General features: G+C 40.1%; 49 protein-coding genes and 1 tRNA gene (1 of these 50 only partly in view). 20 read left to right on the top strand and 30 right to left on the bottom strand.

Going from position 1 to position 57671, the window contains the following annotated elements:
- The 8 genes from sucC to sdhC form a co-directional block, all read right to left on the bottom strand.
- Positions 1 to 997 carry the 5' portion of an ADP-forming succinate--CoA ligase subunit beta gene (gene sucC / locus AC25JC_RS05095; protein ID WP_078192988.1) on the bottom strand. The gene continues 170 nt to the left of window position 1, outside the view, so 997 of the gene's 1167 nt are visible here — the first part of the coding sequence; it begins with the start codon at positions 995 to 997; its stop codon lies off the left edge, out of view.
- 180 nt (positions 998 to 1177) lie between these two features.
- Positions 1178 to 2608 (bottom strand): dihydrolipoyl dehydrogenase, encoded by a 1431-nt coding sequence (lpdA, locus tag AC25JC_RS05090; RefSeq protein ID WP_168379217.1) that lies wholly within the window; start codon positions 2606 to 2608, stop codon positions 1178 to 1180.
- Between the two features lie 60 nt (positions 2609 to 2668).
- On the bottom strand, positions 2669 to 3886 hold the full coding sequence (gene odhB / locus AC25JC_RS05085; RefSeq protein WP_111884404.1) for a 2-oxoglutarate dehydrogenase complex dihydrolipoyllysine-residue succinyltransferase: 1218 nt from the start codon (positions 3884 to 3886) through the stop codon (positions 2669 to 2671).
- A 16-nt stretch (positions 3887 to 3902) separates the two neighbouring features.
- Complete coding sequence (locus AC25JC_RS05080) at positions 3903 to 6725, bottom strand: 2-oxoglutarate dehydrogenase E1 component (RefSeq protein WP_180092566.1); 2823 nt, start codon at positions 6723 to 6725, stop codon at positions 3903 to 3905.
- Positions 6726 to 7520: 795 nt separating this feature from the next.
- Positions 7521 to 8228: a succinate dehydrogenase iron-sulfur subunit gene (locus AC25JC_RS05075; protein WP_078189905.1), complete on the bottom strand. Its 708-nt coding sequence runs from the start codon at positions 8226 to 8228 to the stop codon at positions 7521 to 7523.
- A 14-nt stretch (positions 8229 to 8242) separates the two neighbouring features.
- Positions 8243 to 10141, bottom strand: a complete 1899-nt coding sequence (gene sdhA / locus AC25JC_RS05070) for a succinate dehydrogenase flavoprotein subunit (protein WP_078192991.1) — start codon at positions 10139 to 10141, stop codon at positions 8243 to 8245.
- A gap of 12 nt (positions 10142 to 10153) precedes the next feature.
- Positions 10154 to 10519, bottom strand: a complete 366-nt coding sequence (gene sdhD, locus AC25JC_RS05065) for a succinate dehydrogenase, hydrophobic membrane anchor protein (protein WP_078192992.1) — start codon at positions 10517 to 10519, stop codon at positions 10154 to 10156.
- On the bottom strand, positions 10519 to 10917 hold the full coding sequence (sdhC, locus tag AC25JC_RS05060; RefSeq protein ID WP_078192993.1) for a succinate dehydrogenase, cytochrome b556 subunit: 399 nt from the start codon (positions 10915 to 10917) through the stop codon (positions 10519 to 10521). The genes sdhD and sdhC overlap by 1 nt, the downstream gene beginning before the upstream one ends.
- Before the next feature lie 1027 nt (positions 10918 to 11944).
- On the opposite strand from sdhC, the gene gltA reads away from it, so the two are divergent.
- The gene (gltA, locus tag AC25JC_RS05055) at positions 11945 to 13222 is read left to right on the top strand and encodes a citrate synthase (protein ID WP_078189909.1); all 1278 of its coding nucleotides are present in this window, start codon (positions 11945 to 11947) and stop codon (positions 13220 to 13222) included.
- A 334-nt stretch (positions 13223 to 13556) separates the two neighbouring features.
- Here the strand turns inward: gltA and AC25JC_RS05050 are convergent, their stop codons facing one another.
- The 5 genes from AC25JC_RS05050 to AC25JC_RS05030 form a co-directional block, all read right to left on the bottom strand.
- Entirely contained in the window at positions 13557 to 15197 is a 1641-nt protein-coding gene (locus AC25JC_RS05050) for a flavin-containing monooxygenase (protein WP_486923577.1), read from the bottom strand.
- Positions 15194 to 16060 carry an SDR family NAD(P)-dependent oxidoreductase gene (locus AC25JC_RS05045; RefSeq protein WP_486923576.1) on the bottom strand — a complete coding sequence of 289 codons (867 nt, stop codon included), beginning with the start codon at positions 16058 to 16060 and terminating at the stop codon, positions 15194 to 15196. Before AC25JC_RS05045 ends, AC25JC_RS05050 begins: the two co-directional genes overlap by 4 nt.
- Before the next feature lie 12 nt (positions 16061 to 16072).
- Positions 16073 to 17029, bottom strand: coding sequence for a metal-dependent hydrolase (locus AC25JC_RS05040; protein WP_111884407.1), 957 nt, complete (start codon positions 17027 to 17029; stop codon positions 16073 to 16075).
- A 241-nt stretch (positions 17030 to 17270) separates the two neighbouring features.
- A complete protein-coding gene (locus tag AC25JC_RS05035; RefSeq protein ID WP_486923575.1) occupies positions 17271 to 18707 on the bottom strand; it encodes a VWA domain-containing protein in 1437 nt (478 codons plus the stop codon).
- Positions 18695 to 20197, bottom strand: a complete 1503-nt coding sequence (locus AC25JC_RS05030; protein ID WP_486923574.1) for an AAA family ATPase — start codon at positions 20195 to 20197, stop codon at positions 18695 to 18697. Before AC25JC_RS05030 ends, AC25JC_RS05035 begins: the two co-directional genes overlap by 13 nt.
- 165 nt (positions 20198 to 20362) lie before the next feature.
- On the opposite strand from AC25JC_RS05030, the gene AC25JC_RS05025 reads away from it, so the two are divergent.
- Together AC25JC_RS05025 and AC25JC_RS05020 are read left to right on the top strand one after the other, a co-directional pair.
- Positions 20363 to 20875 carry a hypothetical protein gene (locus AC25JC_RS05025; protein ID WP_218954528.1) on the top strand — a complete coding sequence of 171 codons (513 nt, stop codon included), beginning with the start codon at positions 20363 to 20365 and terminating at the stop codon, positions 20873 to 20875.
- Between the two features lie 374 nt (positions 20876 to 21249).
- Complete coding sequence (locus AC25JC_RS05020) at positions 21250 to 22875, top strand: NAD+ synthase (RefSeq protein WP_486923573.1); 1626 nt, start codon at positions 21250 to 21252, stop codon at positions 22873 to 22875.
- 262 nt (positions 22876 to 23137) lie between these two features.
- On the opposite strand, the gene AC25JC_RS05015 is transcribed toward AC25JC_RS05020, so the two are convergent.
- A tRNA-Met gene (locus AC25JC_RS05015) sits at positions 23138 to 23214 on the bottom strand.
- Positions 23215 to 23381: 167 nt separating this feature from the next.
- On the opposite strand from AC25JC_RS05015, the gene AC25JC_RS05010 reads away from it, so the two are divergent.
- The gene (locus AC25JC_RS05010) at positions 23382 to 23798 is read left to right on the top strand and encodes a hypothetical protein (RefSeq protein ID WP_486923572.1); all 417 of its coding nucleotides are present in this window, start codon (positions 23382 to 23384) and stop codon (positions 23796 to 23798) included.
- A gap of 294 nt (positions 23799 to 24092) precedes the next feature.
- Positions 24093 to 24533, top strand: a complete 441-nt coding sequence (locus AC25JC_RS05005; RefSeq protein WP_078189919.1) for a universal stress protein — start codon at positions 24093 to 24095, stop codon at positions 24531 to 24533.
- Positions 24534 to 24643: 110 nt separating this feature from the next.
- On the opposite strand, the gene AC25JC_RS05000 is transcribed toward AC25JC_RS05005, so the two are convergent.
- The 5 genes from AC25JC_RS05000 to AC25JC_RS04980 form a co-directional block, all read right to left on the bottom strand.
- Positions 24644 to 24961, bottom strand: a complete 318-nt coding sequence (locus AC25JC_RS05000) for an MGMT family protein (RefSeq protein WP_486923571.1) — start codon at positions 24959 to 24961, stop codon at positions 24644 to 24646.
- A gap of 164 nt (positions 24962 to 25125) precedes the next feature.
- Positions 25126 to 25392, bottom strand: a complete 267-nt coding sequence (locus AC25JC_RS04995; RefSeq protein WP_180024105.1) for a type I secretion C-terminal target domain-containing protein — start codon at positions 25390 to 25392, stop codon at positions 25126 to 25128.
- Between the two features lie 30 nt (positions 25393 to 25422).
- On the bottom strand, positions 25423 to 25869 hold the full coding sequence (locus AC25JC_RS04990; protein ID WP_486923570.1) for an Ig-like domain-containing protein: 447 nt from the start codon (positions 25867 to 25869) through the stop codon (positions 25423 to 25425).
- On the bottom strand, positions 25844 to 26002 hold the full coding sequence (locus AC25JC_RS04985; RefSeq protein WP_180085153.1) for a BapA/Bap/LapF family prefix-like domain-containing protein: 159 nt from the start codon (positions 26000 to 26002) through the stop codon (positions 25844 to 25846). The genes AC25JC_RS04990 and AC25JC_RS04985 overlap by 26 nt, the downstream gene beginning before the upstream one ends.
- Before the next feature lie 419 nt (positions 26003 to 26421).
- Entirely contained in the window at positions 26422 to 27921 is a 1500-nt protein-coding gene (locus AC25JC_RS04980) for a cation:proton antiporter (protein ID WP_486923569.1), read from the bottom strand.
- 219 nt (positions 27922 to 28140) lie between these two features.
- Between AC25JC_RS04980 and AC25JC_RS04975 the strand changes: the two genes are divergently transcribed.
- The gene (locus AC25JC_RS04975) at positions 28141 to 28698 is read left to right on the top strand and encodes a hypothetical protein (RefSeq protein ID WP_486923568.1); all 558 of its coding nucleotides are present in this window, start codon (positions 28141 to 28143) and stop codon (positions 28696 to 28698) included.
- 55 nt (positions 28699 to 28753) lie between these two features.
- On the opposite strand, the gene ypfJ is transcribed toward AC25JC_RS04975, so the two are convergent.
- Both ypfJ and AC25JC_RS04965 read right to left on the bottom strand, forming a co-directional pair.
- Positions 28754 to 29659, bottom strand: a complete 906-nt coding sequence (ypfJ, locus tag AC25JC_RS04970; RefSeq protein ID WP_180024102.1) for a KPN_02809 family neutral zinc metallopeptidase — start codon at positions 29657 to 29659, stop codon at positions 28754 to 28756.
- Between the two features lie 46 nt (positions 29660 to 29705).
- Positions 29706 to 30632, bottom strand: a complete 927-nt coding sequence (locus tag AC25JC_RS04965; RefSeq protein ID WP_486923567.1) for a DUF808 domain-containing protein — start codon at positions 30630 to 30632, stop codon at positions 29706 to 29708.
- 202 nt (positions 30633 to 30834) lie between these two features.
- On the opposite strand from AC25JC_RS04965, the gene trpS reads away from it, so the two are divergent.
- Complete coding sequence (gene trpS, locus AC25JC_RS04960; protein ID WP_180035350.1) at positions 30835 to 31848, top strand: tryptophan--tRNA ligase; 1014 nt, start codon at positions 30835 to 30837, stop codon at positions 31846 to 31848.
- A gap of 355 nt (positions 31849 to 32203) precedes the next feature.
- On the opposite strand, the gene lysS is transcribed toward trpS, so the two are convergent.
- Positions 32204 to 33730, bottom strand: a complete 1527-nt coding sequence (gene lysS / locus AC25JC_RS04955) for a lysine--tRNA ligase (protein WP_180077256.1) — start codon at positions 33728 to 33730, stop codon at positions 32204 to 32206.
- 462 nt (positions 33731 to 34192) lie between these two features.
- Between lysS and AC25JC_RS04950 the strand changes: the two genes are divergently transcribed.
- Positions 34193 to 34699, top strand: coding sequence for a YqiA/YcfP family alpha/beta fold hydrolase (locus tag AC25JC_RS04950; protein WP_078193013.1), 507 nt, complete (start codon positions 34193 to 34195; stop codon positions 34697 to 34699).
- Between the two features lie 81 nt (positions 34700 to 34780).
- Here the strand turns inward: AC25JC_RS04950 and AC25JC_RS04945 are convergent, their stop codons facing one another.
- A complete protein-coding gene (locus AC25JC_RS04945) occupies positions 34781 to 35326 on the bottom strand; it encodes an adenine phosphoribosyltransferase (protein WP_078189930.1) in 546 nt (181 codons plus the stop codon).
- A 527-nt stretch (positions 35327 to 35853) separates the two neighbouring features.
- Between AC25JC_RS04945 and rubA the strand changes: the two genes are divergently transcribed.
- The 5 genes from rubA to AC25JC_RS04920 all read left to right on the top strand — a co-directional run bounded on the left by rubA (position 35854) and on the right by AC25JC_RS04920 (position 40559).
- A complete protein-coding gene (gene rubA, locus AC25JC_RS04940) occupies positions 35854 to 36018 on the top strand; it encodes a rubredoxin RubA (protein ID WP_005179369.1) in 165 nt (54 codons plus the stop codon).
- Positions 36019 to 36095: 77 nt separating this feature from the next.
- Positions 36096 to 37274, top strand: a complete 1179-nt coding sequence (locus tag AC25JC_RS04935; RefSeq protein WP_180115399.1) for an NAD(P)/FAD-dependent oxidoreductase — start codon at positions 36096 to 36098, stop codon at positions 37272 to 37274.
- Positions 37275 to 37332: 58 nt separating this feature from the next.
- Positions 37333 to 38271, top strand: a complete 939-nt coding sequence (locus AC25JC_RS04930; RefSeq protein WP_218948325.1) for an alpha/beta fold hydrolase — start codon at positions 37333 to 37335, stop codon at positions 38269 to 38271.
- Between the two features lie 11 nt (positions 38272 to 38282).
- Positions 38283 to 39188: a LysR family transcriptional regulator OxyR gene (gene oxyR, locus AC25JC_RS04925; RefSeq protein ID WP_180007453.1), complete on the top strand. Its 906-nt coding sequence runs from the start codon at positions 38283 to 38285 to the stop codon at positions 39186 to 39188.
- Between the two features lie 759 nt (positions 39189 to 39947).
- Positions 39948 to 40559, top strand: a complete 612-nt coding sequence (locus AC25JC_RS04920) for a transcriptional regulator (RefSeq protein WP_486923566.1) — start codon at positions 39948 to 39950, stop codon at positions 40557 to 40559.
- 84 nt (positions 40560 to 40643) lie between these two features.
- Here the strand turns inward: AC25JC_RS04920 and ppk1 are convergent, their stop codons facing one another.
- Positions 40644 to 42725: a polyphosphate kinase 1 gene (gene ppk1 / locus AC25JC_RS04915; RefSeq protein WP_111884435.1), complete on the bottom strand. Its 2082-nt coding sequence runs from the start codon at positions 42723 to 42725 to the stop codon at positions 40644 to 40646.
- A gap of 146 nt (positions 42726 to 42871) precedes the next feature.
- Positions 42872 to 43549: a monofunctional biosynthetic peptidoglycan transglycosylase gene (mtgA, locus tag AC25JC_RS04910; protein ID WP_180122191.1), complete on the bottom strand. Its 678-nt coding sequence runs from the start codon at positions 43547 to 43549 to the stop codon at positions 42872 to 42874.
- Between the two features lie 78 nt (positions 43550 to 43627).
- Here mtgA and AC25JC_RS04905 point away from each other — a divergent pair, with 78 nt between their 5' ends.
- Positions 43628 to 44452, top strand: a complete 825-nt coding sequence (locus AC25JC_RS04905) for a rhomboid family intramembrane serine protease (RefSeq protein ID WP_486923565.1) — start codon at positions 43628 to 43630, stop codon at positions 44450 to 44452.
- Between the two features lie 118 nt (positions 44453 to 44570).
- On the opposite strand, the gene AC25JC_RS04900 is transcribed toward AC25JC_RS04905, so the two are convergent.
- Both AC25JC_RS04900 and AC25JC_RS04895 read right to left on the bottom strand, forming a co-directional pair.
- On the bottom strand, positions 44571 to 47072 hold the full coding sequence (locus AC25JC_RS04900; RefSeq protein WP_486923564.1) for an ABC transporter permease: 2502 nt from the start codon (positions 47070 to 47072) through the stop codon (positions 44571 to 44573).
- Positions 47069 to 47800: an ABC transporter ATP-binding protein gene (locus AC25JC_RS04895; RefSeq protein ID WP_111884437.1), complete on the bottom strand. Its 732-nt coding sequence runs from the start codon at positions 47798 to 47800 to the stop codon at positions 47069 to 47071. The genes AC25JC_RS04900 and AC25JC_RS04895 overlap by 4 nt, the downstream gene beginning before the upstream one ends.
- A gap of 11 nt (positions 47801 to 47811) precedes the next feature.
- Between AC25JC_RS04895 and AC25JC_RS04890 the strand changes: the two genes are divergently transcribed.
- Positions 47812 to 48441, top strand: a complete 630-nt coding sequence (locus tag AC25JC_RS04890) for an arylesterase (RefSeq protein WP_180133809.1) — start codon at positions 47812 to 47814, stop codon at positions 48439 to 48441.
- Positions 48442 to 48524: 83 nt separating this feature from the next.
- On the opposite strand, the gene AC25JC_RS04885 is transcribed toward AC25JC_RS04890, so the two are convergent.
- Positions 48525 to 49139: a carbonic anhydrase gene (locus tag AC25JC_RS04885; protein WP_111884438.1), complete on the bottom strand. Its 615-nt coding sequence runs from the start codon at positions 49137 to 49139 to the stop codon at positions 48525 to 48527.
- Positions 49140 to 49473: 334 nt separating this feature from the next.
- On the opposite strand from AC25JC_RS04885, the gene AC25JC_RS04880 reads away from it, so the two are divergent.
- Complete coding sequence (locus tag AC25JC_RS04880; protein WP_078189942.1) at positions 49474 to 50514, top strand: alpha/beta fold hydrolase; 1041 nt, start codon at positions 49474 to 49476, stop codon at positions 50512 to 50514.
- Between the two features lie 46 nt (positions 50515 to 50560).
- A complete protein-coding gene (locus tag AC25JC_RS04875; RefSeq protein ID WP_486923563.1) occupies positions 50561 to 51568 on the top strand; it encodes a hypothetical protein in 1008 nt (335 codons plus the stop codon).
- 37 nt (positions 51569 to 51605) lie between these two features.
- Here AC25JC_RS04875 and AC25JC_RS04870 read toward each other — a convergent pair whose 3' ends face one another.
- On the bottom strand, positions 51606 to 53801 hold the full coding sequence (locus AC25JC_RS04870; RefSeq protein ID WP_486923562.1) for a TonB-dependent siderophore receptor: 2196 nt from the start codon (positions 53799 to 53801) through the stop codon (positions 51606 to 51608).
- A gap of 230 nt (positions 53802 to 54031) precedes the next feature.
- A complete protein-coding gene (nfuA, locus tag AC25JC_RS04865; RefSeq protein WP_078189947.1) occupies positions 54032 to 54670 on the bottom strand; it encodes a Fe-S biogenesis protein NfuA in 639 nt (212 codons plus the stop codon).
- 158 nt (positions 54671 to 54828) lie between these two features.
- On the opposite strand from nfuA, the gene AC25JC_RS04860 reads away from it, so the two are divergent.
- From AC25JC_RS04860 to AC25JC_RS04850, 3 genes are all read left to right on the top strand, one after another.
- Complete coding sequence (locus tag AC25JC_RS04860) at positions 54829 to 55446, top strand: rhomboid family intramembrane serine protease (protein ID WP_111884441.1); 618 nt, start codon at positions 54829 to 54831, stop codon at positions 55444 to 55446.
- 245 nt (positions 55447 to 55691) lie between these two features.
- On the top strand, positions 55692 to 55871 hold the full coding sequence (locus AC25JC_RS04855) for a hypothetical protein (protein WP_078193028.1): 180 nt from the start codon (positions 55692 to 55694) through the stop codon (positions 55869 to 55871).
- A 219-nt stretch (positions 55872 to 56090) separates the two neighbouring features.
- A complete protein-coding gene (locus AC25JC_RS04850; RefSeq protein ID WP_486923561.1) occupies positions 56091 to 57641 on the top strand; it encodes a hypothetical protein in 1551 nt (516 codons plus the stop codon).
- The last annotated feature ends 30 nt before the right edge of the window (positions 57642 to 57671 follow it).

Genomic DNA, 57671 nt, shown 5'->3' with positions numbered 1-57671 from the left:
TTGCTTCAGCAATCATGTCACAACGTACAATCCCACCAAAAATATTAATTAATACACCTTGCACAGAACTATCCGCCAAAATGATTTTAAAGGCTTCAATTACGCGTTCTTTGGTCGCGCCACCGCCGACATCTAGGAAGTTTGCAGGTTGACCACCATAGAGTTTAATGATGTCCATGGTTGCCATCGCTAGGCCAGCACCATTGACCATACAGCCAATATTGCCTTCTAAGGCAACATAGTTCAAATCAAATTCTGATGCTTTCAGCTCACGCTCATTTTCTTGCGTTTTATCGCGTAGTGCTGCGATTTCTGGTAAGCGATATAAAGCATTTGAGTCGATACCAATTTTTGCATCCACACATAAAATTTCGCCATTTTCACGTACGGATAACGGATTAATTTCAAATAAAGCAAAATCATTTTCAATAAATGCTTGATAAGCCGCAGACATGATTTTGACAAATTGATTCACTTGACCATCTTTTAGATTTAATGCAAATGCCACTTCACGCGCTTGGAATGGCAATAATCCAACTAGAGGATCAACTTCAACTTTAATAATTTTTTCAGGCGTTTCTTCTGCAACTTTCTCAATTTCAACCCCACCTTCAGTCGATGCCATAAAGGTCACACGACGGCTAGAACGGTCAACTACAGCACCTAGGTACAATTCACGCTCTACTGGATAAACATCTTCAGATACCAAAATACCGCTGACGGGTTGACCTAATGCATCTGTTTGATAAGTGACTAAGCGTGAGCCGACCATTTGGTTCACATAATCAGTGGCTTCTTGTGCAGATTTTACGACTTTAACGCCGCCTGCTTTACCACGACCACCTGCATGCACTTGGGCTTTGAGTACCGCAAACTTACCACCCAGTTGCTCAAAAGCTTTGACTGCTTCTTCTGCGGTAGTTACAAATACGCCTTCTTGGACTGGCATACCATATTTTTTTAATAACGCTTTAGCTTGATATTCGTGTAGATTCATTGAACAACCTTTTACTCTTTCTTCGCTTTGTTATGACCCATTAAAGCCCAGACATCCGTCAAAGCAGCTTTAACCTTTTTAAATCTTAAAATATTTCTTATCTTTATTTTTAGATGATTATTCAAATTAAAACAACCATCTGAAACAAAAAAGAGCGGCCTAAGCCGCTCTTTTTACATCTTATTTACGTTTACGCTGAATCGCGTGAATTGCACGTCCATCGACTGCAAGTGCAGCTTCGTGAACGACTTCAGAGAATGTCGGGTGACCGAAAGTCATTAACTGTAGGTCTTCAACACTTGATACGAACTCAAGTGCGATCATACCTTGGTGTACGATATCAGACGCTGCAGGTCCAATCACGTGCATACCGAGTAGACGATCTGTCTTCGCATCAGCAACAAACTTAACAAAGCCTGCGTTTTCACCAGCAGCCATTGCACGACCATTTGCAGCGAAACCAAATTGACCTGTTTTAACTTCGTGGCCTTTTTCTTTCGCTTGCTCTTCTGTTAAACCAACCCACGCCGCTTCTGGGTGTGTGTAAATTACAGAGATGATAGTGTCATAGTTCACTTGAGCTGCATGACCGTGGATACGCTCAACAGCCATTACGCCTTCTTCCATTGCTTTATGTGCAAGCATTGGACCACGTACCAAGTCACCAATTGCATATACACCTTCAACTGAAGTTGCACACCAATCGTTTACTTCAACTAGACCGCGCTCAGTGAGTTTAATGCCTGAATCTTCAGCCAATAAACCTTCTGCATATGCTTTACGACCCACACAAACGATCAATTTATCGAAAGTTTGAGTTTTGTCTTCGCCGCCTTGAGTGTACTTAACAGTAACTTCACGGCCATTGACTTCTGTACCAGCAACTTTAGCGCCAACACGGATATCAAGGCCTTGTTTAGTCAATACTTTTTGGTAATCTTTTGCCAAAGCCTTATCAGCCATTGGCAAGAATGCATCCATTGCTTCAAATACAACAACTTCAGAACCAAGACGACGCCATACTGAACCAAGTTCAAGACCAATGACACCCGCGCCGATTACGCCAAGACGTTTAGGCACTTCTGGGAACTCAAGCGCACCAGTAGAGTCAACAATAATGTCTTGGTCTACAGGAGCAACAGGAATATTTACCGGCACAGAACCCGATGCAAGGATTACATATTTAGGTTCTAAAATTTGAGTTTCACCTTCGTGAGATACAAACTCAACTTTCTTACCTGCAAGTAATTTACCTGTACCTTTTAACCATTCGATACCATTGCCTTTAAGTAGGCCATCAATACCCATTGTTAATTGGTTAACAATTTTGTCTTTACGATCAAGCAGTTTTGCAAGATCAAATTTCACTTCACCAGTCGTAATACCGTGGTCATCTAAGTGATGAACGGTATCTTCATAGCGGTGAGATGAATCAAGTAATGCTTTAGATGGGATACAACCCACGTTTAAGCAAGTACCACCTAAAGATGGTTTACCTTTATGAATACGTTTTTCAATACAAGCTACTTTAAAGCCTAATTGAGCAGCGCGGATAGCAGCTTCATAACCACCAGGACCGCCACCAATAACAACTAAATCAAATTGAGACATGTGTATCTCCAAAAATGGGCTTAGAGGATCGCTCTAAGCCCATTGCATTATTCTGAAGTATTAAAGATCAAGGATTAGCTTAGCTGGTTCTTCTAACAATTCTTTGATTGTTACAAGGAAGCCTACTGCTTCTTTACCATCGATTAGACGGTGGTCATAAGAAAGCGCTAAGTACATCATTGGCAAGATTTCAACTTGACCATTTACAGCCATAGGACGTTCTTGGATTTTATGCATACCCAAAATCGCAGTTTGTGGCGTATTTAAGATAGGTGTAGAAAGCAAAGACCCGAAAGTACCACCATTAGTAATAGTGAATGTACCGCCAGTCATGTCTTCAATACCCAATTTACCATCACGCGCTTTACCAGCGTATGCACGGATACCATTTTCAACTTCAGCATAGTTCATGCGGTCAGTATCACGAAGAACTGGAACTACTAGACCACGGTCGCTTGATACAGCAACACCGATGTCGTAGAAACCGTGGTAAACGATGTCATTGCCATCAATCGAAGCGTTTACAGCTGGGTAGCGTTTAAGTGCTTCAGTTGCCGCTTTAACGAAGAATGACATGAAGCCAAGACGTGCACCATGACGCTTTTCAAAAGCATCTTTGTATTGCGCACGCATTTCCATGATTGGTTTCATGTTTACTTCGTTGAACGTAGTCAACATTGCAGTTTCTTGAGTTGCAGCAAGTAGACGTTCAGCAACACGCTTACGAAGACGAGTCATAGGAACACGTTTTTCGATACGTTCACCAACAGCAACGCTTAATGGCGCAGCAGCAGGAGCAGCTGGTTTAGCTTGATGGTTTGCAACATCTTCTTTAGTGATGCGACCGCCACGGCCAGTGCCAGCAACGTCAGCAGCAGCAATGCCAGACTCAGTCAATGCTTTACGCACTGCAGGAGCTTGATCAGCAACAGGTTGAGCACGTTCAACAACAGGAGCAGCGCCCGCTTGAGTTTGCGCAGCAGCTTGTTCTACTTTCTCTTCTGATTGAACAGCTTGAGTTTGAGCAGCGCCAGAAGCAGCACCTTCTTCAAAAGTCGCAATCACCTCAGCAGAAAGAACTGTATCGCCTTCGTTTTTAACGATTGCAGAAATCGTACCGTCAGCAGGAGCTACAACTTCTAAAACAACTTTATCTGTTTCAATATCACAAATCACTTCGTCACGTGATACTGCTTCACCTGGTTGTTTGTGCCAAGTTGCAACTGTACCGTCAGCAACTGACTCTGGGAATACCGGTGCTTTAATTTCGGTTGCCATTATTAAGAATCTCCTGTTATTCAGCTACGATAGCTAAAGCATCATTTACGAGCTGAGCTTGTTGTTTTGCGTGCAAATATGGTGAACCACAAGCCGGTGCAGCAGAAGCTTCACGACCTGCATAACTAATACGAACTTGTTTGCCCGCTTTCATCACGTCGTCATAAAGACGCGGAGCGATGAATAACCATGCACCTTGGTTCTTCGGTTCTTCTTGAGCCCAAACCAATTCTTTAATGTTTGGATATTGTGCCAGAACTTCAGCAAGACGTGCTTCTGGATACGGATACAATTGTTCAATACGAACGATTGCTGTGTTGTTCAATTCTTTTTCACGACGTTTTTCAAGTAAGTCGTAGTAAACCTTACCACCACAAAGCACTAGACGAGTTACGTCTGATTTGTTGATGTTGTCGATTTCGTCGATCACAGTTTGGAATGAACCATTTGCAAGTTCTTCTAAAGTAGACGTTGCAAGTTTGTGACGAAGAAGAGACTTCGGTGAAGTCACGATCATTGGTTTACGGATTGGACGAAGTGCTTGACGACGCATCGCATGGTAAATCTGCGCTGGTGTAGTCGGTGTGATCACTTGCATATTTTCTTCAGCACATAGCTGTAAGAAACGCTCTAAACGAGCTGATGAATGCTCAGGACCTTGACCTTCAAAGCCGTGTGGAAGAAGCATAGTCAGACCGCATACACGTTCCCACTTAGTTTCGCCAGACGCGATGAACTGATCGATTACAACCTGTGCACAGTTTGCGAAGTCACCAAATTGCGCTTCCCAAATGACAAGGCTCTTCGGAAGAGTCGTTGCATAACCGTATTCGAATGCAAGAACCGCCATTTCTGACAATAATGAGTCATAAATAGCTGTACGTGGTTGGTTTTCTTTCAAGTTACATAATGGAATGTAAGTTGAACCATCTACTTGGTTATGAAGTTTTGCATGACGGTGTGAGAATGTACCACGACCAACGTCTTCACCTGTTAAACGAACAAGGAAACCTTCATCTAGAAGAGACGCGTAAGCTAATGTTTCAGCAGCACCCCAGTTCAATGGCATTTCACCGGTCTGCATTTTCAGACGGTCATCAATCACTTTAGCAACCTGACGTTGCATCACGAAGCCTTCTGGAAGCTCGCGCATTTTCGCACCAAGCTCTTTTAGACGTTCGATTGGGAAAGTGGTATCCCATTTATCTGTGTATTCGTGGCCTAGGTAAGGTTTCCAGTCCACAAACATTTTTGTATTTGGCTCAAGTACCAACGCATTTGCAACGTGTTTACCTGCTTCAAGATCAGAACGATACTGTTCAACCATTGCATCAGCAGAAGCGCGATCAATAACACCTTCTTGTACAAGCTTGTCAGCATAAAGCGTACGTGTAGTCGCTTTTTTATTGATGATTTGATACATCATTGGCTGAGTTGCAGCTGGCTCGTCGGCTTCGTTATGACCACGACGACGGTAGCAGAACATATCGATTACAACGTCTTTACGGAATGTATGACGGAAATCGTGTGCCAATTGAGAAACAAATAATACAGATTCAGGATCATCACCGTTCACATGGAAGATCGGTGCTTGGATCATTTTCGCGATGTCAGTACAGTATTCTGTAGAACGCGCATCACGTGGGTCAGACGTTGTGAAACCAACTTGGTTGTTTACAACGATATGAACTGTACCACCCACGGTATAACCGCGAGTTTGTGACATTTGGAAGGTTTCTTGGTTTACACCTTGACCTGCAAATGCAGCATCTCCGTGAACGATGATTGGTAATACATCATCACCACCGATATCTTTACGACGTACTTGACGTGCGCGTACAGAACCTTCTACTACAGGTCCAACGATTTCTAAATGTGATGGGTTAAACGCTAATGCCAAATGAACTTCGCCACCCGGAGTCATGACGTTTGAAGAGAAACCTTGGTGGTATTTAACGTCACCAGAGCCTTTTTTATGCAGAGATTTACCTTCAAACTCACCAAATAGATCAGCTGGGTTTTTACCCATGATGTTTACAAGAAGGTTTAAACGGCCACGGTGAGGCATACCGATAACCACTTCTTTACAGCCTACTGAACCTGCGCGTTGAATAAGTTCATTCACCATAGGAATGAAAGATTCACCACCCTCAACACCGAAACGTTTCGCACCAACGAATTTGTTACCAAGATATTTTTCTAGGCCTTCAGCTGCAGTTAGACGTTCAAGGATGTGTTTTTTCTGGTCTGCAGTGTAGCCAAATTGACCACGAGTACCTTCAAGGCGTTGTTGAATCCAACGTTTTTCTTTTGTATCAACAATGTGCATGTATTCAACACCAATCGAAGCAGTATAAGTTGCTTCCATTGCTTGAACCATTTCACCAAGTGTTGCTTCAGACTTACCGATTGCAAGGTTACCTGTATTAAATACAGTATCTAAGTCAGACTGAGTTAGACCGTGCGCAGCAAGATCTAGATCAGGCACGATTTCACGTTTTGCAAGACCAAGTGGATCTAATTTTGCGTTTTGATGACCACGGTTACGGTATGCAGCGATCAACTGTAATACACCGATTTGACGGCGTTCATGCTCAGAACTTACTGCACTTTGCACTACTGGCTGAACACGGCTTGAATTACGGCCTAATAATAGGAATTGCTCACGTACATTGCTGTGTGGTTGATCACCTTTCGGGAATTTATCGAAGTATTCACGCCAATCAGCCTCTACTGAGTCTGGAGCCGTTAGATACTGCTCATAAAGTTCTTCAATATACGCTGCACTGTCAGCGCTAAGTTCAGTGTCAAGACGCAGTGCGTCAGCAACTTCTTGCATTTGTGGACCCATTTCCTATTGCAAAACATTTCAGGATGCTTTTTAAGCGAACCCATGATTAGTAATGTCAAATTGGTAATATGACATTAGTCCCCATTAGGCTTAAGCCTTGAGGCGTTATCACTACATTAGGATTACCCAATGTGATTAATGAACAATAACGCCCTCAGCGGCATCATTACTCATTGAGAAATACCCGACATAAATCGGGCAATTTTTGCAAATCATCTTAGAAAAAATAAATTTTTCGCAATTACCTTTTCTAAAGCGACTTTATTAACATTTATATACCGTCTACAGCGCTTAAATTGTAGAAAAAATGTACCCAATTCAAAGTCATTTTTTACATATAGTGATACTTTAAATGCTAACACGTTCGAGCATTTTCAATTGATTTTTTTGACACATACCTCTCATAAATTAGCGAAATACACTGTTCGTATTTTCATCTATGATATGGTGCTACATATAAAATGATCTTTCAATTAAGACAAAAGTCTACGTTCGATTTTTACCTCATCTCATATACAAAAACAAAAGAGAGCTGACATTCCTATCCTCTCTCTTTTTACTACGTTACATAATAACATCTTCTAATCCTTTTGACAGACTTGAACGAGCGTTTCATCAATAAATAACCATTTATCTATCACTTTATACTTTTAATTCACTACGTTTCTATGAAATCCATTTATAGCACTCTGCAATGACAGCGAATAACTTTCACTATCATCATTTTTATATATGACAAAAAAAGCGCACCCAATGGTGCGCTTCTTTTTACTGCTAAATCTATTAACCAAGATCTAAAAGCATATTACGGATGTGACCGATTGCTTTAGTTGGGTTAAGACCCTTAGGACATACAGATACACAGTTCATGATACCTTTACAACGGAACAATGAGAATGGGTCGTCAAGACGAGCCAAACGCTCTTGAGTTGCTGTATCACGAGAGTCAATGATGAAGCGATATGCGTTCAACAATGCTGAAGGACCCAAGAACTTGTCTGGGTTCCACCAGAATGATGGACATGAAGTTGAACAACATGCACAAAGAATACATTCGTACAAACCATCTAAATGTTCACGCTCTTCAGGAGACTGCAAACGCTCTTTAGGAGGCGCAGGCTGATTGTTGATTAGGAACGGATGGATTTTATTGTACTGATCGTAGAACTGATTCATATCTACAACCAAATCTTTAATTACTGGAAGACCTGGAAGTGGACGAATTGTGATCACTTCTGGTAAGTCGTTTAGGTTCCAAAGACACGCCAAACCATTTTTACCATTAATGTTTACACCATCAGAACCACAAATACCTTCACGACATGAACGACGGAATGTTAATGATTCGTCTTGAACTTTTAATGCTAGAAGTGCATCAAGCAACATACGATGCTTATCAGTCAACTCTAGTTTAAAAGTTTGCATGTACGGAGCTGCATCCTTATCAGGATCGTAGCGGTAGATATTAAATGTACGAGTACCTCTACTCATCTTACTTCTCCCAATTAGAATGTACGTGGTTTAGGCGGAATAGCATCTACAGATAAAGGCTTGTAACGTACTGGTTTGTACTCAAGACGGTTATCTACAGAGAACCATAAAGTGTGTTTCATCCACTCATCATCACGACGACCGTATGGGTAGTCAGCATGATCAGGTGGTAATTCAAAATCTACCACTGTATGCGCACCACGACATTCTTTACGTGCAGCCGCAGAAATCAGTGTCGCTTTCGCAACTTCATACAGGTTTTCAACTTCTAGAGCTTCAACACGCGCTGTGTTAAATACTTTAGATTTGTCTTTCAAGTGAATGTTACGTACACGTGGTTCGAGCGCAAGAATCTGTTTCACACCCTCTTCAAGAAGTGCAGATGTACGGAATACACCAGCGTGATCTTGAACGATGTCACGGATTGCATCTGCAACTTCTTGAGCATTTTCACCAGAAGTTGATTCATCAAGATGACGAACACGATTCAAAGTTTTTTCAAGAACAGTTGTAGGAAGCGGTGCATATTCATCACCGTGGTGTTTAGTTACATAGTCAACAATATGTTCACCAGCAGCTTTACCAAATACAACCAAGTCAAGCAATGAGTTTGTACCTAGACGGTTAGCACCGTGTACAGATACACATGAACATTCACCAATTGCATAGAAACCTTTCACTGGTTTAGTGAAATCACGGTCACCCGCATTGTGTGAGTACACACCAGTTTCTTTATTGTAGTTCGCAACCAAAGCTTCAGTTTCACGAGATACAGGAACAACCACTTGACCATGAATATTTGTAGGAATACCACCCATTTGGTAATGGATTGTAGGTACTACAGGAATTGGCTCTTTAGTGATGTCAACGTTCGCGAATTTCTTACCAATCTCAAATACAGATGGAAGACGTTTCATGATTGTTTCAGCACCAAGATGCGTCATATCAAGCAAGATGTAGTCTTTCTTAGGACCACAGCCACGACCTTCTTTAATTTCTTGGTCCATAGAACGTGATACAAAGTCACGAGGCGCCAAGTCTTTCAGTGTCGGAGCATAACGCTCCATGAAAGGCTCACCAGCATCGTTACGAAGGATCGCACCTTCACCACGACACCCTTCTGTCAACAATACGCCTGCGCCCGCAACACCTGTTGGGTGGAATTGCCAGAATTCCATATCTTGTAATGGAATACCTGCACGAGCTGCCATACCAAGACCGTCACCAGTATTGATATAAGCGTTAGTAGATGCACGGTAAACACGACCAGCACCACCAGTAGCGAACAATGTTGCTTTACCTTGGAATACTGCAATTTTACCTGTTTCTTGGTCAATTGCTGTCACACCAAGCACATCACCCTCTTCATTACGGATCAAATCAAGTGCGATCCATTCAACGAAGAATTGAGTACCCATTTTCACGTTGCTTTGATAAAGCGTATGAAGAAGAGCATGACCTGTACGGTCGGCAGCAGCACATGCACGAGGAACTGGTTTTTCACCATAGTTCGCAGCATGACCACCAAACGGACGTTGGTAAATTGTACCGTCAGCATTACGGTCAAATGGCATACCTAGGTGTTCAAGCTCATATACAACTTGAGGCGCTTCACGAGTCATAAACTCAATTGCGTCTTGGTCACCTAACCAGTCAGAACCTTTAACTGTATCGTAGAAGTGGTAGTGCCAGTTATCTTCTTGCATGTTACCAAGAGATGCACCAATACCACCCTGCGCTGCAACAGTGTGTGAACGAGTTGGGAATACTTTAGTCAGTACAGCAACTTTCAAACCAGCTTGAGCAAGTTGGTAAGAAGCACGCATACCTGAACCACCACCACCAACGATGACTGCATCGAAAGTTAGGTGTGGAATATTTGTGTAATCTTCTTTAGGGGTTATAGCGCCCATGATATTTTCCTATCAATTTGCCCAAAAAATCTGGATCGCCCAGATCGCGTATGCAAATACTGCAACAATCACTGCAGAAGTCAGCACTAAACGCAGACCGTTTGCTGAAGGACCCATTTGACGAGTAGTCACATAGTCAGTGAATACTTGCCACATACCAATCCAAGCATGCGCAACAAGAGATAAGACAGACAATAAAGACATAATCTTCATTGGTGTTGTCATCATAAAGCCATACCATTGCTCAAAAGTGAATCCGCTATTGCAAAGGATCCAGCCCAGCACAACAATAGTATAAACAGCCAATACAACGGCACTTACACGTTGGATAAACCAATCGCGAGAACCTGATCCTGTTAAACCTGTAGCACTTTTCATTAGAGAACAATCCATACAAATGCTGCAACAATACCGATTGCAGACAAGATCAATGAAATAGTAGCTGCGATACGACCACTTTGAAGTTCTTCAGCAACGCCAAGATCTGCAAATAGATGCTTGATACCACCGATAAGGTGATAAATTAAGCCGGCTACAAATACCCATACGACAAAACGCACAATAAAGCTATCAAACACAGCTTGAACTTGCGCAAAACCTTCAGGTGAAGATAAAGATTTGTCTAAAATCCAAAGAAGGACCGGTACGAGTAAAAATACGATAACACCTGATAGACGGTGTAAAATTGATGCAATAGCCACAGGGGATTTTAAGTTTACGTCTAAAACTTGACCCATGGACAAATTGACAGGTCTGTTGCTTTTCACAGCGGGCATCCTGTAAGTAAAAACTCCATCCGGAGTTTGTTGGAATTAATTCGTAGGAAAGCTAGCATAGTCAGACATTACAATATAATAAACTCTGCAGCTGTCTGATCTTATAAACGACAGGGAATTATAAAACGTGAACTTTCAAAACACAAACGAAGACAATTAGGAATTTTGCAAAATATCCTTAAATAAGAATCATTAACAATAACTTTTCTAAAAACAAATACCTTATTTATCTAAGAAAATCATACTATGTTGTTGGTTTTAATCAGTTAAATGTAAATCTCACTTATTGTTTTTGTGTGTATATGGCGATTTAAACTTTTAGACTAAAGATGAACAAATCTAAATCTTTCTTTTCCCACTACATTTTAAAATCTTCCAACACATTCGCCAAGCCATAATCATAAAAATAAATGTGCATCATTTTCTCAAATAATAAAACTGAAAGATCATGAAACGAAATAAGTACTTAGTCTGTGCATAAAAATCTCAGCAACAGCAAATCTGTTTAATAAAACGCCATTTTTTACCTTTCCAATGACAAAAATGATCATTTACTAAGCTTTTAAAGGCGTTTAATTAACTATTTTTTAACCAAACGAACTTTTTTTTAAGTACGATTAAGTCGTTTTAATTATGAATAAGAAAAAAGCAATTTAGAGCCACAGATGTGTGTAAGTTACGAAAATTATAATAATTTAATGAAATAGCGGTCTTGTAATTCATATTTGTTTCAGAGTTTTTAAGAATTAAAAATTGCTTACAATTAAGGCAATAGGCTTTTTTTAATCTGCACCTCCCCTGCAATTTGACTTATTATACTGCGTCGGCACTGTGATTTTACTCATTTTTTAAGCGGATGAATTGTGCTTCATTTCAAGGAATGATCCTCAATTTATATCCATAAGTATAATTGACAAAATTTCAGTTCCCTCTAATCTTAGAGCAAATTTTTGATCTGTCTGATTCTCGCATTAAAAGATTAGTACTGAGTCAGATAAAACATTCACCAGGACAGGAGATCTATTGAATGTCTGAAGCAACTGGCAAAAAAGCCGTTTTACAGCTTGATGGCAAAGAAATTGACTTACCAATTTACAGTGGCACTCTAGGCCCAGATGTAATTGACGTTAAAGATGTGTTGGCCGCAGGTCACTTTACTTTTGATCCTGGTTTTGTCTCAACGGCTGCTTGTGAATCTAAAATCACTTTCATTGACGGCGGTAAAGGTGTTCTTCTACACCGTGGCTACCCAATCGACCAGCTTGCTACTAAAGCAGACTACTTAGAAACTTGCTACCTTCTTTTGAACGGCGAGCTTCCTACTGCTGAACAAAAACAAGAATTCGATGCTAAAGTTCGTAACCACACTATGGTTCACGATCAAGTTGGCCGTTTCTTCAATGGTTTCCGTCGTGACGCTCACCCTATGGCGATCATGTGTGGTGTTGTTGGTGCGCTTTCTGCGTTCTATCACAACGGTTTCGATGTTGAAAACATTGACCACCGCGAAATCACTGCTATTCGCTTAATCGCTAAAGTTCCTACTTTAGCTGCTTGGACTTACAAATACACAGTAGGCCAACCATTCGTTTACCCACGTAACGACTTAAGCTACGCAGAAAACTTCTTGTACATGATGTTTGCTACTCCTGCAGACCGTGATTACAAAGTTGACCCTATTCTTGCTAAAGCAATGGACCGTATCTTCACGCTTCATGCTGACCACGAACAAAACGCGTCTACTTCTACAGTACGTCTTGCTGGTTCTACTGGCGCTAACCCATACGCATGTATCGCTGCGGGTATCGCGGCTCTATGGGGACCTGCTCACGGCGGCGCGAACGAAGCTGTTCTTAAGATGCTTGACGAAATCGGCACTGTAGAAAACGTTGCTCCGTTCATGGAAAAAGTGAAAACTAAAGAAGTTAAACTTATGGGCTTCGGTCACCGAGTTTACAAAAACTTCGATCCACGTGCGAAAGTAATGAAAGAAACTTGTGACGAAGTGTTAACTGCACTTGGTATCAACGATCCACAACTTGCTTTGGCTATGGAACTTGAACGTATTGCGCTTTCTGACGAATACTTCATCAAACGTAACCTATACCCTAACGTAGACTTCTACTCAGGTATCATCCTTAAAGCGATTGGTATCCCAACAGAAATGTTTACCGTAATCTTCGCTCTTGCACGTACTGTTGGTTGGATTAGCCACTGGTTAGAAATGCACAGCGCACCTTACAAAATCGGTCGTCCTCGTCAGCTTTACACTGGCGAAACTCAACGCGATATCCAAGGTCGTTAATTCGAAAGAATTGTGCGAATCTAAAAACCGTCCCTTTGGGGCGGTTTTTTTATGCAGCTAGAATTATTTTGCGCTATTGAACAGCCCCATCTGACTGAATTTTCCAACTCAATCATTAGATAAAACGATGCATCACAAGCTATAAAGTATGGTGTATATTGCTGAATGTATTTTAAATCGCCATTTTCTAGAAAATCTCACACTGTTTCATCAGATAGCGTCATAAAAAAAGCCTAATTCCACGTAGAAATTAAGCTGTAAACAAAAGGTTTAAATATTGATGATGCTTTATTTTGGCTTATTGAGTTAGGCAACTTTTAATAAACAATATTTTCTAAGCAACCGTCTCATAGTCTGCCAAGTCCATATGTTTAAGACGCAGCTTTAACTGTTTCAGTGACCACGGCCAAGCTGCAAAATTACGTCCATTGGCATCTAAGTAATAACTCTTACAACCGCCACTATTAAAGACCGTAGTCTGTAAATGCGTCTGTACTTTTGCATTGTGATAGGCCAATACATTTGGCTTAATTTCAAGCCGTTGTATCTTCTCTTGTTTCATTTTTACCAAAGCATCAACGATATACCCAACCTGTGCTTCTGCAATCCCAATAAATGAGTCATAAACCAAAATATTTGGCCCAAGCACCAAGAAGGCATTAGGTACTTGCGCGATACTGGTACCCAAAAACGCTTCAGGAGAACTGTTTTTCCAAAGTTCTGACAATAACTCCCCTTTGGCATTTTTTACACGTTGCCCAATCGGCGGATGAGAAACTTCAAAACCTGTACCCCAAATAATGACATCGACTTCATGACGTTCACCATTCGCAGCAATAACAGTATTACCTTCTATTTCAACTAAACCATGTGGTACAAGTTCGACATTGGCTTGCTGCAAAGCAGGATAATAGTTATTGGCAAATAAAAGACGCTTACAACCAATAGAAAAGTTTGGTGTAACTTTTTCACGTAATTCAGCATCTTGAATTTGTGTTTTTAACAACTGACGACCCAAATAATTCACAGGCTCTAAAAGCAAAGGATTACGTAGTCCTAAATTAATACCATTTAATATACCGGCCACACTTTTGCGCCAAGTTTCTTGTACTGTTGGAAAGCGGGTAATGATGCCTTTCGCACGGTCATTCAGTGGCAAATCTGCTTTTGGCAATACCCATGGTGCGGTACGTTGAAACACCACCACATTTTTGGCAATAGGTTGAATCTGAGGAATAAACTGAATCGCAGATGCCCCCGTACCAATCACCGCAATACGTTTATCTTTTAAGTCATAGGCATGGTTCCATCGCGCAGAATGGAACATTTCACCTTCAAAGCTTTCAATACCTTTAATTTTTGGAATTTGAGGTTCAGTAATCGGCCCAGTGGAAAATATTACCGTTCTCGCCGTATACTTACCTTTGCTCGTCTCCAATTGCCATTGCTTTAATTCCTCATTCCATTCCGCTGCAATCAATTCACAGTTGAACTGAATGTTACGATAAAGCCCATGCTGCTCTGCCACATCCTCTAAGTAGTTCAGAATCTCAGGTTGCTTGGCAAATAAATGACTCCATTTATGACTCGGCGCAAATGAAAAAGAATACAACGCCGAAGGAACATCACATCCACAACCTGGATAGGTGTTGTCGCGCCATGTACCTCCCACACGATTGGCTTTTTCCAAAACCACATAATCGGTATAACCTCGTTCATTCATTTGATGAGCTGCAGCTAAACCTGATATCCCCGCACCAATCACGATGGTATCGTAGACACGCACTTGATTTTCTACGCTTGGTTTTTCTAGGCTAGGCTCTGACTCTGATTGGTCTTGTACTGCTTTTTTTGCTTTGGCAGAAGACCTTACAGTACGACGTGCATTAGTTTGCGTTGTTGCCTTTTTAGTTTGAGTTTTCTCTTGATCTAATGCTTTTACATCTTCGTCATGTAATTGTGTCGGCATATTCATGCTTTTGCTCCCGACTTTTTAATATAGTTGTTAAATAAGGGATAACCCACCCCCAATAAGCGGGTATAGGTTTGCGGGGATAAACGCTTTAACCACCAAAATAATTTGGCATCAGGTTGCGGAATGGTGTACAACTTCCCTGCATCTAAATTATTCAATGTCAAATTGACCACATCATGGCTCGTCGTAAATGCATGATTCATCAGCAATTGATCAGCCAAGCCTGAATATCGATTGGGCAAACGACCATTTTTCATAATATTGGTCGGCACCAAGGTTGGGCACAGTACATTCACACGGATATTTGCCAATCGGAGCTCTGCCGATAAAGTTTCAGACAATGCCAACACACTCGACTTCGTCACGTTATATGCTGTCATTTCTGGTGCAGCAGTATATGCCGCAGCAGAAGCAACATTAATAATCGCGCCGCCCTGCTTATTTTGTTTCAGCTTGGGTACAAAATAATGGCAGCCATGCACCACACCCCACAAATTGACATGCATGCACCACTGCCAGTCGTCTAAACTCAGCTCATCAAATTTACCACCCAGCCCGACACCTGCATTGTTGATCACCAAAGTCACAGCATGTCCCATCAACTGCTCGGCTTGCTCTGACAGCGATTTAACTTCTTCAGCTTTACCTACATCACACTGCACTGCATAAGCATTTGATGAGGTCATGGATTGAATTTGATCAACCGTTTCTTGCGCTGCTTCTAAATGAATATCGGCACAGACCACTGTTCCACCACGACGTGCCAACTCCAAAGCAAAGCTTCTTCCTATACCACTGCCTGCACCAGTAACCACCGCGTAGGCGTTTTCACTTGGCTTATTCTTTTTTCCAAATAGACCCATGGTTGTGTCCTTTTATCGTTTTAATGCTGGGGTAAATTCTTTGACAAAATAAGGTGTCAACACACCATCAACAGGGTTCAGCAAACGCTTTTTGTAATATTCAAGAAATGCAGAAGTGTCATGATCATTCGGGTGAAAACTTGGTCGTAAATAATCAAAAATATGCCCGAGGCTGCTGCCATAAACACCATCTCTTAACCCAAAAATCAGTTGGAAACTGCGCGGAACATCTTTCCAGTAGCTTAGGCTAATCAAATTTGATGGCTTTCTGTAGAAAGGGACAATCGATGCACCAATTGAAATCAAACCCAATATGGTAATTAATGCAGGGAAAAAGCCAGCAATACGTAAAGCATAATTACCTGATAATTCTTGATAAACATCATAGGCAATGTCTTTGTGTTCAGACTCTTCCAACATATGCCACATCCAAATAGCGCGCTGCTTTTCATCTATTGAATTAAAAAAGATTTCTTCATGATTCATCATGTATTCCGCAAGCACTGCGGTGAAATGCTCAATTGCTGCCATTAAGGATAACTTCATTGGCTGTGGCATACGTTCAAAACCATAGGCAAAGACGTAGTGTTCTAACTTTCTAAAAAATTGCACAGGCAGATTTCTTGCACGATACGCTTCATTCATTTCTTCATGCATGCGTGAATGAATGGCCTCTTGCCCAATCAACGACGTGACACGTTGTCTTAATACAGGATCTTGAATAAAGTCGCGATGATATCGAGCAGTATCAATCACCAAATCTTCGCCACGGGTTAAGAAAATAGATAAAGATGCAAAATAGGCACTGGCCAATTCTGCATTCATATAAAATTTTGGATCAATTTTTTCTGGTTCAAAATCAAATTTCATATGACGAATAGGAACAACGGCAGACTGTTTTGTTGGGTCAAAGACAGGGCCTGCAAATACGCGTGCTAAAGTTTTTTTTATCGGTTGAAAAGCGCTCATGGTTTTGCTCTCAATTTGGGTGTTTACCGTTCATTGACTTCATGTCGATTAAAGTAAAAACACATAGATTGAGGATCAAATTAAGTGAGATAGATCACTAGGCCATTAGCAAAACCGACCTCTAGATTTGCAAAAATGCTCAAATATTTTCTTTGTCAGACAATCTATAAAACATCGGTGTTGTATGGCTCAAAAGCTTGTCATTAAAGGTCATGGCGTATTTTTTTGTGAGGGACGATTATTAGATTTTTTGCATTTCACCAGTCGCAGATTGATAGACCCATTGATGATCAAACAGGTTATCGTCTAAATGATCCAGTTTAAAATTACCGATAGCCACAGCATAAAATCCATTGCCCTGCTGCTTAAAATGTGTGATCTCTTGCATGAGTTCTTCAGTCAGTTGACCCATAATAAAGTCTGAAATCACTACCACATCGGCATGTACAAAATTCGGTTGTTTCAGCATGTCCACGGCATGATTCATCGCAGGGATAATATCTGTTCCCCCATGAAATGACTGCCCTAAAAAGTGAATGACATCATCCAAAGCACTATTATGTTGTAAATTCAGCGCGGTTAAATTGGTCGAGAAATTTACCAAATACATCGCTCGCTTTTCTTTTAGCGCTCGAATCGATAAATATAGACAAATCGCTTTGGAAATCAGTTCAGGTTGTCCATTCATTGAGCCACTGGTATCTAAGCAGACAATCATCGGGCCTTTTTGTCCGACTCGACGCTGTGTATGGCGTGGGTCTTCGATCACCCGTCCCTGTTGCTGACCTTGTCGATTAAAACTCATCAGGTTAGATTCTAAATATTTCAAATCAAATAAAACTTGCAAGTCTGGATCGGCTAATAGCGCCAACTCGCTAGGTAAAGCCATACTGATTTCTTGTGCCAATTTAATTCCAGTAATTTCCTCTTGCGCCATCGGGGTGTGAATAAGCTGCTGTGGTTCTTGTTCTAACTGAGCAGAAATCCGCTTACGTGGCATACTCGGCTGTGCGCTTCCAATCATTTGACATAGGCGTTTAAGCGCCCGATCTTGCTCGAGATAATTCGCCCATTGCTCAAAGTTCTGTACATCATGCTCAGTTAATTGCCCTTTGGAATAGTCTAGAAAAATCCCAGTTTCAAACCCGACACTGTCATGGTGCTTGACCATTTTCGACAATGTCGCAAGAAAATCTTTGATTTCATCTAAAAAGGCATCTCGTTGTAAACGGAGTTGCTCAAACTCCCAATGTGCAATGGCTTCGGTCAATTTGCGCTGCCATTTACCTTTGAATAGCTCAATGTGTAATTGACGCTGTTGCTCGGTCAGCAACGACTGTTGGCTCTGTTGCCACATTTTAGTGAATTCTGGAATCCCCAAGGTTTGCATGAAGGCAGCATATTCAGTGTGGAATTGAACAAAATCGCCCTGCTCCCAATGCTTTATCGCAAGCCAATGTTCCAATTGCTGCTGCGCCATTGCATAGGGATGCTGCTGATCTAAACTCGACTTTGCCTGAAAGGCCCATTCCTGAATTTTTTGATCGAGCTTTTTTGCAACTTTATGATCATCCAACCAATGTTTTAAACTGGATTGTTTTAATTCATCATAAAGTTGTGAACTTAATTCATCGAGTGCCGATTGAGTTTGATGTCGTGTCGGTTTTAATTGCGACATAACTGTTCCAGACGCTCACAATCTTGCAATTGCAACTGATATCGTGCCAATTGCTGCTCAATAGATTGAATTAATTGTTGAATATCCTGTTCAGTGACAAAGACCGATTTAAACTGATGCTTTTGGCTGTTAAAGCGTTCCGTTAACAGATCCAATTCTGTTTGAAAATGTGCTTTGATCTGTTGAACTTCGTGTAATAGCTCATATTGGCTTTGTGCTGAAAGTGCGCTACGTGGACTACCTTTGGTATGTTTTATATATGGCGTCACCACTTCCTCTAAGCCGTAATATCCACCTTTTAACGTACACACTCTTGAACCATTAAAATTACATACGATGCCACGCACTTCTTCACCGGTATCATCTAAGGCAAAGAAGTCCTTTTTCGTATCCATTTTATCCAGTTCGAGATACAACAGTTTATTTTTATAGTGTCGATCTAGATTGGTCACTGCACGCAAGTAGTCAGTGCCATGAATTAAATAACTCTCATACACATCATCGGTATAATAAAAATGATTGAGCACCCGCTGTTCAAGTGCATCCTTCTCTGCCACATGCTGTTCGAATTGCAAACCGTAATTTAAGCCATTTTCAGCCAATACTTCATCTATCTGCTGCGAAACAAAGGCAATGTCTTCAGGCTGATTCCATAAGCAATGTTTTAAAATTAATAGATCACTCAAAATCACCGATGGACGATCATTTAAAAAAGCACAGGCTTTGACTAAATAAGCCACACGCTGCCAACGACGGTCAGAGACATAGACCACATGATCTTCAAAGTTATGATTGAGTCGATTTTTAAGTTGATCAAACAGATTTAAAATCGAGTCGGGTAATTCCACCTGATAAATCTGTTCCCGCCAATCTTGCAACTCCGCTTTTTTTATTTTTAAGGTCGCATCGACTTCAACACTGACTTGACTCGGCTTGGCCTGTAATAGTGCATGAAAGTTTTCTGCAACAGCAATCGGCGGCACTTCTAAACGCAAAATAAAACGATCATACAAGGCATCTAAACCTTGATTCGGTTCGGGAATTTCATTCGATGCACTAACCAAAACATTCAATGGAACTTTTTGGACAATGTCACCATTTTTAAAACTCCGCTCATTCACCAAGGTCAGTAAAGTATTTAAAATCGCTGGACTGGCTTTCCAAATTTCATCTAAAAAAGCAAAATCTGCCCGTGGTAAATAATGTTCTGTTTTACGAATATATTGATCTTCTTTTAAAGCTTTGATCGATACCGGTCCAAAAATTTCTTCCGGTGTACTGAAACGATTCATCAAGTATTCAAAATAGTCATGGACTTCAAAAGCAGACGCGATTCGACGCGAAATCAAACTTTTTGCTGTGCCGGGCAAACCATATAAAAAGGTATTCATGCCCGCAACACCAGCCAGCAAACTCAATGCAATAATCTGCTCACGTTCATACATATTTTTGCTGATTTCAGAAATTAAAGTATTGATCCTTGCTTGCATCTGATTATCTGTTTGACCGAAAACTAAATTGTAACGCCCTAACCGATTTTTCGCTGTAGCAGATGCAAAAATATCGCTTTTTAAATACAGCGCAACAGCGTGATATTGTATTTTCAGGTTATAGTAAAACTACACATCCCTTTGGAACTCTAGAAACTTTTCATCATGTTGCCCTTCTTTCCTACACTCATCCGACTGTTAAAACTTGAAGGTTTTAAATATCGATCCCTCACGGCAGGTGAAATATCCATGTGTCGCAGTGTGTTTGGGGATTTGATTCAATATGAGCAAGTGAAAGTGATGAATCACCCTTTTTTGCCTTGGCAATCTGCGCATGTGGTCATGGCGCCTCAGGGGTATATCCATGCACGAAATTTACTGTTTAAAGCGGACTATGCCAAAGCGTCCTTAGGATATCGCGCCCTGTTTATTCATGAGATGGCCCATGTTTATCAATACCAGCAGCAGATCAATGTTTTGGGTCGGGGTGCTGTTTTACAGATGGCGTATTTCTTTAGTTTTAAAAAATATAATCCTTACCGCTATACCCTCAAACCACACAAGGCATTTTTTGACTACAACATTGAGCAACAAGGTGACATTGCTCGTGACATCTATTTAAAGCGAATTAAAAATATTATTTTATATCCAGAACTTGTTCATCAAATTGAGCTGTAAAGCATCAATGCTCTTTGACGAATATTTATAGATAAATTGAATATCGCCAGATCATTCTATTTCACGCTATTGCTCGACCATTGACGCTATTTTAAGTACAAAAAAACAGCATTAATATTTACTTTATTGCACATAAGCTCAGCTAGGCTTTTAAAAGCTATGAATACCTCTAGTATCTCGCTTAAATTCAGATAAAATAGGTTCACCTTATTTTTTTGCTTTGCATCAAAACAAGTTAATTATCATACGATGATGGTGTTTTGTTTTCGCCTTTCGGCAGTATTTTTCGTATCTAAATACACTCGCTGAATAATCACAATAATACAAATCAGTGTGTTAAGTGTATTCACCTATAGGAATAGGATTTAGTTGGAATGAATAGTTTTAAAATTGCACTTGCTCAGTTCTCTCCGCATATTGGTAACCTAGAATCAAACGCAGCAAAAATGCTTCAACAAGCCAATGCTGCAAAAGAACAGAATGCAGATATTATTGTTTTTCCGGAACTTTCTACAGTTGGTTATCCTGCTGAAGATTTATTATTACGTCCAAGTTTAAATAAACGTACACAGCAAGCTTTTGAACAATTGGCGAGCGTTAAGGACATCGTTTTAGTCTTTGGTTTTGTGAATCAAACTGAAGATGGTCAGCGCTATAACTCTGCTGCTGTCATGAAAAATGGTCAAGTTCTCGGGATTTACAATAAACAAAATCTTCCAAACTATAGCGTTTTTGATGAAAAACGTTATTTCAGTGAGGGTCATCAACACCTTGTCTTTGAATATTTAGGTCATAAGTTTGGTGTGTTGATTTGCGAAGATGTTTGGGCATTACCAACTGTTCAACAGCTTGCTCAGTTAAATGTTGAAACCGCTTTGGTGTTGAATGCTTCACCTTATGAAGTTGGTAAACCACAGCATCGCATTGAAACCATGGCTGCATTGACCAAACAATTGAACATCAATTTGGTTTACTGTAACCAAGTGGGCGGTCAAGATGACCTTGTCTTTGATGGCACAAGCTTTGTGATGAACAATTCAGGTGAAGTTGCATTGCAAGCACCGAGTTTTGTTGAAGATCTATATATCGCAGAATACGATGCTGAACAAAAAGCCTTTAAAACAGGTGCAATCACGCCTGTATTAAATACCATGGCTGAAATCTACCAAAGCCTTGTGATCGCAACACGTGACTACGTACAACGTTCAGGCTTCCCAGGTGTGATTTTAGGTCTATCTGGTGGTATTGACTCAGCATTAACTTTAGCGATTGCTGCCGATGCGATTGGCGCCGATAAAGTTCAAGCGGTCATGATGCCATATACCTATACCGCACAAATCAGTGTTGAAGATGCGGCTGAACAAGCCAAGAATATGGGCGTAACTTTTGGTATTGCCGAAATCAATCCAATTGTGAATGGCTTTATGCAAACCTTATTCCCTTTCTTTGGCGCTGCACCGACTGATGCGACTGAAGAAAACCTACAAGCGCGTTCTCGCGGTACATTGTTAATGGCCTTATCGAACAAGTTCGGCAATTTAGTCCTTTCTACGGGGAACAAGTCTGAATTATCTGTTGGTTACTGCACATTGTACGGTGATATGGTCGGTGGCTTTGCGGTTCTTAAAGACGTTTATAAAACGATTGTATTTGAACTTGCAAAATACCGTAACAGCATTTCAGAAACACCGGTGATTCCTGAACGTGTAATTACTCGTCCACCTTCTGCGGAACTTCGCCCAGATCAGAAAGACCAAGACTCATTACCTGAATATGAAGTATTGGATGCGATCTTGTATGCGTATATCGAAGAAGATATGAGCCAAGATGACATCATTGCTAAAGGTTTTGATGCTGAAATTGTGAAAAAAGTCATCCGTTTGGTTGATCTAAACGAATACAAACGTCGCCAAGGCGCGATCGGTCCACGTATCAGCTCACGTGCATTTAGCCGTGAACGTCGCTACCCGATCGTGAATGGTTGGAAACCGGGTATCTAATTACTCGATCAAATTAAAAAGCCCAGTTCTATAACTGGGCTTTTTTACAGGCGCAAAAAAAACAGCAGTAAAAATTAAAAGTAATTGAGATGTGTATTTCAAAAGTTAGGTCATAAAATAATGCAGTTAAAGATTTGAGTTCTCTTTTTTCTACATAAACACCGTTAACAGATCATTTTATTAGTGCAGTAATTATTTCAATCTATTTGACTTTTTCTAGGCACAAAAAAAGAGACCAAGCTGAGAGCTTGGTCTATAAAAATGGTGGCTATGACGAGACTTGAACTTGTGACCCCCGCATTATGAGTGCGGTGCTCTAACCAACTGAGCTACATAGCCGTAAACTGTGGTGGCATTATCTAGATTTCACACATTATCGTCAAGCATTTTTGTTTGTAATTGTTCAGAGTTTAAACAAGAAAAGTTCAAGATGTTACTATTTAAGCAAATCATGCTATTTTTAGCCCTAATTACTATATTTTTTGATTAAAAATTAGAGTTTTATCATGCAATTCAATTCGATAAAAAAAGCCTGTCTGACCCTCAGCCTAGCTGTCATGACCTTCACGGGCTGCCAAATCGTTTCGCCTATTTTTGTTGACTACTATGGTGTGCGACGTGATGTGGCGACTTGGATTAATAAACAGCCTTTATTAAGCATGCAACAAAAGCGCAGCATGGCTCAACTTAGCCGAGCACAGCAACCCATCATTCGACTCGACTTCACTGATCAGGAGAAGTTAGTTAGTGTTGCGCGCGCCAATGAAGCTGCGATGTATTGTGCCAATCAGCATTTATCAGCGCGACAAATTCAACGCCTGCAAAAACAGATCTTCCCTGAAGATGCGTTGCATAAATTAAGCTTGCTTGAGCAACAAGCATTGCATATTACCCTGACAGAGCAAGAGAAACAGTGTGATTAAAACCATGTCTGCTGTTGGATGAATTCATCTAGGCTCAATTTTTTCAGCACCAAATTGTCTTACAATCTAGACATAGCTGCTTACATTATTGAGCATTTTTGCTATCGCTAAGCGAGGTGAAAACAAGTCTATATTTTTGCAATATTTTTATTGCGAATTTCGCAATATCCTTATGAATTTACTTGGTTTTATTCCCAAATAAAAAAGCGTATGATGAAACTATGATCAATGTAAGTAGCGCTTTTTTTCAGGTTTTTCCATCCAAATTCAATTGATCAGATAAGGAGAAATAAGATGGCTTTAAATAATATTTTAGTTCCAGTGGACGGTTCAGAAACTTCTTATGCTGCGGTGGCTAAAGCTGTCGAGTTTGCAAAAACTTTTGGCAGTAAAATTACTGTGGTTCAAGTACTGACGCTCGATCCATATATTGCTGCAGAGTATATTTCAGCAGCGCAAACCAATGATTTAATTGAACGTGCTCGTGCATCGATTTTAAATACACTTGAAGAAGCAAAAGCGAAATTTTCAACTGAAGGTGTCACTGTTGAAACTCGCTTACTTGAAGGTCAAGTGGTGCATACAGAACTGGTTAAAGCTGCAGAAGAAACACATGCGGACTTGATTATTATTGGTTCACATGGCCGTACAGGGATCAAAAAATTCTTCTTGGGCAGCGTAGCTCAAAGCGTACTAGGTGCTTCAGACATTCCTGTTTTGGTTGTACGCAAATAAGCCATTAGATTTATAGCGTGAAATAAAAAGCCTTCTGATCCTAGAGGGCTTTTTTATTGACTACTTCATCAATTATAAAATTAAAATTCTATGTTTAAGGCAAGGATTTTTTAAGATATCCATTGATATTGTTTCAATGAGATGCGTCCATTCACTACAAAGACATTTTCGGCTTCCAGCTTCAACTGCTGGATATTTTCACCTTTTTCATTGCAACGCTGCGTGCTGATTTTTCCTTGCGCATTGACCACCCGATGCCATGGGATCGTTGATGTTGCATCTAGATGCTTGAGTACATAGCCAACCAGTCGTGCATGCTTCGGTAAACCCGCTAATTTGGCAATTTGTCCGTAAGTGGCAATCTTCGCCTGCGGTATCAATTGAATGACCGACAAAATTTGCGTTGCCAATTCATCACTCTGCTTCATCTGATCTCCTTTGAGCCACATAAAAAAGAGAACCCGAAGGTTCTCTTTGATTAATACTTACTTTTGACAGATTAGTACAGTAATTGGTTGTGATCGATTAGATCTTGTAAAGTCACATCGGTATTTTTCAAAGTGAGTAATTCAACTTTATCACCAAATTTAGATCATGTTCCATCACGATCAATGCTGATCACAGTGTTGCCCTTGCCATCAGATTTAACCGAAACAAACTGATCAATATTCGACTGATTGACATTTTGACCTTGTAACAAGGCTTTGATATTCACTTTATCGCCTACAGACGAATTAAAGTCATTCCAAGTATCATGTCCATTACCGCCCGTTGCATCGGCTTGATCCAATACTTTATAAATAACCGTATCAATGCCCGCTTTGGTGTTGAATTGATCATTGCCTACTTTATCTGTCACAGTGGCTTCAATGGTTTCACCATTGGTTAATTAATTTTTAAATTCAACATCAAAATTCCCTGATAAATCCACTGTGCCTGCGCCAATGACTTTGCCATCTTGATCTTTTACTTCTACCATTGTATCCGGCTCACCTTCACCTGTGACGTGCTCACCATCATCGGTGATCACCACATCTTTAGGCGCGTCAGGTTTAGTCGTATTCTTAGAACCACCAGAATAATCAGATTCACCAACAATAGCTGCACCCAATAAACCAGCACCGACTGCTCCCGAAATCCAAGGTAAAATTACACCTGTCAAAGAATCGTTATAGAGCAGCGGTTCAATTTCATCTAAAGGTTGATACTGAATAACATCCGCAATATCACCGTTGACTGTTGTAAATTTTGCCCAATACCATGTACCGTCTTCATCCTCAAATACCAAACTATTATCTGGTGTCGCCTCACTAAAATAGTTTTGTACAGTAATCACTTCCCCATTTTTTTAAGGTGATTATTACGTCAGCACCATTCTTTGTAATTGAAGTAACATCCTCTTTCCGGATTTTGAGTACGATGACAGAATTTTTGATAAGCCCAACTTGATTGGATTCAACTTGATACAAAACTTTATGACTTTCTTTAGAAATGACAGAAATTTACGATATAGGTAAAACCTCATTTATTTACATTAGGGCCGTTTTTATGTTTTTTTGGTTTTGTAATGAGTTATTGGTGATTAATAATTTCTTTAATTACAAATCATTAAAACCAATTTTTTTAATTGTGTGCGTTATATCATGCTTTGTGTATTTTTTTGCATAATTGTTTGAATATTTTAATATTTTTATCAATACATTTAGATTTTAGATCCATCTTTATGCAAGTAATAACAAACACTTATTTGTGTGATGTAAGTCACAATAACATCAATGAATGACCAGTCATAATTTCCCCCCATTTTGATGTACCATGATGAAACATAACTATAAATAATAAAAGGAAATGCTCAAGCATTTCCTTTTTTAAGTCAAACAAAACAGTTTTAGAAGTTTTCAGGGTTCTCCAAACGACGAACTTCTTGCACTTTTTCTGGGTTATGTACAGCAGCAACACCATCATCCGCTTTGGTATCTATTAACGCTTCTGGGTTATAAACCGTAATGGTTTCATTACCATGGATATCTTCACCCACAATATATTGGAAGCCCTTTTTATTCATTTTATGGCACATTCTTTGGTACCAACCTTTAAAGCCTTTGGTTTCTTCATTCGGATTGTAATAAAAAGCATTCATCACAGCAGGTAAACCTAAGCCACACACGAGGCCCGACATTAATACCGCAATAAATGTATATCCAATCAAAATACTACTGTATTCACTAAGTTCAGGAATATTGGCAACAGCAAGGATTAGGGCCAATGAAATACCGCCACGAACCCCACCCCACGATAAAATCGCAAGACTACCGTTATAGCTTTTTTTGCGGAAACTCGGGAAAAATGCGAAAGATAAATAGTTTGCTGCAAAGCGCGATGCATGCAAAATAATAAACGCCACCATACCGCCTAAAATTAAGCTGATACTTAAATCTAAGATAAATAACTCAAGACCTATCAGGGTAAATAAGAAGGAATTGATGATCCCTTCAACGGTATGCCAGAAATGATTGACTTCCCGAATTTCACGATCTTGAAGAATTTCTTTCCATTTATTCCCAACGATCAAACCACCAATAACACATGCGATTGGTGCAGATGCATGTGCGAATAAAGCGACTAAATATGACCCACTTGCCAATAATGCTGTGGTTAAAATCAAGGACTCCATTTCATGTTTACCACGGAGTAAACGTAATATTCCTAAACCAAATGCCCAACCAATGATGACTGCGACAACAATTTCATATAACAGTGTTTCAAGCGTACCAATGACGGTAAAATGTTCACCTTGCAAAACATTGAGTAAGGTCATAAACACGGCAATACACATGGCATCATTAAAGAGCGATTCGCCTTCTAATTTCACCATCAAATGATGTGGCGCACGTACAGAACTTAATACACCTTTAACCCCAATTGGGTCAGTCGCACCTAAAGCAGCGCCTAATAATAACAACACCAATAAATCAACATGATGACCAACTAAGAACTGATAACCATATAAAGCAACACCAAAAAACACCGCACAAAGCACCAAGGCAATACTGGCCAAAATACTGATCGGCTTCCAATGCAAACGTAAATCGGAAACTTTAAATTTCAAGGCAGATGAGGTCAAAATAAAACAAATCACGCCATTAATTAAAAAGTCATAAAAGTCGATATGACGAACTGCCTCTTCAATATTGTGTAAATTAATCGTCACAAATTGATTGCCATTGAGCAAACTTGCGCCCCATTGCAAAATAAAGACAAAAATTGCAGAAACAATGGGAACACCTATGGCTTGTGGAAAGCCCAAGATACGTTTATTAAAAATCGTGGTTGCAATCGAAAGTGCAAAAATAACGGTAAAAACCTGTAGAAAAAAATAATTTCCCATTTCGTTCCCAATTTTGGTGCTCTGTCGCCTACAGAGTGAGATATAGGTATTTTGAAAATAAATACCAAATTATTTAGTATTTAAAAATAAAATATTCTAACGAATTTTATCTAAATTCCGTGTATCAATTCAGTTTTTTTCACATCTTTTATCAAGATCATTTAACATAGCAAGCCTGCATAAATTTTATGCATTTTCATCATCTACATGATTTCTCCTATGCATCAGACTATTAAAACTGTTTTTCGACTCTTTTTTGCTGCTGTGATTTTTATCATTACGGCGGCCCTGCTCCTCACTTGCTATAGCAAGTCACAGGAAATTGTACGTGCTGAGCACTATTTTAGTCAGGCAAAAACCATCTCACTGGGTTCAACACCCAAAGAACAATTGGTTTTGGTCTCCAATAATGAATCACCCGATCGTGCGATTTTTATCATGCTGGCGAATAATGGTTATCTTGCCAAAATGAATTGTGAAAACTATGCACAAGATATTTGTCTAGATGAATTTAATCAGCAACACACCCGACAAATTCAACACCTCGATTTGCTAAAAATCGGACAATTTCAATATATCCAAAATGTGAGTTTCACCAATAGCCGCACTGGACAAAAACAACAATTACGCTATAGCGATGCCCAATTAAAACAGTTCTATCAAAACGATATTTCAGGCCTTAAATATACTGTTTTTGGCGTAGCTTTATTTGCATTTGCCGCATTGTATGTCAGCTATCGTATTGTTCGAAACTTCAAATCATTTCTCAACAAATAAGCTTCAATCTATTTTTCAATGAAAAAAAGAGGATGTTTTGCATCCTCTTTTTGTTTTAAATGGCTTGATTAAAGGTATCACAGCTATTGATATTGCCTGATTTCAACCCTGTCTGGAACCATTTCATACGTTGTTCACTAGTGCCGTGCGTGAAGCTATCTGGGACCACTTGCCCTGTTGCACTTTTCTGTAAATAGTCATCACCAATCTTATGTGCAGCGTCCATCGCTTCTTCTACATCACCCTGCTCTAAAAATTGGGTACGCTGTTGATTATGATGCGCCCAAATACCCGCAAAGCAGTCTGCTTGCAGTTCTTGCATAACCGAATAACGATTACCCTCAGCTTTAGATGCTTGCGCACGGGCCTGCTGGACTTGCTCAGAAATGCCTAAAATCGTTTGGATATGATGTCCAACTTCATGGGCAACCACATAGGCTTGCGCAAAATCACCCGCCTGATCTTGGCGACTCAATTCTGTTTGATTTTGTTCACCCGTAATGCCCATTTGCGTACGCATATCTTTAAAGAATGCGGTATCAATATAGACCTTCTGATCTGCTGGGCAATAAAACGGCCCCATTGCAGCTTGTGCTGTACCACAACCCGAGTTGACCACACCATTAAACATAACCAACTTAGGCGGTTTATACTGGGCATTTAACTGTTCTTGGAAGACTTTAGTCCATGTATCTTCCGTATCAGCCAAAACCGTTCCAACAAAATCCATCGCTTCTTGTTGTTCAGGTGTTGGATTATCCAGACCTTTGACTTCAGCCGTTTGACCCTGTGAAGTCACTTGTTTGGTCGCCTGATATGCTTGCTGCGGATCGACACCAAAAAACTTCCACGCAACAAATGCCACAACCAAACCGAGAATACTGATCCCACCCGCTTTTGCACCGCCACCACCGCGACGGTCTTCTACGTTTGAACTAACTCTTCGACCTTTCCAGCGCATAGTGATCTTCCTTATATAAAATAGTTGATATCCGTGCGTTTACAGATTAATCCTTTTGCGACTTTGGCCATACTTTTTGAATTAAAGATACGACGCACAACACGATTAAACCTGCAATAAAACCTGTCACTAAATTGATTAAAGTCGGTGTTAATGCACCCACAATACTGCCAACTGTAGGAATATGTTCTGCATAATCTACAGAGCCTTCAATAAAATGGTGTAGTAAAGGCACACCATGGGTAATGATGCCACCACCCACTAAAAACATGGCAATGGTACCGACAATGGTCAATGTCTTCATCAACTTAGGTGCAAATGCTAACAAACCTTGTCCAACGGTCTTTTTAAATTGTGATGCTTGTTGAGTGAGATAAAGTCCTAAGTCATCAATTTTAACAATCATCGCAACAAATCCATAAACACCAACAGTCATTAAAATTGCAATCACTGAAAGCACCATGACCTTGGTCCCAAATGCCGCAGTCGCAACCGTACCCAATGAAATCACCACAATTTCAGCAGATAAAATAAAATCGGTACGGATGGCTCCTTTAACTTTTTCTTTCTCAAAAGTCACCAAATCCGTTTCAATATGAGTCATCTCTTCACGAGCAACTTCTTCTGTTTTGGCTTTTTTATGATGCAAACTATGCAGGACTTTTTCCACACCCTCATAGCATAAGAACAAACCACCAATCATCAAAAGCGGTGTAATCAACCAAGGTGCAACCACACTAATCAATAAAGCAGCCGGAACTAAAATTAATTTATTAAGTAAAGAACCTTTGGCCACAGACCAAACAACTGGAAGTTCACGATCCGAACGGACACCACTGACTTGTTGTGCATTCAGTGCTAAATCATCTCCAAGGACACCCGCTGTTTTTTTGGCTGCCATCTTACTCATGACAGCAACGTCATCCAGCACAGTTGCAATATCATCCAGTAAGATTAATAAGCTACTCGCCATTATTTTTATCCTTTAGGCATTTTTTAATATTCTAATTCTATTTAACGCTAAAATTGTATTTAGTTTTTTAATAATTAACAAAATATTCACCCATTTTTCAGTCAATTGTGCTGTGTCAGTAACAATCAAAAATAGAATGCCGTACAATGGGGACATTCTTTGAAAATCAGCCGTAGCTTTGACTACCACTTTGGAACAGATAATGAGTATTCAAGATAATCGTCCAGTGATTTTGACTGGCGACCGTCCGACTGGACAATTACATTTAGGTCATTTTGTAGGTTCTTTACGTTCACGTGTAGGTTTACAAGATTCGCATCATCAACATCTTCTTTTAGCTGATGCTCAAGCCTTAACTGATAATGCTGATAACTTCGAAAAAGTTCGTCGCAATATTATTGAAGTCGCAACCGATTATCTTGCTGTAGGAATTGACCCAACCAAAACCACGATTTGCGTTCAATCATGCTTACCAGCATTGAATGAATTGACCATGTTATATTTGAACTTTGTGACGGTTTCTCGCTTAGAGCGTAATCCAACTATCAAATCTGAGATTCAAATGCGTGGATTTGAGCGTGACATTCCTGCAGGTTTCTTATGCTACCCAGTGGCTCAAGCTGCCGATATTACAGCGTTTAAAGCATCTGTCGTTCCGGTGGGCGAAGACCAAATTCCAATGATTGAACAAACCAATGAAATTGTTCGTCGTTTAAACCGTCAAATTGGTCGTGACGTACTTCCTGAATGTAAAGCTTTACTCTCTAATGTAGGCCGTCTACCTGGTTTTGATGGCAAAGCAAAAATGTCTAAATCTTTGGGCAATACTATTGTGCTTGACGCGACTGATAAAGATATCAAGAAAGCTGTTAATGCAATGTATACCGACCCAAATCATTTACGTATTGAAGATCCGGGTCAAGTGGAAGGTAACGTCGTATTTACTTACCTCGATGCATTCGATCCTGATAAAGAAGCTGTTGCGGAATTAAAAGAACACTATCGTCGTGGTGGCTTAGGCGATGGTACTGTGAAAAAGCGTCTTGAAGGTGTACTAAAAGAGCTGATCGGCCCGATCCGTGAACGCCGTTTAGAATTGCAAAAAGATCCTGACTACATCATGGATATTTTAAAAACCGGTACCGATAAATGCCGTGATATTACCCAACAAACGTTAGACGAAATTAAATCTGGACTGGGTGTATTCCACTTCTAAATTTAAAAAATTCTATAAAATTAAGCCTTTCCAATGTGAAAGGCTTTTTTATAGGCACTTTTTGTGAAGGTATTCACAAAATCTCCTTAGTTTTAACGTTAGGTAACATCACTTAACGTGAACACCAATGAAATGACTGACCGTTCACTCTATTATCTATTTATGTTTTAGGAATACCTAAATTCATAACATTTCTCCTTTACCGAACCTGTGAAAGCAGATTCGTTGTTATACGCAATGAACACCCCAATCATTGCGTATTTTTTTGTCTAAAAATTAATGTAAATATTTTAAATTTTTCTATTGAAACAATAAAAAACCCGCATTAAGCGGGTTTTTTATTTCAAAAACTAAATTAGTTTTTATGACGCATATGTGGGAACAAGATCACTTCACGGATACTTGCAGCATTCGCAAACAACATCACCAAACGGTCAATACCGATACCCTCACCCGCTGTAGGAGGTAAGCCGTATTCCAATGCTTCAATGAAGTCTGCATCGTAATGCATTGCTTCATCGTCACCCGCATCTTTTTCAGCAACTTGGGCTTGGAAACGTTCAGCTTGGTCAATCGGATCATTTAACTCTGAGAAACCATTTGCCAACTCACGACCACCGATGAAGAATTCAAAACGATCGGTAATATGTGGATTTTCATCATTACGACGTGCCAATGGTGAAGTTTCCGCTGGATATTCTGTGATGAATGTCGGTTGACGAAGTTTTGTTTCAACAGTTTCTTCAAATACGATGGTTTGAAGTTTGCCTAAACCAAAACCAGGTTTTACTTGCTCTTTCAGTTCATTTTTAACGAAGTTTGCAAGAAACTCACGGTCAGATACATTTTCAGCGGTGAACGTTGGGTTATGTTCAAGAATCGCATCAAACATCGAAATTTTCTTGAATGGACCTTTGAAGCTATACACTTCATCACCATAAGGCACATCAGTCGAACCTAATATGTCGATGGCCAATTTTTCAAGCATATTTTCTGTCAAAGCCATCAGGTCTTTGTAGTCTGCATATGCTTGGTAGAATTCAATCATAGTGAATTCTGGATTATGACGTGTTGATACACCCTCGTTACGGAAGTTACGGTTAATTTCGAACACGCGCTCAAAACCACCAACGACCAAACGTTTTAAGTAAAGCTCAGGCGCAATACGTAAAAATAAAGGCATATCTAATGCATTGTGATGAGTTTCAAATGGACGCGCAGATGCACCACCCGGAATCACATGCATCATTGGTGTTTCAACTTCCATGAAACGCTCATTGCTCAAATATGAACGAATACCTGACACCACTTTTGCACGAATTTCAAAAGTTTTACGTGTTTCTTCGTTCATGATGAGGTCTAAATAACGTTTACGGTATTTAACTTCAGTATCCGTCAAACCATGGAATTTGTCTGGAAGTGGACGGAGTGATTTGGTTAAAAGCTCAAAATGTTCAATATGAACATAAAGGTCACCTTTACCAGAACGACCAATATAACCTTCAATGGCAATAATATCGCCCAAATCGAGTGCTTTAATTGTTGCAAGAACATCAGCATCCAACTCTTTACGTGGTACATAAAGCTGGATACGACCAGTCATATCTTGGATTACGATGAATGAACCACGGTTCAACATCACACGACCAGCAACTTTTACATAAACCTTTTCGCCTGCTTCAATTTCTTCTTTTGATTTTTCAGCGAATTGATCTTGTAGGTCTTGTGCATAGTGTTCACGCTTAAATGTGTTAGGCCACGGGCTAACACCTGTTTCCTTGGCGTGCTCTTTGATGTGCTCTAACTTGGCATGACGCTGTGCAATTAAATCGTTTTCGGAAATGGCTTGTTCAGAAGTCGATTGAGCGTTATGTTGCGTCATCTCTGTCTCAAATAGTTAAAAAACGGAAGTTGCATAGCATAGCAGATTTCCTTTGAATTGAGCAGTAAGCAATGCGCGCATTTTTTTAATAAGTAGAAATTTATCGAAGTAAGATGTTTTAATCGTTATAACTTCAGGTAGACATAGAACATACCTTACAGATGTGCAGTAGATAAAAATTAAATACTCAAGCTCGAAAACCTACATTTTAATGATATCAGATGATAACTAAAAGCTTTAAAAAATACTTATAACTATCAACACATTAAAATATATATCAATAACTTAATTCAACCTTTTAATCTATTTTCTTTAAGACTAAAGTCTTTTAAATGCCTATAAATTAGACCAAAAGCTAAATTCTCTTTTTGACAATTCTCTCTACAATGAAGTCATAAAATTGTTGAAAAATAAAATATTCAACACATCCAAAAATGTTTGAAAACAGTGTGTAGAAAAACAATGACTTCCTGCTTATCGAAAATTCTGTTTTTACATGGATTGGATTCTTCCCGTGAATCTACGAAGTTCCATGCCATCAATGCAAAACAAAAATTCTGCATTGAAGTGGACTATCGCAACTTAAATTTTCAAACTGTTGCGGATTTTTACCACGAGAGTATTGAAACCATTAAGCCCGATATCATCGTCGGTCATAGTCTCGGGGCATATTGGGCTTTGAAAATGTCGCTGTTTCATCGCATTCCGTGTGTAATTGCCAACCCGAGTCTGCATCCAGACTTTCGCGACGACTACCCGGCAATCAATGAAATGGATTTGGATCACGATATTCCACAAATTGCCTATATCGAACGTGGCGATGAAATCTTAGATATGTATGAAGCAGAACAACAACTCGAAGATTATATGCAAGTTCAAGTCATGGATGGCGGACATCATCGCCTTCAATGCCCTGAAAATATTAATGATTTAATCCAACATCTCGAATTAAATTACTTAAAAAAATAAATCATAAGCAGCAACGTCGTTTTTATCAGACATAAAAAAGCCTTGTCGTAGACAAGGCTTTTTACATTTTAAACCTGACGCTTAGGCAGCATCTGCTTCAGGACGTGTTTTATCATCTAAAACAGACCAGATATTTAAACCTAAATCTTTATGCAAGTCAGGCAAATCTAAGAAAATGCTTGCGCCTAAAACTTGGTGTTTACATTTTTCAGCCAATTGTTTCACTGCACGAAGCGTACCGCCCGTCGCCAATACGTCATCCACAATAATTACTTTTTGTGATTCGATTTCAGCTGACATTTCAAGACGATCTAAACCGTATTCAAGGCTATAACCAACACCGACAACAGGTGGTGGTAATTTTCCGGCTTTACGTACCAACACCAAACCTTTGCCTGTACGCTGAGCAAGTAAGCTTGCCAAAACAAAACCACGCGCTTCAACTGCAATAAAGCTATCTACTTCTGCCAATTGCTCAGCTGGAATACTTGCAATGAGGGCATCAGTTAACGATTCGATGTTATTCATAAATAACGGCGTAAGGTCAAAGAAGCAAATTCCTGGTTTTGGGAAATCTTGGACAGTACGAATGTTAGACCACAATGCCGCAGCAGTAGAATTACTCATAATAGGAGAAAATAAATTAAGGAAGGAATGTGTGAATTTTAACGCGATTTGAGAGAAAAGAACAGCTAACCCCCGACTAAAATGCATATTTAAAATACAGCAAATTTACATAAGTTATTGATTATTAATATTGTATTTATTTAAAAAATATCAAATATATATTTTCCTAATCATAAAATAAAAGATTTTAGAGTTTTTTTCTGCAAGACTTTAGTCTATGAATATAGAAAAAGCGGTATTTAGAACCCAATTCACGGAAATGAATTCCAATATAGCTTTCAATAGGCATAAATATTGTCAGACAATTTTTCCCAGATCTGGGGTTTTGATGATATTTATTGTCCCTCACTGCCATTCTGCTTTTAATTTCACTCATTAAACTCTTAGCCACTTTACTTTATCGTTAGAACTGCGTAAAAATTTAACATAAGAGTCTACTGTATAAGGCTAATTAACCTTAAGGTATAAACTTATACAGTTATGAAGTATTTACTGACTTAATTTTGTGTCAGTTTTTGGAGAATGGAATGAAAAAGTATCAGTGCATCGTTTGTGGATGGATTTATGACGAAGCAGAAGGCTGGCCACAAGACGGTATCGTGGCAGGAACGAAATGGGAAGATATCCCAGATGATTGGACTTGCCCAGACTGTGGCGTCTCAAAAGTAGATTTTGAAATGGTTGAAATCTAATAAATAGAATCTAAGGCCATCATCGTTATGGTCTTTTTTTTGTCTTTAAAAAATATGAAATGTGTTTGGAGTTGAGTATGCACCCTATTGTCATTATTGGTTCTGGTATGGCGGGATATGCCGTTGCACGTGAATTTCGAAAGTTAAATACTGAACTAGAACTTATTATGATCTGTGCGGATGATGCCATTAACTACGCTAAACCGACATTATCCAATGCGCTCGTTGGTAATAAAACTCCTGAGCAAATCCCTCTAGGGGATGCCGAAAAAATGTCGGCTCAACTCAATATGCAAATCATCAATAAGAGTTGGGTTAAATCCATTGATGCAGCAAAACATGAGCTTACTATTGAAAGCCAAAATGGAACTCAAACACAACTATATTCAAAACTCGTTTTAGCCGTCGGCGCAAATCCAATTCGCTTAGCTATTTCGGGTGATGGCAGTGAAGACATTCATGTCGTCAACAATTTGGATCACTACAAAGCATTCCGTAAACAGCTTGCAGCACGTGAAGATAAACGTGTGGTGATTTTAGGGGCAGGCTTGATTGGCTGTGAATTTGCCAACGACCTCCAAAATACTGGGGCGAAAGTATCGGTGGTCGATTTAGCTCCGCAACCTTTGGGTCGTCTGCTGCCGTCTCATGTTGCAGCTAAATTCCAAAGCAATTTAGAAGAAACGGGTATTCAATTCGTTTTAGGTACGACAGTCGACAAAGTGTCACGTATTGAAAATGGTGATTATCAAGTGAGCCTTGCCAATGGTCAAAGCTTAGTGGCAGATGTTGTGTTGTCTGCGATTGGTCTACAGCCTGAGATTAACTTAGCAAAACAAGCCGGTATTCACACCAGTCGTGGCGTATTAACCAATAAAAGCTTAGAAACCAACTTGGCAGATATCTATGCTGTCGGTGACTGTGCTGAAGTCAATGGTACCCTTCTGCCATACGTGATGCCAATCATGCAACAAGCGCGTGCTTTGGCAAAAACCCTCAATGGCGAACATACCGCAGTGCATTATCCTGCCATGCCTGTAGCTGTTAAAACACCTGCTGCACCTTTAACTGTCCTTCCTGCGCCTATTGATGTAGAAACCCAATGGGAAACAGAAGAGCTTGAAGATGGCATGATTGCCCGTGCGATCGATCAAGATGGCGTATTACGTGGATTTGTACTGCTCGGTGCAACTGCTGGGAAGCAACGCTTAACTTTGACTAAGCAGGTTCCGGACTTGATTCCTGCTTCAGTTTAAGGTTTAAATACAAGGACGTCCTGATAATAATAGACGTCCTTTTTAAAGGAAAATAACAATGAATAGTGCCCTTCAGTTTAATATTTCACCTTATGCCTCTTTTATGCATGAAACTCGCGTAGAGTTAGGCAATGGCATTGAACTTCATGTCGAGGTGGGTGGTCATCCTGAAGATCCTGCAATCTTATTGATTATGGGACTCGGCGCACAAATGTTGTATTGGCCTGATTTCTTTTGTAAGTCCCTAATAGACCAAGGTTACCGAGTTATTCGCTTTGATAATCGCGATATTGGTCTGTCGAGTAAAATTCGTAACCCAGGCCCACGTCTTAACACCTTTAAACTGATGGGACGTTTTGCCTTAGGTCTAGAGAATCAAGGTGCGCCCTATGATCTCTACGATATGGCAGACGATGTTGCACTATTAATTGATCGTATGGGACTTGATAAAGTCCATATTTTAGGCGCTTCGATGGGCGGCATGATTGCTCAAATCGTGGCGGCACGCTATCCAGATAAAGTGCACAACTTAAGCTTACTTTTTACCAGTAACATCCAACCCTTACTTCCACCGCCATTTCCAAAGCAATTATTTAGTCTAATTGAAAAACCTGAATCTAACGATGAAGATGGCATTATTAACCATAGCCTGAAAGTTTTTAATATTATAGGCTCTCCAGGCTATATTAATCAGCTTGAAGCGATACAAACTGCACGTAAACTCTATAAGCGGAGTTTTTACCCAGCGGGTGTACTTCAACAGTTTTTAGCAATATTATGTACAGGTTCCCTGCTGCAGTTGGATAAACAAATTCAGCATAAAACCATTGTGGTTCATGGAGCTCGTGACCGTTTGCTGCCGCCAAGCCATGGTAAGGCCGTTGCAAAGGCTATTTCAGGTGCTAAATTTGAATTAATTGATGGAATGGGGCATGATATCCCACCGCATTTTATTCCATATCTTAGCGGTTTGTTTGCTGATCACTTTAAATCATAAATTAGGACACTATGGCTGCATTACCATCCTTAAGACAGCTGTCATATCTAGTAACACTGTCAGAAACGCTACACTTTACTGAAGCTGCGCGTCGTTCTTTTGTCACCCAGTCTACTTTGTCTGGCGGGATCATGGAACTTGAGCGTTTACTAGGTGGCGTATTGGTAGAACGCGACCGTCAAAACGTGCGTTTAACTCCTCTTGGCGAACAAGTTGTCGGACGAGCCCGAGTTCTATTGGCAGATGCGCAAGACCTAATGCGTTTAAGTCGTGAAATGAGCGAACCTCTAACGGGTGATTTACATCTAGGGGTCATTCCCACTATTGCGCCATTCTTACTTGCGCCATTATTAGAAGAAGTGCATAAGCAATTACCAAAAATTCAATTGCATTTACATGAAGCACAAAGTGAAAAAATTGTTGAGAAACTCGAGCACGGTAATCTAGATATTGTATTACTTGCTCTTCCTTTCGATACACGTAGCTTGAAAGTTGCAGAAGTAAACAAAGAAAAATTGTTCTTGGTGTACAACAAAGCTGATCAAAATGCTGCTCAAGCGAAATCTCTAGACGACTTAGATTTATCTCGTTTAATGTTGCTTGAAGAAGGCCATTGCTTACGTGATCATGCTTTGAGTGCTTGCCCGATTGGTGAACGTAAAAATGACCATCGATTAAAAGCAAGCTCATTGCCAACTTTGGTTGAAATGGTTTCCGCAGATTTAGGCTTTACTTTATTGCCTGAAATTGCAGTTCATACCAATATGATCAAAGCCAATGAAGATTTGGCTGTGAAAGAAATTGAAGCAAGTCCTACACGCACATTGGCATTGGTAACACGTAAGAGTACACCGCTTCAAAGTGAATTTGATGTATTGCTTCAAATCTTGCAGAAAATCACTAACAATCTGCACTAACTAATCAGTGTGAAAATTAAAGAGAGCCCTGTGCTCTCTTTTTTTATTTGGCAGAAATGAATAATGCAGAAGTAATAATATTGAGATGAGTATAAAATTGAAAATGAAAAAATACAGTATCTAAAAAAAGAAAAGGCTAACCCAAATAGGTAGCCTGATAAGGTAATATATGACTTGATGTATATCTCAATTCATCGCCTCGACAATATCTTCACACTAGCCAGATAAGTAAGAAGATAAATACATCTTAGTAAAATATAACTTTCGTTAAAATCACTAGTTTCAGGTATTTTAGAGAAAGTACGTCTGATTCATTTTCAAAGGGCTTTTTTTTATTATTGTGTTTTGTGCTATAAAATAACCATTGATGAGAAATAAAACACATTATTTTAAATAGTCACTAATATTTATGTTTAAAATAACTAAGCAATAGGTGAATATTAACTCACATCAGAAACAGTTCAATTTATCGGTTGTCAAAATACTGCTTTCACATTTCAATTATTATTTTCAATTCTAATCTAAATCTGATGATTATTTAATCAATATTCTAAAAATAAAAACGAAAAAACTATAAATCTTTGCATTCAACACAATGAAAAACACAAAAAACTATACATTAATTAAATTCCATTATATCACAATAACTTAATTATACTTTGATATATAAATCACTACTTCTAGGTATATTTTTCTAATTCACTTTCATGCACATTATGGAAATGCAATTTGATTAAAAATAATAAATGAGCGAAATGTATGATGAGTGAATTTTTATTACCAGTGCCCGTTTTGATCATTGATCATCAAGCAATGACTTCAAAAACAGTGCTGTTTAACATCTTAGGAAACCTCGGTTATCCTGAAGATCTCATCACATTTTCAGAAAACTTAGTAGATGCAGAACAACAAATTTTCAATCAATTACCCAATTTAATTTTTTTAGTGATCAATCAGCAGTCCGATATCTCTTTCATCCATAAAATCAAAAAGATCTATCCTTCGAGTAATCTCATCATTTTAGTCAATGAACAATCTACAGATTTAACCTTACATGCCATTCAGTTAGGTGCAACCGCCTATATGTTGATTCAACAACCGATGGAAGATACCTACAACCAACTGAAAACCATTTTAAGAGGTGGCGCTGCATTGCATCCCAGTTTTGCTAAATTTTTATTGAGTGAAACTTTTAGTCCGCAAAATGCAGCACCTAAACAGCTCAGTCTGAATCCAGCTGAATACCAAATTTTAGATATGGTCAGCCATAGCGCGACTCAAGAGCAGATGGTCCGTGAGTTAAAACTTTCAACGTATCAAATTGATGGTTTTGTTAAAAATATCTACCGAAAAATTAGTAGCTACAGCTAAATTTAGTTCAGATAAATGATTCAAAAAAACTTATAAATTAAAAAAATAAAGGGAGCATTGCTCCCTTTTACTTTTCTAACGCATTTATTTAAATGCTTCTATAAGCACATGCTGTGAATTATGTGCTTCCTCACCCTCTTGAACATGCGTACGAATCCAGCGCCCATCGCTTTGGAGTAACCAAGCTTGCTGATTATCTTTTAAGTAATTCACTAAACCTAATTGATAAATACGCTTTTTCAACGCTGGATCTTCAATTGGAAAACAGGCTTCCACGCGATTAAATAAATTACGATCCATCCAGTCTGCACTTGAACAGAAAATACGTGAATCACCATTATTACTGAAATAATACACTCGAGTATGCTCTAAAAAACGCCCAACAATAGAGCGCACGCGAATATTTTCAGACAGCCCCGGTAAACCTGGACGCAAACAACAAATAGAACGAATAATTAAATCAATCTGTACACCTGCTTGTGACGCTTCGTACAGTTTATTGATCAACTGAACTTCTGTTAATGCATTAACCTTGACTATAATTTGCGCAGACTTGCCCGCTTTAGCATTAGTAATTTCATTATCAATATAATTGATGAGTTGAGTATGTAAGGTAAATGGTGCATGCAGCAGTTTTTTTAGCTTCGCCATTTTACCCATACCGGTCAATTCTTGGAAAATACGATGTACATCTTCACAGAGTTCTTTATCTGTAGTTAATAGACCATAATCCGTGTAGATACGCGCATTTCCTGCATGATAGTTGCCCGTACCTAAATGCACATATCGCACCAATTTATTGTTTTCGCGGCGTACCACCAAAATCATTTTGGCATGAGTTTTATAGCCCACGATGCCATACACGACAACTGCGCCTGCTTCTTGTAATACATTAGCCACAGCAATGTTTGATTCTTCATCAAATCGTGCTCGAAGCTCAATTACAGCGGTGACTTCTTTGCCATTACGTGCTGCTTCCGCTAAAACTTGCACAATCTCCGAATCTGCGCCACTTCGATAAAGCGTTTGTTTAATGGCCAAAACTTGTGGATCACGTGCAGCTTCACGCAGTAAATTAATTACCGGTGCGAATGATTCAAAGGGATGGTGCAGCAAAATATCTTGTTTTTGCATCGCACTAAAAATGTTTTCAGATTTTTTGAGTACTTTCGGAATAACTGGAATATGCGCGTCATAACGTAGATGTGGACGTTTAAAGTTTGACAGTAAACGTGCAAGGTTAACCGGCCCATCCACTTTATACAGTTGCTCTTCTTCTAAATCGAATTCATCAAGCAAATATTCATAAATATGCTGCGGACAATTTTCTGTCACTTCCAAGCGAACGGCGCGACCAAAACGACGTGAATTCAACTCACCTTTGAGGGCTTTAGCCAAATCTTCAACATCTTCATTTAAAGCCAAATCGGCATTACGCGTCACGCGAAATTGGTAGCAACCCGTCGCCGTCATGCCGGGGAACAAATCAGAGACATGTTCATGAATAATTGCCGATAGCATCACATGATGCTCTTTGCCACCGGTTAACTCATCAGGGAGTCGAACGACACGTGGCAGCGAACGTGGTGCAGGTACAACGGCTAAGTCAATCTGACGGCCAAACGCATCCTTCCCTTCTAAAGTCACAATAAAATTCAACGACTTGTTGACCAAGCGAGGGAATGGATGTGCGGGATCTAAGCTAATTGGCGTTAAGACTGGAGCAACTTGCTCTTGGAAATACTTTTTTACCCAAGCCGATTGTGCAGGCGTTAATTCCCCACGGCGTAAGAAGCAAATATCTTCTTCACGCAGTTTGGGTAAAATTTCTTGATTTAAAATACGATACTGGCGCTCAATTGCCGCATGCGCTGTCGCAGAAATTTCATCTAATACTTGTTTTGGTGTTAAGCCATCTGGACTGCGGCTTTCATTACCTAAGTCTAACTGTTCCATCATTCCCGCAACACGAATTTCAAAAAATTCGTCTAAGTTACGTGAAAAGATCAGCAAGAAATTCATGCGTTCAAGTAATGGATGTATCGGATCAACCGCTTGTTCGAGCACACGCAGATGAAAGTCGAGAATCGATAACTCTCGATTAATATAACGATCATTATAAGTATATTCAGTAGGTACTTGCGCGACTTCAGCTGCGGTATTCATTTCAAACCCATATTAAAAAATGTGTGCTGTACTCAGTTTAGTATGCTTCAAATTTGTGACAATTTCATAAAAAAAGCCCATAAAGATGAGCTTTTTGTTGTAATTCAAATCGCTGCCATGCCATTTGACGGGTGTGTCGATTGTTCTTAATCTGGGATATGGCTATAACGCATATATTTTTGGATCATGCGCTTACGATAATTTAGCTTACGATCTTGTCGATTTTCATCATAATATTTTGGATTGGGTAAAATTGCTGCAATAAATGCCGCTTGCTCTCGGCTCAAACTCCGTGAACTTTTACCAAAATAGTGCTGTGTTGCAGCTTCTACACCATAGATGTTGTCCCCAAACTCAACCGAGTTGAGATATACCTCTAAAATGCGTTGCTTCGTCCACATGCGTTCCATCATCCATGTTGCAACGGCTTCCTGTCCTTTTCGGATAAATGAACGCTTGTTATATAAAAATAAGTTTTTTGCCAATTGCTGAGAAATGGTAGACCCACCTGCGACTACTCTGCCTTTATCTTTATTGCGCTCTAAAGCATTTTGCATGCCTTCCCAATCAAAACCTTTGTGTTGTAAAAATTTGCCATCTTCTGCGGCAACAACAGCATGTTTAACATAATCACTGATTTGGTCGTAATCACGCCATTCGTGTTTAATCGGTTTAGACGGCTCTGACCAATAATCTAATCGCATCATCATCGTGGATTCCACAGGATGTGTACGCCACCAAACCAGACTACCAAAGATCCAAAGCTGCACCAAAAGCACAAGACTGACAAGAATTAACAATGTACGAACAATAAAGGCTTTCATGTCAGTGTGTTACTCCAGAAATTCTGTTTTTTCATGTTAAGCTTATTTTTAAATATTTTGACACAGTACAAGAATAGCATGTCTGAACTCAGCCCTCCTGCTGTATCAACCCATAAGCTGCAAATCCAACTGTGGTGGATCACGGCACTCTTAATTACCATCAATGTTGGACTCTTTGGCTGGCAAGTGCTGCATGGAGTGAACGTTAGCCAACCCGACACACTGGATGCTTTGCGTTGGGGTGCTGATTATGCACCTTTAACCTTTTTAGAGGAACCCATCCGCTTATTCAGCAGTATGTTTTTTCATTTTGGCCTGATTCACCTGATGTTGAATATGTGGGCTTTGTATATTTTTGGCAGTGTTGCCGAGCAAATGTTAGGTCGTTTCTACTTCCTTGGCCTGTATGTTTTAGCCGGACTGATGGGAAGTTTGTTGAGTGGGTATTTAACCATTCAAGATAGCTATGCATTATTGGCCGAAGGTGCAGCCAATCAGCAGCTTTTCCCGAGTATTGGTGCAGGTGCATCGGGTGCAGTGATGGGACTGGGTGCAGCGTTAACGATTATTTCACTGCTCCCCATGTTACCTAAACAGCAATTTTATCTGGATAAAAAAACCTTATTGATGGTGATGGGCATTAACCTCGCGATGGGCTTTATGATCAGTGGGATTAACAATGCCGCGCATATTGGCGGCATGTTGATGGGCGCTGCCTTGGCTTTCATTTGGTATGTGGGACAAAAATTACATCAATCCCTGCTCATTCAAATGATCGGTCTAATCGCCGCAGCTGTCGGATGCTATCTGTTTTATCTACATTGCCAACAATTAATCCAACCGATTTTACCGCTTTGGGAACACTTTATCCTACTGATGAAGCAATCTCTCGCAGCACGTTAAACAATGGAATGAACCCTGTGGCTATAACACAGACATGTTGAAATCATGTCTAAACCTAAACTACACACTGGGTTCCTGCTCCACTCTTAACTTGCTCGGCTGTTAACCATCTCCCCCCTTAACTATTTAATTCACGCAAGCTTTCTAAGGGTGGGATGTCGCAAAGATAACTTAAGCGATAACGTCCGATCAATGTACAGACTAAGGTCATGACCAGTGGGAGGATCAACCAAATTTCTGCATGTAGCTGAATGACCAGTTCCATTTTATAACTGACAATCGCACTGATCACTTCGGCAAAAATACACGCCACAACACCTGAAATTAGCCCCATCAAACCGACTTCCAAACTCAGCATCGACTTTAACTTTTGCTTGGAACTGCCGAAGGAACGCAATAATGCCACTTCTTTTTTACGTTCATCCATAAATAAGTTCAAACATGCAACCAAGACCAAAATACCTGAAATACTGACCAACAGCGCCAAGATAGTAATAATCTGAACCAATACACTGACGATGCGTTTGATCTCATCCAGAATTAGACTGACATCAATAAACACGGTATTCGAAAACTGCTGAATTAGACCAATTAACTGATTTTTATCTTGCGGTGGAACATAGAAGCTCCCCAAGTAACTGCCAGCATTTTCATCCATGGTTTGGGGAGAAAAAATAAAGAAAAAGTTTGGACTAAAGCTTTCCCACTCCACACTGCGAAGGTTAATTACCTTGGCTTGTAAAATCCCTTCAGGAAGGCTAAAACTCAGTCGATCTCCAATTTGAATACCCAGTTCTTGTGCGGTTTTCACCTCTACCGATACTTCGTTAACCTGTTGAAAGTGCTGACTGCCCGCGATGATTTGATTATCTTTTGGAAAAGTTGCAGCCTGCGTAAGATTTAATTCACGGCGTAATGAATTATTGCTTTTAATTAAGGCATCCGAAAAAGGGAGATCATTTTTGGCAACTAAACGCCCACGAATATTCGGGTACATCGGCGTCCCTTGCCAACCATGCAGCTTGAGTTGTTGATTAAAATCCTGTAACTCAAATGGCGGTAATCCATAGATAAATTGGTTAGGTGTTCCTTGTGGTAATTGTTGTTGCCAACGTTCCAGTAAATCTGTACGCAATACCGCTAAAACCGTGATCAGACTTAGCCCCAATGCCAATGCAGTAATTTGAAATGCCGTTTGATACGGTGTACGTATATATGCTGAGATTTTCCTCCCCCAACTTTTCAAGGCTTTCAAACTGAGCCAGACCATCATATATAGGCCGATACACAGGAAGATGATGGCGCAAATCAGCCACAGGGTGAGTTGTAAATTTTCAGTTAAAACCACACAAAACACCACCAAACTGAGTGTTCCGAAACTGAGCATCCAAAGCATGGAACGTACAGAACGCTCTTGTTGTCGTATCACCCGTGCTGGCGGTGTCCCTAATAATTGCCAAAGACTTGGAAGAACAAATCCTAATAGCACAATCGCACTGGTGAATATTGCAATTGGAAGTGGGCCAAGCAGCATAGACAGGGCTGAAAACTCTAATTGTAAATTTGGAATCAGCTGTAGCATCAGTTGCAATAAGCCATAACCCAATCCCAGACCAATCAAACTTCCAAACAGGATTGAAAGCCCGAGTACAACCAACAGTAAAGCCAAATAAGCACTTAATATTTGCTGTTTGGTCGACCCAATACAGCGCATCAGTGCAATGGCATCCTGATTTTGTTGGACATAGCGCTGACTGGTTAATGCGATGGCGATACCACAAAGTAGAATGGTTAAAATATTCGCCAGTTGTAAAAACGTTTCAAGATTGGCAATCGGCTTCATTAAGCGAGTATTGCCTTCACTGGCATTTCTCATTTTTAAACTGCTTTGAGCTGCATCCTGAACCTGCGTATGATCTGAGTTAGCAGCACTGTCTTCGCTTTGATCACCAAATTTCTGCTTATAGAGTTTTTCAAAGCGCTGGGTATTTTGTGCATCTCCTGCCATTAACAGGCGATATTCAATCCGACTCCCGACTTGGATGGCATTGGTTCTCGCCACCTCAGACTGCGCAATCATAACTGTCGGTGAAAAACCACTGAAACCGAGTTCCTGATTGGTGTCATGGATGATTTTGGCACTGACTTGAAAAGCAGCATCGGCAATATTGATCTGATCTCCAACCTTTACACCCAATAAATCCATGGCACGAGGACTTAACCAGACCTCACCTGCTTGTATGGAACGGTTTAGTTTCGGTTCTGTTTCGAGTTCACCTCGTAATGGAAATGCAGCATCAACGGCTTTGACATTGACCATGACAAATTGCTGATCAGTGTGCGCCATGCTGCTAAATAGCGTGACATTCGATTGTTTTAATTGCTGTGCTTTGGCTCGTTGTTGCCACTCTTGTGGAATTGGTTCATTGGCTGTCAGCACCAAGTCTGCTGCCAACATTTCAGCAGCTTGTAGCGCTACTGCATTTTGAATTTGTACATTGCTAAACTTTAAAGCAGTGGTAGCACTGATCGCCAAGGTCAGTGCGATCAATAATAAATACACACCCGTGGTTTTAAAACTCAGCTGTAAGAGTGGTCGAAACAGTGCCAAAAGATTCATGCAGCATCTCCTGTTCGATGCTCAATCAATTGACCATTGACCAATTCAAAGTGGCGCTGACATTGACGGGCCAAATCGGCATCATGCGTCACCAATACCAAAGTGGTTCCCATTTCACGATTTAACTGAAATAACAGTTGTTCAATTTCCTGTGCCGTTGCACTGTCTAAATTACCTGTCGGTTCATCTGCAAAGATCAGATCGGGTTCACTCACCAAAGCACGGGCAATCGCAACTCGTTGCTGCTCACCACCGGATAAAACTTTAGGGGCTTGATGCGCTTGGCGTTCTAGTCCGACCTTTGCTAACAGTTTTAATGCTTTTTCTTCGGCAGCTTTGACCTGAAAATTTGCTTGTAACCGTAGCGGCAGCATGACATTTTCCAGTGCCGTTAAATGTGGCAACAACTGGAAAGACTGAAAGACAAAACCAATATGGGCCAAACGGACTTGAGCACGCTGTTCTTCATTTAATAGATGAATGTCCTGACCACAGACCCGTAACTGTCCAGAACTGGCCTGATCTAAGGTCGCCAAAATCCCCAACAAGGTGGATTTACCTGAACCAGAGCGACCAGTGATCGCAACTTGTTCCCCGGCAAAGATTTCAAGATCGAGTTGTTCAAAGATCGATAACTGTTTTTGTGGAAGTTGTATCTTTTGTGTCAATTGCTGTGCAGAAATAATCGCCTGTGGCATGATGTCAACATCTGTCGTGAGTTGGGTCATATCTTCCCTATATGCAAAATCGCATTCAAAATAATCGTCTATTGAGTTACTTGCTGGCTATTGCACTGATGTTCTGCCCGATGCTGCTCTCTGCCAAAACCATTATGATTTTGGGCGATAGCTTAAGTGCAGGTTATGGTGTTTCAGTGCAGCAAGGTTGGGTCCACTTATTACAAAAACGTCTAGACCAACAGTATCCGAAACAACATAAAGTGGTCAATGCAAGTGTCAGCGGTGAAACCACCAGTGGAGCTTTGGCACGACTGCCTAAACTGTTGCAAACTCATCGTCCAGACCTTGTGGTGATTGAATTAGGTGGTAATGATGGTTTACGCGGACAGCCCCCTGCACAAATTCAAAAAAACTTAGCGCAGCTGATTCAAAAAAGCCAACAGGCCAAATCGAAAGTCATTTTATTTGGAATGAAAATTCCACCGAATTATGGCAAGGCATATAGCCAAGCTTTTGAAAATAACTATCAAGTGCTGAGCAAACAGTACAAAGTCAAATTATTGCCTTTCTTTATGCAAGGGGTTGCGGGACATAAAAACTTAATGCAACAAGATCAGATTCACCCGAATGCCAAAGCGCAAACAATTTTGCTGAACAATGCTTATCCATTGATCAAAGCAAGTTTATAAATTTAGTGGGTGAAAATGGATTCGTTAAAAAAGGCGCTTCATTTGAGCGCCTTTTTTTAAATCTTGTATTTACTGTAGTTTGCTTAGAAATCGTAGAAGCTTACTTCACCCGTTTCGAGTGAATACTCAGCGCCCACCACTTTTAGTTTGCCTTGCGCAATTAAGTTTTCGAGGACTGCTGAACCATGACGAAGTTGATTTACTGATGCAAAAACGTTTGAACGTACTGCATGCATTGAAAGTTTTTCAAGATCATCTTTCAATTCAGTTTGCATAAGTATTTCTACAGATGGACGAACGCGATTCACAATCGACATCAAGTTAGCTGATGGTGGTGTCGCAGGGTTAGTTAAAGCTTCAATCGTAGAATGAATCGCGCCACAGTGTGTATGGCCCAATACAATGACCACAGGACAACCGAAGCTTTCTGCTGCAAATTCCACGCTACCGACTTGAGACGGTGCCACAATATTACCTGCAACACGAATCACGAATAAATCGCCTAAGCCTTGGTCAAATACCATTTCAGCAGGAACACGTGAGTCTGAACACCCTAAAATAATCGCAAAAGGTTCTTGGCTTTCGGCCATTTCAGCACGTTGTTGATGCGTCAAAAGCTTTGGGTGATTCGTTTCACCGTCTACAAAACGTTGATTCCCTTTTTTTAAACGATCTAAAGCTTCTGCTGCTGTTAGCATGTTCTAATTACCCTTATCCGAAGTTGCAATATTTTAATCCCAGTCGAATCGATTGTCACTTGCAAAAACAATTGCTGTGAATTTTTTCTACGACGATGCAACTTGATAGAAAATGCTACTCCACATTCATCAAAAAAAATTATTTTTTCTGTAATGGTTCACATTATTAAACCGCAAGTTTAACCACATCAAAAAAGCAATGGATGACAAAGGTCATTTTTAATTTACAATATATTTCATAAATATACGCTTTTACTATTTCAGCCCATTCTGATAATAGTCATATAAATGATCTAAAAAATATATCGATTCGATTTAACTGGGGTAAACGTCAATGAAAGGACATCATTCACGCGTTTTTGGCTTTTTCAAGCTAGCAACAATTTGCTGTATGACGTTTACTGCCAACCATACTTTGGCTGCAAATCCGTCTCCCATCAGCAAAAACTTGGCTGTACCCTCTATCGTGCAAAATTATTTGAGCCAAGAACGTAAAGCGGCTGGTTTAGTCACACACAGTGTTCAAGTCGGGAATGTGAATTGGAGTTATAGCGAAGGTGGTCAACGCTCTAAACCTACCATTTTGCTGATTCATGGTTTAGGCGGCACACGTGATAATTGGAACCGTGTTGCGCATTATTTAACACCGAACTATCACGTGATCATCCCTGACCTTCCGGCCAATGGCGATACCCATGTCCCTGTCGATTTTGATGTCTCTGTCCCGAATGTCACGGAACAACTACGCCAGTTTGTCCTTAAAATAGATATTGAAGATAAACTGAATGTTGCAGGTCACTCGCTGGGTGGTTCCATTGCCACGGTATATGCCTCTCAATATCCTTTTGATACCCAAAGTTTATTTTTACTCAACAGCGCGGGCATTTATAAACAAGCCAATACCAGTTATACCCGCGACCCGTATAAACTTAAAAATTTAATCGTTTCAAAACCGGGTGATTTAGATGATGTTATGCATAAACTCATGCAGAATCCGCCTAATGTTCCGACACAGCTTAAAGAAGCGCAGGAAAATATCTTAATTGCGCGTGCGCCCTTCACCAGTAAAATGATCGATCAAGTCGTCACGCTCAATCGAATCTACACCCCTGAAACTTTTGCTCGATTAACACGAACGGTGGAAGCCCCAACCCTGATCCTTTGGGGCAAACAAGATAAAATCTTTAATGTGGAAGTGGCAGGCGAACTCAAGTCTTTACTGAAACGTGCAGAAACCCCAGTGATTTTAAATAATGTCGGTCATATGCCAATCTTAGAAGCCGAACAACAAGTTGCAGACCATTACTTGCCTTTCCTCGCGAAAAGTCAAAAGTTTAAAAACCCTTTGGTAGATAAACTGATTCAGTTAAACTGAGCATTCGCCATTTTTAGATCCCCATCACTGGGACTTCAGGGAAAGTATGCAGAAAAACCCGATGATTGAGCAGTTGATTGACGCTCAACTGAACTTTTTAGATCAGAGCTTTTCACACAATGATACCGTAGCCACTGAATTCACCCATTTTTATCAATGGTTTCGTAAACAATCTTTGCAGCAGATTTGGAGTTTTGATCAAATCAATGCCTTGTTGCAGAAACAAATTTTAAATACCCCTGCAAGTCAATTTCTGATTGAGCAAATTGCTGAACATATCAAATTTGCACTGATTCATCCTGCAAATGACAGCACCACGATTGCCGAAATCATCCCAGTATTGACCATCGATAAAATTGCGCAGTATGTGGCAAGTAAACAAGGACATCGTCAGCGTTTAATTCATACCATGGTCAACAATCCTGCATTTTCAGCCATGATCAGTCAATTGATTCAACATGCGATACAAGATTATTTAGATAATTCGTTGATTGCAAAATCGGTACCCGGTGTTTCAAGATTTATGAAAATGGGGAAATCGGTACTGGAAAATGTCACTGATACCAATTTAGATAATGCAGTCAGCAAATACTTACAAAAGAATATTTTAAAGCTCAGTCAAATGAGTGAAACCGTGTTAAATCAGCACTTTGATGATCATAAGCTGTACCATTTTCAAGCCAATTTGTGGCATAAAATTAAAGCGCTGCCAGTTTCAGTATTAAAGAACTACGTTGAAGTTCAGGACTTGCCGCAAACAGTTGCCATGGGTCATGAAATTTGGGACTTTATGCGACAGTCTGAGTATATGAAACAGCAAGTGCATGATGGCGTATACGCTTGGTACGTGCGCAATGCAGAACGCCCTTTTGATTTATTGCTACGTGATTTAAATATTGATGAAGCACTGATTCAGCATGAACTTCAAAACTTACTCAATCCTATCGTTCAACAAATGATTGAGTCGGGTTATTTGCGTGAGCGTTCACGTCTCTATTTAGAACAATTCTACTACTCAAGTGAAGCACTGAAAATTTTAAATATCCCAACATAAAAAAAGCCGCGTTAAGCGGCTTTTCTTTTGGACATATTTAGAACTGGTATTTCAAACTTGCATAATAAGCTCGACCCGGCTCATTATATGTTTGGTTGACCGTTTTATCACGCAGTTTTTGCTCATCAAATAGATTATTCACACCGATACGAGCACTTAAAGCCGCATTAAATTTATAACCAAAGTTAATGCCTGCAATGCCATAACTTTTCACGCTATCCATCGCCAAGCCATTTTTGCTTTCAAGACTGGTTTCTGCATATTGACGTGGTTTTTGACGACCATATTGGGTATAGACAAAGTTACTGTCTAATCGATCCGTGATGTTGTAGTTCAAAATAGAGTTTATGGTGTAATTTGGAATCACTGAAAGTGGATTGCCAGTACGTTTATCTTCAGAGTTGATCATATAGGTGACGTTATTGGTCCACGTGATATCACCCCAGTCCAAAGAAATACTTCCTTCAACACCTTCCACCAAGGCTTCTGGCGTATTCATCCAACGCAGTACATTATATGTTGTTCCATTTACTTCCAGTTCTTCTAGACGTGTATCCCCTGCAACGATCTTATTTTTATAATCATTACGGAACCATGCAAAGCTTGCATTTACGATGTCTTTTTCAAACTGTACACCTAATTCTTTATTCACTGAAGTTTCAGGTTTGAGATCGCCATTACCTTGTAATAGACATTGGCTCAGCCCAATCGGACAGCCATTACCGCGAGTGCTTAACAGATAACCTTCTGCATTTTGGTACATATTAGGTGCTTTATACGCCTTAGCCACACCACCTTTTAATGTCCAATAGTCGCCAAGCTTTTGCGTAATATTGAGACTTGGACTCCAGCTATCACCCGATTTACTATGATTATCATAGCGTAGTGCCAAAACAACATCGGTGCTCTCGCCCAAATTCATATTGTTTTCAATATAGGCCGACGCAATCCGTGAATCCATGTGTGAACGGTCACCTGAAGTCAGCATATCACCAAAACCGCCTGCGCCAGCTTGTGTATTAACCGTATCGGTAAAGTCATCTTCAATCCATTCAGCACCTAAAGTTAATACTTGTGGGACATACCATTGGAACGGCAGATTGGCTTCTGCATTAAAGCGAATGGTTTCTAGATGTGACGTTTGTTTATTCTCGAGATTATTAATCTGTCCCTCAGTACTACCGCCTGTTCCTTCAGGTAGGCGTTTATTTTTGGTTTTGTCATATTGCGCTATGATTTTACTGTCACCCCAACCCCACGTACCTTCATGGGTTAATGCAAAACTATCACGATAAATGGTATTGGTTTCTTCACCGATTAAAGCGGATAAAATTGGTGCTTTGTTTGGATCGGCTGGATCAAATACACTGTTTTGACTGTCGCCTGCAAAACGGTTGCCTTGGCGGCCAACACTTGCGTCAAACATCAAGACTTGTTGATCATTCAACTGCCAAGCCAAGCGCCCTGCGATATCTTTATTTTCAACGCCTTCTCGACCCGCCATACGCGCGCCATTGTCCATTAATGCATTAATATCCGCAGCATCTGAATCGGTTTTGTTATAACTACCGTATAAACGATATGAAAGGACATCTTTGAGAATTGGCCCGCTTAAGTTAAAGCTTTCACGGTGACTTGCACCCTCTTTAGCGTCTTCAGGCTGATTGGTAAAAACTTCCACAGAGCCATGCACTTCATTGGTCACTTTCTTGGTTTTAATATTGACCACACCACCCATCGCACCTGAACCATAACGCGCTGCTGCTGGACCACGCAGCACTTCAATCGATTCAATGGCATCTGCAGGTACCCAGTTCGAATCGCCACGTGTATCACGCTCACCGCGCCAGCCATAACGTACTGAGTTTCTCGAATTTACAGGCTTGCCATCAATTAAGATCAACGTGTTTTCAGGCCCCATACCACGGATATCAATCTGACGGTTATTACCACGTTGGCCTGTGGCACTGTTACCAGTCAAATTCACACCCGGCATACGGCGCACATACTCTGAAATATCATTCACAACCGGCATTTTTTCTAAATCTTCTGCCGTAATTTTTGAAGCACCTAATGATTGCTTAACCTGTTCTGCTGCGGTAACAACAATGGTTTCCATCTTCGTTACGGATTCGTCTGTTGCTTCAGTTTGCACATTTTCTGCATGCGACAAACTTACCAATGCACAGAGTATTGAAAGTGTAAGCGTTGATTTTAATAGTTGTTTGGTCATTGAGTGCTTCCAAATAAACGTATTTATGGAGAAATCTAGAATAATGTGTTGCACATTGTAACCAACACAAATAATATTGCAATTAATTTTAATAATCATTCTCATTTATATTTGTGATATCGCTTATCATCTCGATGTTAAAACTTCAGAAATCATTTAAAAATCTTCGTTTTTTTGATTTAGACAATAAAAAAGCCGCAACGTTGCGGCTTTTTATAAAAATACTGAACTTATTTGAAATAAGCACCTTCAGTATTACTGTGATCCGTTTGGTCAACAACACGCATTAACTCAGGTACATGCTGCTTCAATGTTGTTTCAACACCTTGTTTCAAGGTTAAATCGATTGAAGAACAACCTTGACAACCACCACCGAATTTAAGCACTGCAGTTAAACCATGTTCTGCATCTTCAACCACTTCTACCAGTGCACAGTTACCACCATGACCTGCAAGGCCTGGGTTAATTTCTGACTGTAGAACATAAGTGATACGCTCTTCTACAGAGGCATCTGGACCCACACGTGGCACTTTTGAGTTTGGCGCACGGAAAGTTAACTGACCACCAAAACGGTCTTTGTTATAGTCAATCACCGCATCCAAAAGATATGGAATAGACGGTGTGTCAATAAATGCAGGGAAATCTGGATAGTCTTGTTTATAGTCTGTTGGCACAACTTCTTCTGGTGCACTGTAAGCCATACAACATTCAGCACGTGGCGTACCCGGATTTTCCACAAAAACACGTACACCAATGCCCGGTGTATTTTGTTTATCCAAAAGATCTTTCAAATACTCTTGGGCATTTGGAGTGATCAATAGGTTTGGAATTTCTTCAGCAACTGCTGTGCTGTTGTTCTCAGTCGACATTACAATATTTCCTCAAGCTGAAGTCGCTATTTTAACTTAAGATGCGGGGCATTAGAAAAAAATCAACTAAAATTGTCGGAATTATTCTGAAAATTCACGCTTTAAGCCGTTTTAATGGCATTATTGAGCATAAATTTTAATAAGTAGAATAGTCATATATGTTGGGCCTACCCTTTAACCACACCGTGACCATTATCCTGATTACGGTGGTGATTTCACTGATTGCATTTTCAAATCAGAAAGTGATGAATCGTTTGTTATTTTGGCCGCCAGCCCTCAGTCGTGGCGAGTATGACCGATTTATTAGCCATGGCTTTATTCATGCAGATGGCGCGCACCTATTGTTCAACATGATTACCTTATTTTTCTTTGGTAGCGTGATTGAAAGTTTTTATCGCCAATATTTCTTCGACATGGGCTTTGTATTGTTTTATTTAGGCGGTTTGATCGCTGCGATTATTCCGAGTTATTTAAAACATAAGCATGATACCCATTGGGCAAGTTTAGGGGCTTCTGGGGCGGTATCTGCAGTACTCTTTGCGTATATCTTGTTTGAACCGTGGAAACTGATTTTTGTATTCTTTATTCCTGTTCCTGCGATTATTTTTGCCGTGCTGTATGTGGCTTACAGTATCTGGTCAGGTAAACGTGGCAACAGCAATATTAACCACAGCGCACACCTTTGGGGCGCAGCGTATGGTGTAATCATGACGATTATTCTTGAACCGAAGCTCATTCCACATTTCTTAAGTCAGTTATTAAACGTTCCTTTCTAACATTAAGTTTAAAAAATCAGCCTGATGTAACCTGTAATATGACAGCCTAAACCGTTTCAGTTTAGGCTTTTTTATTGTGCAGAGTTTAACCTCATGACCATTGATCTTTTCTTTAGCCAATTTCCCACATCTACAACACCGCACTTTGAATATCGAGCTATACAATTTCACAGCAGATTGAAACGCTATCTATCCTTGCCCTGATTTAAACTGAAATGACACAGAATAAAAAAGGGAAAATTCCAATGAAAATAGTCCTGATGTTCTCAAGTTTGCTGTTGACCTGCGTGTTGAGTGCTTGTGCCGTTCACACCCGTGAAGGCAGTATCGTGGTCGACCCAGATCGTAATCACTATCCTTATAAGTACCCAGATCGACATGGCGACTTTTGCCCGCCCGGACAGGCTAAAAAAGGCCGTTGTTGATTTGCCGTTGCTGATTTCATGCCCTCTTCTTTTAAGCCTTCAAACCGAAGGCTTTTTCAATTCCGGCAATAAAATTTGAAGCTGTATATTCTACGAAAGTTCACAAAAGCACATGACAAATCATATAAATCTGGCACTTTATGCCACCCTATTTTTTAATTTGGCATAGATAATGTATACATCTGTATATTAATGACAAAATTAGCTGAGATATTTTGCATGTCGAGTTCAACTGAAGGTCTTCAATTTCCCATTTCGGCTTCAAACCAAAAGCCGAGTACATCTAAAACCGGTCGTGAAATTATCGCTGAAGCCTTAGCTGCAGTTGACCATCACTCTTCTGTACGTGCAAAACAAGAAAAAAACTGGCGTAAAAAATATCCTGAATATTTTAAAGCCTTGGTTGAACAAGGGATTCAATCATCTGAAGCAGCGATCAACATTGCTGAGCAAGGTTTAAATAAAGCGCATCACGTCTTTGAGTTTTATCGTGATCAAGAAAAGCATACGCTCAAAGATGCAGTAGCTTTAACTGCACATCCGCTGCATACCGTGAAGTTAAAAGGTGAAAGTGACGCAGCGCCTGAGTGGTATGTGCCCTATCATGGCCAAAAACTGCAAGGTGAGGCTTTACTGGCTCAGATTCAAAAATGGCAAGATGCTGGCATCATTGAAGCCAGTCATGCCGACGCATTACGTGAAGCCATTGCACACCCAGAATGGTTCGATTTGTCAGATCGGACTATGGTGCTTTTTGGTGCTGCCTCCGAAGCTGGCCCTCTGACGTGGTTAGCAAAATGGAAAGCCAATATTGTGGCAATCGACCTCAATAATGAACGTGTTTGGGATCGAATCTTAAGCACGGTTCAGGCCGGTAATGCCACTTTATATGCACCAAGTCTCGACGCTGTGCATGAAGACACTCCCATTCAAAAACTAAAACACAAATTGGGCGCCAATTTACTGACACACATTCCTGAAATTGCACAGTGGCTTGCACAAAGTGAACATCAACTTGATCTGGCTGCAATTGCCTATTTAGATGGTGAAAAGCATGTTCGTGTTGCAATGGCGATGGACAGCATCATGGCTTATGTCAGTCAACAAAAAGCCGACACCAGCTTGATGTTTATGTGTACTCCGACCGATGTCTATGCGGTTCCAGAAGAGATTGTTACGGCAGCGCAAGCCAAATTCCAAAACCGTGCGTCTGCACAAAAGCTATTGACGCAAAGCATTGCCAAAGTCACAGGTCAGCATTTCTTTAAGCAAAATAATGAGCAAACCACCACAGCAGACAATGGAAAATCCTATGGTATCGCTGACTGTTTGGTGGTGGAACAAGGTCCAAACTACGCACTCGCAAAACGTATCCAACAATGGCGCGCAACTGTCGCACGTCAAAATGGTCAGCGGGTTAGTATCAATATTGCGCCATCCACCACGACTCGCTCAGTGACGAAGAATCCATTATTAAAAGCCGCATTTAATGGTGCGAGTTTATTTGATGTTGAATCCTTTCAACCTGAAACCACCAATGCACTCATGGCGGCTTTATGGATTCATGACTTGAGAAATCCTCACTCAGTTGCAAACCCTGAAACAGCGCTAGACCATCCTTTAGAACTCATGATGCATGGTGCCAACCATGGTGGCTTATGGCGTGTAGCTTATTTGGCACGTACCGCCTTACCTTTTGCGGCGCTGTATGGTTTTGCTGAAGAGAAATTGCCCGTGAAAAAAGTATTGGGACTGTTTAAAAAAGCGTAACAGCATTGGTTCAAATAAGTGTTGAACTTT

Source organism: Acinetobacter sp. P37 (genome assembly GCF_057480965.1).
Note: the sequence above shows the minus strand (reverse complement) of the source record. Positions and strands in the feature narration are given on the sequence as shown.

What these genes read in the sequence shown, in the direction of transcription:
- lpdA (WP_168379217.1), bottom strand. Translation starts at nt 2,608, where the DNA reads ATGTCTCAATTTGATTTAGTTGTTATTGGTGGCGGTCCTGGTGGTTAT.
- odhB (WP_111884404.1), bottom strand. Translation starts at nt 3,886, where the DNA reads ATGGCAACCGAAATTAAAGCACCGGTATTCCCAGAGTCAGTTGCTGAC.
- AC25JC_RS05080 (WP_180092566.1), bottom strand. Translation starts at nt 6,725, where the DNA reads ATGCAAGAAGTTGCTGACGCACTGCGTCTTGACACTGAACTTAGCGCT.
- AC25JC_RS05075 (WP_078189905.1), bottom strand. Translation starts at nt 8,228, where the DNA reads ATGAGTAGAGGTACTCGTACATTTAATATCTACCGCTACGATCCTGAT.
- sdhA (WP_078192991.1), bottom strand. Translation starts at nt 10,141, where the DNA reads ATGGGCGCTATAACCCCTAAAGAAGATTACACAAATATTCCACACCTA.
- sdhD (WP_078192992.1), bottom strand. Translation starts at nt 10,519, where the DNA reads ATGAAAAGTGCTACAGGTTTAACAGGATCAGGTTCTCGCGATTGGTTT.
- sdhC (WP_078192993.1), bottom strand. Translation starts at nt 10,917, where the DNA reads ATGCCCGCTGTGAAAAGCAACAGACCTGTCAATTTGTCCATGGGTCAA.
- gltA (WP_078189909.1), top strand. Translation starts at nt 11,945, where the DNA reads ATGTCTGAAGCAACTGGCAAAAAAGCCGTTTTACAGCTTGATGGCAAA.
- AC25JC_RS05050 (WP_486923577.1), bottom strand. Translation starts at nt 15,197, where the DNA reads ATGAATATGCCGACACAATTACATGACGAAGATGTAAAAGCATTAGAT.
- AC25JC_RS05045 (WP_486923576.1), bottom strand. Translation starts at nt 16,060, where the DNA reads ATGGGTCTATTTGGAAAAAAGAATAAGCCAAGTGAAAACGCCTACGCG.
- AC25JC_RS05040 (WP_111884407.1), bottom strand. Translation starts at nt 17,029, where the DNA reads ATGAGCGCTTTTCAACCGATAAAAAAAACTTTAGCACGCGTATTTGCA.
- AC25JC_RS05035 (WP_486923575.1), bottom strand. Translation starts at nt 18,707, where the DNA reads ATGTCGCAATTAAAACCGACACGACATCAAACTCAATCGGCACTCGAT.
- AC25JC_RS05030 (WP_486923574.1), bottom strand. Translation starts at nt 20,197, where the DNA reads ATGCAAGCAAGGATCAATACTTTAATTTCTGAAATCAGCAAAAATATG.
- AC25JC_RS05025 (WP_218954528.1), top strand. Translation starts at nt 20,363, where the DNA reads ATGTTGCCCTTCTTTCCTACACTCATCCGACTGTTAAAACTTGAAGGT.
- AC25JC_RS05020 (WP_486923573.1), top strand. Translation starts at nt 21,250, where the DNA reads ATGAATAGTTTTAAAATTGCACTTGCTCAGTTCTCTCCGCATATTGGT.
- AC25JC_RS05010 (WP_486923572.1), top strand. Translation starts at nt 23,382, where the DNA reads ATGCAATTCAATTCGATAAAAAAAGCCTGTCTGACCCTCAGCCTAGCT.
- AC25JC_RS05005 (WP_078189919.1), top strand. Translation starts at nt 24,093, where the DNA reads ATGGCTTTAAATAATATTTTAGTTCCAGTGGACGGTTCAGAAACTTCT.
- AC25JC_RS05000 (WP_486923571.1), bottom strand. Translation starts at nt 24,961, where the DNA reads ATGAAGCAGAGTGATGAATTGGCAACGCAAATTTTGTCGGTCATTCAA.
- AC25JC_RS04980 (WP_486923569.1), bottom strand. Translation starts at nt 27,921, where the DNA reads ATGGGAAATTATTTTTTTCTACAGGTTTTTACCGTTATTTTTGCACTT.
- AC25JC_RS04975 (WP_486923568.1), top strand. Translation starts at nt 28,141, where the DNA reads ATGCATCAGACTATTAAAACTGTTTTTCGACTCTTTTTTGCTGCTGTG.
- ypfJ (WP_180024102.1), bottom strand. Translation starts at nt 29,659, where the DNA reads ATGCGCTGGAAAGGTCGAAGAGTTAGTTCAAACGTAGAAGACCGTCGC.
- AC25JC_RS04965 (WP_486923567.1), bottom strand. Translation starts at nt 30,632, where the DNA reads ATGGCGAGTAGCTTATTAATCTTACTGGATGATATTGCAACTGTGCTG.
- trpS (WP_180035350.1), top strand. Translation starts at nt 30,835, where the DNA reads ATGAGTATTCAAGATAATCGTCCAGTGATTTTGACTGGCGACCGTCCG.
- lysS (WP_180077256.1), bottom strand. Translation starts at nt 33,730, where the DNA reads ATGACGCAACATAACGCTCAATCGACTTCTGAACAAGCCATTTCCGAA.
- AC25JC_RS04950 (WP_078193013.1), top strand. Translation starts at nt 34,193, where the DNA reads ATGACTTCCTGCTTATCGAAAATTCTGTTTTTACATGGATTGGATTCT.
- AC25JC_RS04945 (WP_078189930.1), bottom strand. Translation starts at nt 35,326, where the DNA reads ATGAGTAATTCTACTGCTGCGGCATTGTGGTCTAACATTCGTACTGTC.
- rubA (WP_005179369.1), top strand. Translation starts at nt 35,854, where the DNA reads ATGAAAAAGTATCAGTGCATCGTTTGTGGATGGATTTATGACGAAGCA.
- AC25JC_RS04935 (WP_180115399.1), top strand. Translation starts at nt 36,096, where the DNA reads ATGCACCCTATTGTCATTATTGGTTCTGGTATGGCGGGATATGCCGTT.
- AC25JC_RS04930 (WP_218948325.1), top strand. Translation starts at nt 37,333, where the DNA reads ATGAATAGTGCCCTTCAGTTTAATATTTCACCTTATGCCTCTTTTATG.
- oxyR (WP_180007453.1), top strand. Translation starts at nt 38,283, where the DNA reads ATGGCTGCATTACCATCCTTAAGACAGCTGTCATATCTAGTAACACTG.
- AC25JC_RS04920 (WP_486923566.1), top strand. Translation starts at nt 39,948, where the DNA reads ATGATGAGTGAATTTTTATTACCAGTGCCCGTTTTGATCATTGATCAT.
- ppk1 (WP_111884435.1), bottom strand. Translation starts at nt 42,725, where the DNA reads ATGAATACCGCAGCTGAAGTCGCGCAAGTACCTACTGAATATACTTAT.
- mtgA (WP_180122191.1), bottom strand. Translation starts at nt 43,549, where the DNA reads ATGAAAGCCTTTATTGTTCGTACATTGTTAATTCTTGTCAGTCTTGTG.
- AC25JC_RS04905 (WP_486923565.1), top strand. Translation starts at nt 43,628, where the DNA reads ATGTCTGAACTCAGCCCTCCTGCTGTATCAACCCATAAGCTGCAAATC.
- AC25JC_RS04900 (WP_486923564.1), bottom strand. Translation starts at nt 47,072, where the DNA reads ATGAATCTTTTGGCACTGTTTCGACCACTCTTACAGCTGAGTTTTAAA.
- AC25JC_RS04895 (WP_111884437.1), bottom strand. Translation starts at nt 47,800, where the DNA reads ATGACCCAACTCACGACAGATGTTGACATCATGCCACAGGCGATTATT.
- AC25JC_RS04890 (WP_180133809.1), top strand. Translation starts at nt 47,812, where the DNA reads ATGCAAAATCGCATTCAAAATAATCGTCTATTGAGTTACTTGCTGGCT.
- AC25JC_RS04885 (WP_111884438.1), bottom strand. Translation starts at nt 49,139, where the DNA reads ATGCTAACAGCAGCAGAAGCTTTAGATCGTTTAAAAAAAGGGAATCAA.
- AC25JC_RS04880 (WP_078189942.1), top strand. Translation starts at nt 49,474, where the DNA reads ATGAAAGGACATCATTCACGCGTTTTTGGCTTTTTCAAGCTAGCAACA.
- AC25JC_RS04875 (WP_486923563.1), top strand. Translation starts at nt 50,561, where the DNA reads ATGCAGAAAAACCCGATGATTGAGCAGTTGATTGACGCTCAACTGAAC.
- AC25JC_RS04870 (WP_486923562.1), bottom strand. Translation starts at nt 53,801, where the DNA reads ATGACCAAACAACTATTAAAATCAACGCTTACACTTTCAATACTCTGT.
- nfuA (WP_078189947.1), bottom strand. Translation starts at nt 54,670, where the DNA reads ATGTCGACTGAGAACAACAGCACAGCAGTTGCTGAAGAAATTCCAAAC.
- AC25JC_RS04860 (WP_111884441.1), top strand. Translation starts at nt 54,829, where the DNA reads ATGTTGGGCCTACCCTTTAACCACACCGTGACCATTATCCTGATTACG.
- AC25JC_RS04855 (WP_078193028.1), top strand. Translation starts at nt 55,692, where the DNA reads ATGAAAATAGTCCTGATGTTCTCAAGTTTGCTGTTGACCTGCGTGTTG.
- AC25JC_RS04850 (WP_486923561.1), top strand. Translation starts at nt 56,091, where the DNA reads ATGTCGAGTTCAACTGAAGGTCTTCAATTTCCCATTTCGGCTTCAAAC.